The organism is Roseovarius sp. MBR-79 (assembly GCF_053628555.1).
Genome location: NZ_JBRJGP010000009.1, coordinates 54959 through 109965, shown reverse-complemented (window position 1 = coordinate 109965; position 55007 = coordinate 54959). Strand labels below are relative to the sequence as shown.

At 66.5% G+C, this 55007-nt stretch carries 56 protein-coding genes (1 of these 56 cut by a window edge); 26 read left to right on the top strand and 30 right to left on the bottom strand.

The genetic code is table 11. From position 1 onward, the window contains the following. Both ACSSV8_RS11145 and ACSSV8_RS11140 read left to right on the top strand, forming a co-directional pair. Positions 1 to 1603 carry the 3' portion of an autotransporter assembly complex protein TamA gene (locus tag ACSSV8_RS11145; protein WP_454282471.1) on the top strand. The gene continues 203 nt to the left of window position 1, outside the view, so only the last 1603 of its 1806 coding nucleotides appear in the window; its start codon lies beyond the left edge, outside the window; it ends in the stop codon at positions 1601 to 1603. A gap of 1 nt (position 1604) precedes the next feature. Continuing rightward, positions 1605 to 5840: a translocation/assembly module TamB domain-containing protein gene (locus ACSSV8_RS11140; RefSeq protein WP_454282470.1), complete on the top strand. Its 4236-nt coding sequence runs from the start codon at positions 1605 to 1607 to the stop codon at positions 5838 to 5840. On the opposite strand, the gene ACSSV8_RS11135 is transcribed toward ACSSV8_RS11140, so the two are convergent. The 4 genes from ACSSV8_RS11135 to ACSSV8_RS11120 all read right to left on the bottom strand — a co-directional run bounded on the left by ACSSV8_RS11135 (position 5834) and on the right by ACSSV8_RS11120 (position 9340). Next, on the bottom strand, positions 5834 to 6169 hold the full coding sequence (locus ACSSV8_RS11135; protein ID WP_454282469.1) for an aspartate aminotransferase: 336 nt from the start codon (positions 6167 to 6169) through the stop codon (positions 5834 to 5836). The two genes, ACSSV8_RS11140 and ACSSV8_RS11135, sit on opposite strands and share 7 nt — an antisense overlap. 158 nt (positions 6170 to 6327) lie before the next feature. Beyond that, a complete protein-coding gene (locus ACSSV8_RS11130) occupies positions 6328 to 7470 on the bottom strand; it encodes a trans-sulfuration enzyme family protein (RefSeq protein WP_454282468.1) in 1143 nt (380 codons plus the stop codon). A 24-nt stretch (positions 7471 to 7494) separates the two neighbouring features. Continuing rightward, entirely contained in the window at positions 7495 to 8235 is a 741-nt protein-coding gene (locus ACSSV8_RS11125; protein WP_454282467.1) for a maleate cis-trans isomerase family protein, read from the bottom strand. Beyond that, positions 8219 to 9340 carry an anhydro-N-acetylmuramic acid kinase gene (locus tag ACSSV8_RS11120; RefSeq protein ID WP_454282466.1) on the bottom strand — a complete coding sequence of 374 codons (1122 nt, stop codon included), beginning with the start codon at positions 9338 to 9340 and terminating at the stop codon, positions 8219 to 8221. Before ACSSV8_RS11120 ends, ACSSV8_RS11125 begins: the two co-directional genes overlap by 17 nt. Before the next feature lie 63 nt (positions 9341 to 9403). Between ACSSV8_RS11120 and tyrS the strand changes: the two genes are divergently transcribed. Further along, positions 9404 to 10651: a tyrosine--tRNA ligase gene (gene tyrS, locus ACSSV8_RS11115; RefSeq protein ID WP_454282465.1), complete on the top strand. Its 1248-nt coding sequence runs from the start codon at positions 9404 to 9406 to the stop codon at positions 10649 to 10651. Between the two features lie 126 nt (positions 10652 to 10777). Continuing rightward, positions 10778 to 11830, top strand: coding sequence for an ACR3 family arsenite efflux transporter (gene arsB, locus ACSSV8_RS11110; protein WP_354537335.1), 1053 nt, complete (start codon positions 10778 to 10780; stop codon positions 11828 to 11830). Positions 11831 to 11855: 25 nt separating this feature from the next. Here arsB and aroB read toward each other — a convergent pair whose 3' ends face one another. After that, positions 11856 to 12962, bottom strand: coding sequence for a 3-dehydroquinate synthase (aroB, locus tag ACSSV8_RS11105; protein ID WP_454282464.1), 1107 nt, complete (start codon positions 12960 to 12962; stop codon positions 11856 to 11858). Then, a complete protein-coding gene (locus ACSSV8_RS11100) occupies positions 12959 to 13519 on the bottom strand; it encodes a shikimate kinase (protein WP_454282463.1) in 561 nt (186 codons plus the stop codon). Before ACSSV8_RS11100 ends, aroB begins: the two co-directional genes overlap by 4 nt. Before the next feature lie 111 nt (positions 13520 to 13630). Between ACSSV8_RS11100 and ACSSV8_RS11095 the strand changes: the two genes are divergently transcribed. From ACSSV8_RS11095 to ACSSV8_RS11080, 4 genes are read left to right on the top strand one after another with little or no spacing between them, the layout of a single operon-like run. After that, positions 13631 to 13780 carry a hypothetical protein gene (locus ACSSV8_RS11095; RefSeq protein WP_354537338.1) on the top strand — a complete coding sequence of 50 codons (150 nt, stop codon included), beginning with the start codon at positions 13631 to 13633 and terminating at the stop codon, positions 13778 to 13780. Beyond that, entirely contained in the window at positions 13767 to 15284 is a 1518-nt protein-coding gene (locus ACSSV8_RS11090; RefSeq protein WP_454282462.1) for a hypothetical protein, read from the top strand. The genes ACSSV8_RS11095 and ACSSV8_RS11090 overlap by 14 nt, the downstream gene beginning before the upstream one ends. After that, positions 15281 to 16213: a site-specific tyrosine recombinase XerD gene (locus tag ACSSV8_RS11085; protein ID WP_454282461.1), complete on the top strand. Its 933-nt coding sequence runs from the start codon at positions 15281 to 15283 to the stop codon at positions 16211 to 16213. The genes ACSSV8_RS11090 and ACSSV8_RS11085 overlap by 4 nt, the downstream gene beginning before the upstream one ends. Before the next feature lie 53 nt (positions 16214 to 16266). Continuing rightward, a complete protein-coding gene (locus tag ACSSV8_RS11080; protein WP_454282460.1) occupies positions 16267 to 17574 on the top strand; it encodes an HlyC/CorC family transporter in 1308 nt (435 codons plus the stop codon). Between the two features lie 6 nt (positions 17575 to 17580). On the opposite strand, the gene ACSSV8_RS11075 is transcribed toward ACSSV8_RS11080, so the two are convergent. Together ACSSV8_RS11075 and ACSSV8_RS11070 are read right to left on the bottom strand one after the other, a co-directional pair. After that, entirely contained in the window at positions 17581 to 18327 is a 747-nt protein-coding gene (locus tag ACSSV8_RS11075; protein WP_354537342.1) for a DsbA family protein, read from the bottom strand. A 5-nt stretch (positions 18328 to 18332) separates the two neighbouring features. After that, positions 18333 to 19664 (bottom strand): M48 family metalloprotease, encoded by a 1332-nt coding sequence (locus ACSSV8_RS11070; protein ID WP_454282459.1) that lies wholly within the window; start codon positions 19662 to 19664, stop codon positions 18333 to 18335. Between the two features lie 61 nt (positions 19665 to 19725). Between ACSSV8_RS11070 and ACSSV8_RS11065 the strand changes: the two genes are divergently transcribed. The 13 genes from ACSSV8_RS11065 to ACSSV8_RS11005 all read left to right on the top strand — a co-directional run bounded on the left by ACSSV8_RS11065 (position 19726) and on the right by ACSSV8_RS11005 (position 30480). Continuing rightward, positions 19726 to 20871 carry a pyridoxal phosphate-dependent aminotransferase gene (locus tag ACSSV8_RS11065; protein ID WP_454282458.1) on the top strand — a complete coding sequence of 382 codons (1146 nt, stop codon included), beginning with the start codon at positions 19726 to 19728 and terminating at the stop codon, positions 20869 to 20871. A gap of 96 nt (positions 20872 to 20967) precedes the next feature. Then, positions 20968 to 21093 (top strand): hypothetical protein, encoded by a 126-nt coding sequence (locus tag ACSSV8_RS11060; protein WP_354537345.1) that lies wholly within the window; start codon positions 20968 to 20970, stop codon positions 21091 to 21093. A gap of 82 nt (positions 21094 to 21175) precedes the next feature. Beyond that, positions 21176 to 23512: an outer membrane protein assembly factor BamA gene (gene bamA / locus ACSSV8_RS11055; RefSeq protein ID WP_454282457.1), complete on the top strand. Its 2337-nt coding sequence runs from the start codon at positions 21176 to 21178 to the stop codon at positions 23510 to 23512. 1 nt (position 23513) lies between these two features. Further along, positions 23514 to 24104: an OmpH family outer membrane protein gene (locus ACSSV8_RS11050; protein WP_454282456.1), complete on the top strand. Its 591-nt coding sequence runs from the start codon at positions 23514 to 23516 to the stop codon at positions 24102 to 24104. 64 nt (positions 24105 to 24168) lie between these two features. Further along, positions 24169 to 24633, top strand: a complete 465-nt coding sequence (gene fabZ / locus ACSSV8_RS11045) for a 3-hydroxyacyl-ACP dehydratase FabZ (protein ID WP_354537348.1) — start codon at positions 24169 to 24171, stop codon at positions 24631 to 24633. A gap of 82 nt (positions 24634 to 24715) precedes the next feature. Then, on the top strand, positions 24716 to 25801 hold the full coding sequence (locus ACSSV8_RS11040) for an ABC transporter ATP-binding protein (protein ID WP_454282455.1): 1086 nt from the start codon (positions 24716 to 24718) through the stop codon (positions 25799 to 25801). Continuing rightward, the gene (locus ACSSV8_RS11035; RefSeq protein WP_454282454.1) at positions 25798 to 26307 is read left to right on the top strand and encodes a hypothetical protein; all 510 of its coding nucleotides are present in this window, start codon (positions 25798 to 25800) and stop codon (positions 26305 to 26307) included. The genes ACSSV8_RS11040 and ACSSV8_RS11035 overlap by 4 nt, the downstream gene beginning before the upstream one ends. A gap of 71 nt (positions 26308 to 26378) precedes the next feature. Next, entirely contained in the window at positions 26379 to 28544 is a 2166-nt protein-coding gene (gene purL, locus ACSSV8_RS11030; protein ID WP_454282453.1) for a phosphoribosylformylglycinamidine synthase subunit PurL, read from the top strand. A gap of 184 nt (positions 28545 to 28728) precedes the next feature. Further along, a complete protein-coding gene (locus tag ACSSV8_RS11025) occupies positions 28729 to 29280 on the top strand; it encodes a hypothetical protein (protein ID WP_354537352.1) in 552 nt (183 codons plus the stop codon). 67 nt (positions 29281 to 29347) lie between these two features. Then, positions 29348 to 29584, top strand: a complete 237-nt coding sequence (locus ACSSV8_RS11020) for a BolA family protein (protein ID WP_354537353.1) — start codon at positions 29348 to 29350, stop codon at positions 29582 to 29584. Then, positions 29584 to 29832 (top strand): hypothetical protein, encoded by a 249-nt coding sequence (locus tag ACSSV8_RS11015; protein WP_454282451.1) that lies wholly within the window; start codon positions 29584 to 29586, stop codon positions 29830 to 29832. Before ACSSV8_RS11020 ends, ACSSV8_RS11015 begins: the two co-directional genes overlap by 1 nt. After that, entirely contained in the window at positions 29829 to 30191 is a 363-nt protein-coding gene (gene grxD / locus ACSSV8_RS11010) for a Grx4 family monothiol glutaredoxin (protein WP_354537355.1), read from the top strand. Before ACSSV8_RS11015 ends, grxD begins: the two co-directional genes overlap by 4 nt. A 16-nt stretch (positions 30192 to 30207) precedes the next feature. Then, entirely contained in the window at positions 30208 to 30480 is a 273-nt protein-coding gene (locus ACSSV8_RS11005) for a hypothetical protein (protein ID WP_354537356.1), read from the top strand. 3 nt (positions 30481 to 30483) lie between these two features. Here ACSSV8_RS11005 and ACSSV8_RS11000 read toward each other — a convergent pair whose 3' ends face one another. From ACSSV8_RS11000 to ACSSV8_RS10975, 6 genes are all read right to left on the bottom strand, one after another. Further along, complete coding sequence (locus tag ACSSV8_RS11000) at positions 30484 to 30825, bottom strand: hypothetical protein (RefSeq protein ID WP_354537357.1); 342 nt, start codon at positions 30823 to 30825, stop codon at positions 30484 to 30486. After that, on the bottom strand, positions 30822 to 31469 hold the full coding sequence (locus tag ACSSV8_RS10995; protein WP_354537358.1) for a hypothetical protein: 648 nt from the start codon (positions 31467 to 31469) through the stop codon (positions 30822 to 30824). The genes ACSSV8_RS11000 and ACSSV8_RS10995 overlap by 4 nt, the downstream gene beginning before the upstream one ends. Next, positions 31469 to 33760: a PAS-domain containing protein gene (locus ACSSV8_RS10990; RefSeq protein ID WP_454282450.1), complete on the bottom strand. Its 2292-nt coding sequence runs from the start codon at positions 33758 to 33760 to the stop codon at positions 31469 to 31471. Before ACSSV8_RS10990 ends, ACSSV8_RS10995 begins: the two co-directional genes overlap by 1 nt. Further along, a complete protein-coding gene (locus ACSSV8_RS10985) occupies positions 33757 to 34917 on the bottom strand; it encodes an FIST N-terminal domain-containing protein (protein WP_354537360.1) in 1161 nt (386 codons plus the stop codon). Before ACSSV8_RS10985 ends, ACSSV8_RS10990 begins: the two co-directional genes overlap by 4 nt. A 2-nt stretch (positions 34918 to 34919) precedes the next feature. Continuing rightward, entirely contained in the window at positions 34920 to 35630 is a 711-nt protein-coding gene (locus tag ACSSV8_RS10980) for a LuxR C-terminal-related transcriptional regulator (protein WP_454282449.1), read from the bottom strand. 82 nt (positions 35631 to 35712) lie between these two features. Further along, a complete protein-coding gene (locus ACSSV8_RS10975; RefSeq protein ID WP_454282448.1) occupies positions 35713 to 36141 on the bottom strand; it encodes a VOC family protein in 429 nt (142 codons plus the stop codon). Positions 36142 to 36317: 176 nt separating this feature from the next. Here ACSSV8_RS10975 and thyX point away from each other — a divergent pair, with 176 nt between their 5' ends. Continuing rightward, positions 36318 to 37229: an FAD-dependent thymidylate synthase gene (thyX, locus tag ACSSV8_RS10970; protein WP_454282447.1), complete on the top strand. Its 912-nt coding sequence runs from the start codon at positions 36318 to 36320 to the stop codon at positions 37227 to 37229. Between the two features lie 257 nt (positions 37230 to 37486). Here the strand turns inward: thyX and acnA are convergent, their stop codons facing one another. After that, the gene (gene acnA, locus ACSSV8_RS10965; protein WP_454282446.1) at positions 37487 to 40234 is read right to left on the bottom strand and encodes an aconitate hydratase AcnA; all 2748 of its coding nucleotides are present in this window, start codon (positions 40232 to 40234) and stop codon (positions 37487 to 37489) included. 230 nt (positions 40235 to 40464) lie between these two features. Between acnA and ACSSV8_RS10960 the strand changes: the two genes are divergently transcribed. Then, a complete protein-coding gene (locus ACSSV8_RS10960) occupies positions 40465 to 41166 on the top strand; it encodes a DUF1223 domain-containing protein (RefSeq protein ID WP_454282445.1) in 702 nt (233 codons plus the stop codon). 130 nt (positions 41167 to 41296) lie between these two features. On the opposite strand, the gene ACSSV8_RS10955 is transcribed toward ACSSV8_RS10960, so the two are convergent. Both ACSSV8_RS10955 and ACSSV8_RS10950 read right to left on the bottom strand, forming a co-directional pair. Continuing rightward, entirely contained in the window at positions 41297 to 41932 is a 636-nt protein-coding gene (locus ACSSV8_RS10955; protein ID WP_354540453.1) for a DUF1638 domain-containing protein, read from the bottom strand. A gap of 65 nt (positions 41933 to 41997) precedes the next feature. Continuing rightward, positions 41998 to 42702, bottom strand: a complete 705-nt coding sequence (locus ACSSV8_RS10950) for a corrinoid protein (protein ID WP_354540452.1) — start codon at positions 42700 to 42702, stop codon at positions 41998 to 42000. Positions 42703 to 43037: 335 nt separating this feature from the next. On the opposite strand from ACSSV8_RS10950, the gene ACSSV8_RS10945 reads away from it, so the two are divergent. Continuing rightward, positions 43038 to 43169 carry a hypothetical protein gene (locus tag ACSSV8_RS10945; protein ID WP_354540451.1) on the top strand — a complete coding sequence of 44 codons (132 nt, stop codon included), beginning with the start codon at positions 43038 to 43040 and terminating at the stop codon, positions 43167 to 43169. A 6-nt stretch (positions 43170 to 43175) separates the two neighbouring features. Here the strand turns inward: ACSSV8_RS10945 and ACSSV8_RS10940 are convergent, their stop codons facing one another. Genes ACSSV8_RS10940 through yajC form a run of 9 tightly spaced genes read right to left on the bottom strand, consistent with a single transcriptional unit; the run spans position 43176 to position 49996 of the window. Then, positions 43176 to 43703, bottom strand: a complete 528-nt coding sequence (locus ACSSV8_RS10940; RefSeq protein ID WP_454282444.1) for a DsbE family thiol:disulfide interchange protein — start codon at positions 43701 to 43703, stop codon at positions 43176 to 43178. Further along, positions 43696 to 43854 (bottom strand): heme exporter protein CcmD, encoded by a 159-nt coding sequence (gene ccmD / locus ACSSV8_RS10935; protein WP_354540449.1) that lies wholly within the window; start codon positions 43852 to 43854, stop codon positions 43696 to 43698. The genes ACSSV8_RS10940 and ccmD overlap by 8 nt, the downstream gene beginning before the upstream one ends. Beyond that, on the bottom strand, positions 43851 to 44591 hold the full coding sequence (locus tag ACSSV8_RS10930) for a heme ABC transporter permease (RefSeq protein WP_354540448.1): 741 nt from the start codon (positions 44589 to 44591) through the stop codon (positions 43851 to 43853). Before ACSSV8_RS10930 ends, ccmD begins: the two co-directional genes overlap by 4 nt. A 16-nt stretch (positions 44592 to 44607) precedes the next feature. After that, on the bottom strand, positions 44608 to 45264 hold the full coding sequence (ccmB, locus tag ACSSV8_RS10925) for a heme exporter protein CcmB (protein WP_354540446.1): 657 nt from the start codon (positions 45262 to 45264) through the stop codon (positions 44608 to 44610). Further along, positions 45261 to 45878, bottom strand: a complete 618-nt coding sequence (ccmA, locus tag ACSSV8_RS10920) for a heme ABC exporter ATP-binding protein CcmA (protein ID WP_354540445.1) — start codon at positions 45876 to 45878, stop codon at positions 45261 to 45263. The genes ccmB and ccmA overlap by 4 nt, the downstream gene beginning before the upstream one ends. 57 nt (positions 45879 to 45935) lie before the next feature. Next, positions 45936 to 46289, bottom strand: a complete 354-nt coding sequence (locus tag ACSSV8_RS10915; protein ID WP_454282443.1) for an Mth938-like domain-containing protein — start codon at positions 46287 to 46289, stop codon at positions 45936 to 45938. Between the two features lie 10 nt (positions 46290 to 46299). Next, complete coding sequence (locus tag ACSSV8_RS10910; protein ID WP_454282442.1) at positions 46300 to 47052, bottom strand: sulfite exporter TauE/SafE family protein; 753 nt, start codon at positions 47050 to 47052, stop codon at positions 46300 to 46302. Continuing rightward, entirely contained in the window at positions 47045 to 49678 is a 2634-nt protein-coding gene (secD, locus tag ACSSV8_RS10905) for a protein translocase subunit SecD (RefSeq protein ID WP_454282441.1), read from the bottom strand. The genes ACSSV8_RS10910 and secD overlap by 8 nt, the downstream gene beginning before the upstream one ends. Positions 49679 to 49714: 36 nt before the next feature. Beyond that, positions 49715 to 49996: a preprotein translocase subunit YajC gene (gene yajC / locus ACSSV8_RS10900; protein WP_354540458.1), complete on the bottom strand. Its 282-nt coding sequence runs from the start codon at positions 49994 to 49996 to the stop codon at positions 49715 to 49717. Between the two features lie 172 nt (positions 49997 to 50168). Between yajC and serS the strand changes: the two genes are divergently transcribed. Beyond that, a complete protein-coding gene (serS, locus tag ACSSV8_RS10895; RefSeq protein WP_454282440.1) occupies positions 50169 to 51461 on the top strand; it encodes a serine--tRNA ligase in 1293 nt (430 codons plus the stop codon). A gap of 67 nt (positions 51462 to 51528) precedes the next feature. On the opposite strand, the gene ACSSV8_RS10890 is transcribed toward serS, so the two are convergent. Then, positions 51529 to 52113: a MarR family winged helix-turn-helix transcriptional regulator gene (locus tag ACSSV8_RS10890; RefSeq protein ID WP_354540440.1), complete on the bottom strand. Its 585-nt coding sequence runs from the start codon at positions 52111 to 52113 to the stop codon at positions 51529 to 51531. 89 nt (positions 52114 to 52202) lie between these two features. Here ACSSV8_RS10890 and ACSSV8_RS10885 point away from each other — a divergent pair, with 89 nt between their 5' ends. Beyond that, complete coding sequence (locus tag ACSSV8_RS10885; protein WP_354540438.1) at positions 52203 to 53060, top strand: sigma-70 family RNA polymerase sigma factor; 858 nt, start codon at positions 52203 to 52205, stop codon at positions 53058 to 53060. Between the two features lie 3 nt (positions 53061 to 53063). On the opposite strand, the gene ACSSV8_RS10880 is transcribed toward ACSSV8_RS10885, so the two are convergent. The 3 genes from ACSSV8_RS10880 to ACSSV8_RS10870 all read right to left on the bottom strand — a co-directional run bounded on the left by ACSSV8_RS10880 (position 53064) and on the right by ACSSV8_RS10870 (position 54896). Then, on the bottom strand, positions 53064 to 54077 hold the full coding sequence (locus ACSSV8_RS10880) for a fatty acid desaturase (protein WP_454282439.1): 1014 nt from the start codon (positions 54075 to 54077) through the stop codon (positions 53064 to 53066). A gap of 110 nt (positions 54078 to 54187) precedes the next feature. Continuing rightward, entirely contained in the window at positions 54188 to 54391 is a 204-nt protein-coding gene (locus ACSSV8_RS10875; protein WP_454282438.1) for a hypothetical protein, read from the bottom strand. A gap of 94 nt (positions 54392 to 54485) precedes the next feature. Then, a complete protein-coding gene (locus ACSSV8_RS10870) occupies positions 54486 to 54896 on the bottom strand; it encodes a SufE family protein (RefSeq protein ID WP_454282437.1) in 411 nt (136 codons plus the stop codon). Positions 54897 to 55007 lie beyond the last annotated feature (111 nt).

Genomic DNA, 55007 nt, shown 5'->3' with positions numbered 1-55007 from the left:
GGCCGACTATGCGCGGCTTCTGGGCGTGCTTTACGGCGAGGGGTTTTACAGCAGCACCATCTCGATCCGCGTCGACGGTCGCGAAGCGGCCGGCATTCCGCCCCTCGCCGCCCCGACCGAGATCCAGCGCATCGAGATCGCCATCGAGCGAGGCCCGCGCTTCACCTTCGGCCGCGCCGAGGTCGCCCCCCTCGCCCCCGCCACCACGCTGCCGTCCGAGTTCCGCCCCGGCGCGGATGCGCGCGGCACGCTCATCGGTTCGGCGGCGCGCGCGGGTGTCACCGGCTGGCGCGATGCGGGCCACGCCAAGGCCGCCGTGGCCGGTCAGGACATCGTGGCCGACCATGCCCGCGCCACGCTCGATGCGGCCATCGCCCTTGCCCCCGGCCCGCGCCTGCGCTTCGGCGATCTGCAAATCCGGCGCGGGCTGACCCCCAGCCGCGTGCGCGAGGAGCGCATCCGCGCCATCGCGGGCCTGCCCACGGGAGAGACCTTTTCGCCTGCCTTGCTTGACAAATCCGCCAACCGGCTGCGCCGCACCGGGGCGTTCCGATCGGTCCGCCTGACCGAGGCCGACGCGCCAAATCCCGACGGCACGCTCGACATCGAGGCCCGCGTGAGCGACGCAGAACCCCGCCGCATCGGCGTGGGCGCAGAGCTTTCCTCCTCCGAAGGCATCACGCTCTCGGGCTTCTGGCTGCATCGCAACCTTCTGGGCGGGGCCGAACGGCTGCGTATCGACGCGCTCATCGGCGGGATCGGCGGCGATTCGGGGGGCGAGGATTTCCGCCTTGGCGCGCGGCTCGACCGGCCCGCCACCTTCACCCCCGATACCGGGGCCTTCCTGATGTTCAATCTCGAGGACAACAACGAACCCGATTACAGCGAGCGCAAGGCCGAGATCGGCGGCGGCCTCACGCATATCTTCTCGGACACGCTCTCGGGCGAGGCGGGGATCACCTTTCGGTATTCGGAAATCAGCGACGATCTGGGCACGCGAACGCTGTCGCACATCCTGTTGCCCGCGCGCCTGACCTGGGACCGGCGTGACGATCCGCTCAACCCCACGCGCGGCCTCTATCTCGATCTGTCCGCCACGCCCTTTGTCAGCCCCGACAAGGGCAGCGCCGGCAGCCGCTTTTTCGTCGATCTGCGCGATTACCTCACCTTCGGCGAGGCGCGGCGCGTCACACTGGCGGGGCGCGCGCAACTGGGCAGTGTGGCGGGCGGCGATTTCCTCGACCTGCCCGCCGACATGCTGTTCTGGTCGGGGGGCGCGGGCACGGTGCGCGGTCAGGGCTATCAGAATCTCGGCGTCGATCTGGCGCCCAACATCACCGTGGGCGGGCGCTCTTTCCTCGGGTTTTCGGGAGAGGTCCGCACCATGGTGACCGAGAGCATTCAGGCCGTGGCCTTCGCGGACGCCGGGTTCATCGGCGAGGAGGCGGCGGGCAACGGGCGCGGCGAATGGCAGGGCGGCGCGGGGTTCGGCGCGCGCTATCTCACCGCCGTGGGGCCGATCCGCGTCGATCTGGCCACGCCGCTTGACGGCGATGCAGGCTCTCAGTTCGAGATCTATATCGGCATCGGGCAGGCGTTCTGACATGCGCGCACTCCTCATTGTTCCGCTTCTCCTGACGCTCTTCACCGCCCCCCTTGCCGCGCAGCAGAGCGACGAGGACAGCGGCGGCTTTCTCGAGCGGCTTCTGGAGGACAACCTCTCCTCCGCCGGGCGCGACGTGCGCATCCGGGGCTTTGCCGGGGCGCTCTCGTCGCAGGCCACGATGGCCGAAATGACCATGTCCGACGCCGAAGGCGTCTGGCTGCGCCTCTCGGGCGTCACCCTCGACTGGTCGCGCGCGGCGCTCCTGCGCGGGCGGTTGGAGGTCAACCGCCTCACGGCGGAAGAAATCGAGATCGCGCGCGCCCCGCTGCCGGGTCCGGAGATCACGCCCGAGAACGCCGAGGCGCGGCCTTTCTCGCTGCCCGAACTCCCCGTCTCGATCAATATCGGCGAGTTGACCGCCGAGACCGTGATCCTCGGCGCGCCCCTTCTGGGCGAGGACATCCGCCTCTCGGTTACCGGCGCGCTCTCGCTCGGCTCCGGTGAAGGCAGTGCCACGCTGGAGGCCCGCCGCCTTGACGGGCGCGGCGCGGTCACGCTGGCGGCGGGCTTTGCCAACGCGACCCGTGTGCTCGCGCTCGATCTGGCGGTGGAGGAGGCCCCGGGCGGTATCGCCGCCACGCTCCTCGCCCTGCCCGGCGCACCCGCGCTCTCGCTGAGCATTACCGGCACCGCACCGCTCGACGACTACGCCGCCGATATCCGTCTGGCCACGGATGGCACCGACCGCCTGACCGGCCGCGTCGCCGTGACCGCGCCCGCAGAGGCCGACGCACGCTTTTCCGCCACGATTGACGGCGATCTCACCCCGCTCCTACCCGCAGAGTTCCGCCCCTTCTTCGGGCCGCAGAGCGCGCTGGTGCTCACCGGCAGCCGCTCCGCCACGGGCCGCACGGAAATCGAGCGCCTGTCGCTCTCGGCGGCGCAATTCGAGCTTGAGGGCAAGCTTGCCCTCGACGCGGCGAACTGGCCCGAACGGTTTGACCTCACAGGCGAAATCGGCAATGGCCAAGCGCCCGTGCGCCTGCCCGTGACCGACCCGCCCACAGAGATCACCGGCGCGACCCTCACCGCGCGCTATGACGCCGCGCGCGGCGACCGCTGGCGCGCCGAGGCGATGATTTCGGGCCTCAGCCAACCCGATCTGCGCCTTGAGACCGCCACCTTGCGCGCGCGTGGCGCGCTCACGCGCACACCGCCACGCGGCGTCACCGCGCTCACCGAGATCACGCTTGACGGCCTCATCCCCGCCGACCCGGCGCTGGCCGAAGCGATAGGCTCCACCCTCACCGGCCATGCCACGGTGGACTGGCGCGAGAACCACCCGCTCATCCTGCGCGCCTTCCGCGCCAGCGCGGGCGACGCCACGCTGTCCGGCTCCGCCGAATTTGCCGCCCTGTCGGAGGGATTTCCGGTCAAGGGCCGTGTGGCCCTCAGCGCCGAGGACCTCGCGCGCTTTGCCCCGCTCTCGGGCCAGCCGCTCGAAGGCCGCGCCAGCGCGGCAATTGTCGGCTCCGGCTCGCTTCTGGGCGGCGATTTCGACCTCACGATCACCGCCGAGACAGACCGCCTTGCGCTTGGCATCCCGCAGCTTGACCCGCTCATCGCGCCGCCCGGCACCCTTTCGCTTGCCGCGCGGCGCGACATCACCGGCACGACGCTCGACCGGTTGCGCATCGAGAACGCCGAGTTTACCGGCACTGCCAAGGGCCGCCTTTCGGGCCAGAGCGGCGCACTCGGCATCAGCGCCGCGCTGCGCGATCTCGGCCTTGCTGACCGTCGGCTTGACGGGCCTGCGCGCGTGGCGGGGGATGTGGGCTGGCAGGCCGGGGGCGATGTGACGCTCTCGGGCCTCAAGGTCACGGCCATGGGGGCCGCGCTCGATCTGACCGGCACGCTCTCGCCCGAGGTGCCCGGCCTGCCCGTTGCGGGGCGCCTCACGGCGGAGGTGGCCGATCTTGCGCGCTTCGCCGCGCTGACCGGCCAGCCGCTCAAGGGCCGAATCGACGCCACGCTTGCAGGACAAGGCGTGATCGAGGATCGGACCGGCGCGATCACGCTCGACGCGCGCAGCACCGGCCTTGCCCTCGGCATCGCCCAGCTTGACCCGCTCATCGCCAGCGCCGGTGCGCTTTCGGTCGACGCCGCCCATGACGGCACGACGACGACGCTGCACGCGCTGCGTCTCAGCTATGACAAGATCCGCCTGACCGCCTCGGGTGCGGGCGGGATCGCAGCGCAGACCGGCGAAGTCACCTTCGATGCGGCCCTCACGGACCTCTCCCCGCTCGATGCGCGCCTCTCGGGCGCGGGCAGCGCCAAGGGCACCGTTGCCCGCGACGCCGACGGCACGATCACCCTGACGGCCCTTGAGGCCGAGGCCATGGGTGCCACCCTCGCCGCCACCGGCACCGTCAACCCCGAGACACCCGCCGCCACCGGCACGCTCACCGCGCGCGTGGCCGATCTTGCCCGCTTCAACGCCCTCTCGGGTCAGCGTCTGCGCGGCAGGCTTGATGTGCAGGCCGAAGGCTCCGGCGAAGGCGAGAGCCTGCGCGTGAAGACCACCCTCGCGGGGCGCGACCTTGCCACCGGCATCGCCGATCTCGACCGCCTCATCGCCGGTCAGCTTGACCTGAGCGCCGATGCGGGCCGCACGCCCGAGCGCATCGGGATCACCGAGATCCGCCTTGCCACGCCGCAACTGACGCTCGATGCGCGCGGCGATGGCGCGGGCGGGCCGGTGACGATTGACGCACGCCTGGCCGATCTCGGGCTTTTCCTGCCCGAGTTTCCCGGCCCCCTCGCCGCGCGCGGCACGGCCACGCTTGCGGGTCCCGAGGCGCGCCGCGTCACCCTCGCGTTCGACGCCACGGGGCCGGCCGGCACCACCGCGCGCGTCTCGGGCGATGTGCTCGACCATGGCGCGCGGCTCGACCTTGCCACCTCGGGGCGCCTGCCGCTTGCCCTCGTCAACCGGTTCATCCAGCCCAATGCCCTTTCGGGCACCGCCGAGTTTGACCTCCGCGCGCAGGGCGCGCCCGCGCTCGCCGCACTTTCGGGCACGGTGCAGACCTCGGGCACACAGGTCTCGCTCCCCGATGCGGGGCTGGCCATCGACGATCTGAGCGGCAGCGCCACGCTTGGCCAATCCCGCGCCATCACCGATGTCACGGCCCGCCTGCGCGACGGCGGCACGGTGCGCATCACCGGCCCGGTCTCGCTTGTCCCCGAATACACGGGCGATCTGACCGTGGCGCTTCTTGGCACGGTGCTCAGCGACCGGCTGATTTACACCACCACGGCAAATGGCACGGTGACGCTCAACGGCCCATTGACCGGCGGCGCGCGCATCGGCGGCGATATCACGCTGGAGGAAACCAATATCCGTATCCCCTCGGGGCTTGGACCCGCCTCTGTCTCGCTGCCCGACCTGCGCCATGTCAACGAAAGCGCCGCCTCCCGGCTCACGCGCGAACGCGCGGGCCTGCTGAAAGACGCAACCGCCAGCACCCCGCGCCGGGCCTTCCCGCTCGATCTTGCGATCAACGCGCCCGCGCGCATCTTCGTGCGCGGGCGTGGCCTCGATGCCGAGCTTGGCGGGCGGCTGCGCATCGGCGGCACCTCGGCCGATGTCTCGCCTGCGGGCTTTTTCGAACTGCGCCGCGGTCGCCTCGACATTCTCGGCAAACGCCTCACCCTCACCGAGGGGCGCGTGACCATGCAAGGCTCGCTCGATCCGTGGCTCCGCTTCGTGGCCGAGACCGAGATCGACAGCACCGATGTGCAGGTGATCATCGAGGGGCTGGCCAGCGCCCCCGAAGTGACGTTCGCCTCAAACCCGGACCTGCCGCAGGAAGAAATCGTCGCGCGGCTCATCTTTGGACGCGGGCTTGACGATATCTCGCCCTTGCAGGCGGCGCAGCTCGCCTCGGCGGTGGCCACGCTCTCGGGCGGCGGCGGCGATCTGGTGGGGCGGCTGCGCGGCGGGTTGGGGCTGGCCGATCTCGACGTAAGCCAGACCGCCGATGGCGACACACAAGTGAGCGCGGGGGCCTATATCTCCGAGAAGGTCTATACCGAGGTGACCGCCGACAGCGCGGGCAAGCAGCGCATCAACCTCAACCTTGACCTCACCGGCTCGCTTACCGTGAAGGGCGGGGCCTCCAACGATGGCGACAGCGGCATCGGCATCTTCTTCGAACGCGATTACTGAGGATCACCGCTGCGGCCCTCTCCGATCTGCGCGCGCAGGCCCCCGAAATCTCGAAAAGATTTCGGACCGATTTCTTTGGAAGAAATCGGTGCCGCCCCCGGCGTGAGCCACCGCACCGGCGCGCGGTTGCAGAAGATCACGATCTGCCCCGAGTTCTCCGCCACCTGATAGCCACGCCGACGGATCTCGGCCATGAAGCGCGCCATGCCGACGAACCGCTCGATAACGCGGGCCTTGCGCCGGATCACACCGCCCTGCTGAACCGCCCTGGACGCGAACAGGTCGTGCAACCAGACTTCGGGAGAGAGGGGTGAGTTGCGGTTTTGCATGGAGCCCGCATGACCGGGGAAGAGTGAATTCGAAGTTAACAGAAGTCGGGGAAATACCGGATTTCGACGGCATTGCGGATGCGTCGGGGGTGGTGGGTGCCCCACCCCCTCGCCACCCCCCGTCGTGTGACCCCGCGACCGGGCGCGGTATCTCCTCGCTACCCCGCCAGCGCCTGTGCCAGATCCTCGCGCAGATCGCTCATGTCCTCGATCCCCACCGACAGCCGGATCAGGTTTTCCGGGATCCCGGTATGCGGCTCGATCGTGTGGCGATGCTCGACCAGGCTCTCGACCCCGCCCAGCGAGGTGGCCCGGTGAAAGAGCCTCAGCCGCCCCACCACCTCCAGCGCGCGCGCCCGGTCGCCCCGGACCAGGAAAGACATCAGATAGCCAAAGCCGCCCGTCATCTGCCGGGCCGCCACGTCATGCCCGGGGTGACGCGCGAGGCCGGGATACAGAACCGCCTCCACGCCGTCATGCGCCTCGAGCCAGGCGGCCAGCGCCAGCGCGCTTGCGCACATCCGCTCCACCCGCAAAGGCAGGGTCCGCATCCCCCGCATCAACAGCCACGCCTCGAACGGCCCGATGATGCTCCCCGCGTCGTGCCGGTCCGTGGCAATCTCGGCCCACATCGGCAGCGACGGCTCACGGCACGACAGAACACCTGCCAGCACGTCCGAATGACCATTCAGCGCCTTGGTGCCCGAATGCATCGAAATATCCGCGCCGAGATCGAGCGCGCGCGTGAGCACCGGCGTCGCCGCCGTGCCATCCACAACCAGCACCGCACCCGCCTTGTGCGCCATGCCCGCCGCCGCCGCGATATCGACCGTGCGCAGCCAGGGATTCGACGGCGTCTCGATCCAGACCATGTCGGCCGAGGACCGGCACGCCTCGGCCAGCGCGCCCGCATCGCTTGCCTCCACCTCGTCGAGCAGGATCGCGCGCCGCACGCAATAATCGCGCACCCATTTCAGCGTGCCCCAGTAGATGCCGGTCTGCATCACCACCCGCGCGCCCGAGGGCAGCGCCCGGAACACCGCCGCCACCGCGGCCATTCCGCTCGGAAAGAGCAGGCTCGCCGCCGCGCCCTCAAGCCGCCGGATCACCTCCTCGGCCTGCCGCACCGTGGCGTTGTGGTCGCGGCCATAGACATTCTCGGGGCGCAGCAGCCCGTAATCCTCGCCCCGCAGATAGGTGGTGGCAAGGCTGATCCCCGGCACCACGCCCCCCGTTTCGGCCTCGGTCGCCCCTGCCGCCTGCGCCGCGATGGTCGCGGGTCTCCAATTCTCGCCAGTCATCCCGTCCCGGTCCTTTTCTTGTTGTTATGTCATGGAAAAGAGCCGCCCCGGCCCCCAGCCCGCCGCTCTCTCGCCCATACCGGCCAATCGCAGCATGTGCCAGAACAGTGCCTGGTTCGAGCTGATCACCGGACGGCCCAACATCGCCTCGCCTTCGTCGATCACGCCCATGCTGCGCAGATTGGTGCAACTGGCAAAGACCGCCTCGACGCCCGTCTCGCGCCCGACCTCGCCGATCGCCGCCAGCGTGGCGGCCTCGGGGATGCGCCCCACGATCCGGTCCTCGCTCTCGCCAAAGCTTTTGGCGGCCACCACCTCGATCCCCGCCGCCGCCAGGGCCGCCTCCATCGGTGCCGTGACCTGCGCGACATAGGGCGATACCATGCCGATCCGGCGCACCCCGAGCGCACCGAGCGCCGCGATCACGGCGCTGAGCGGATCGGTCACCGGCGTGCCGGGATGCGCCTTTGACACGCGGGCCGCAACCTCCGTTGGTCCGATCACCGTCGCGCCCGAAGTGCAGCCATAGCCCACGGCGCGCAGCCCCTGCGGCAACAGCGCCGCCGTGCGCGTCAGCGCGGGTGCCATCTGGCCCAGATCCTCGGGCGTGACGTGATCGCGCGCCGGAATACGCGTGTGCAGCACATGGGCGGGGCGTCCGGCAAAGACCGTCCGCGCCTCCCATTCAAGCCCTGTATCGGTGCTCAGCACGATGAGGCCCAGTTGCAGCCCGTCCCCCGGACCGTCGTCAAGCGCGAACGTCATGGTGCCCCCCCTCCGGCCTGCTGATGATCCCGCCCGAGACCGCCGCCCGCACGCCCGTTGTGCCGGGGCAGGACGTGGGCAGCCCCCGCGCCACCCGCACCGCGAGATGCGCAAAGGCCTGCGCCTCGAGCATGTCGCCATCAAGTCCTGCATCCTCGACCGGCCCCACCGAACAATCAAGCGCCGCGCCCAGCATCGCCATCATCACCGGGTTCCTGCGCCCGCCGCCACAGACCAGCACCCGCTCGGGCGGCTCGGGGCAATGCTCGATCCCGCGCATGACCGCCGAGGCCGCCATCGCCGTCAGCGTCGCCGCCGCATCCGCATCGCTCAACTCCCCCACCAATGCGATCATCTCTGCAAACGCATCGCGGTCAAGAGATTTGGGAGGCATCCGCATGAAATACGGCTCGTCCAGAAACAGCTCCAGCGCGCCTTGCGCAACCCGGCCCCGCCGCGCCAGCGCGCCGTCGCGGTCATACCCCTCGCCGCAGCGCGCGCGCATGAGGTCGTTGATCGGCGCATTGGCCGGCCCGGTATCAAAAGCCAGCAGCGCACCGTCGTCCTCGGGCCGGGTGCAACGCGGATCGACCCATGTCAGGTTGCCGACACCGCCGAGGTTGAGAAAGGCCAGCGGTCGCGTGGCCCCGATCCACCGCGCACAGGCGAAATGGTAAAACGGCGCCAGGGGCGCGCCCTCGCCCCCCAGCCGCACATCGGCGCTGCGGAAATCCCAGACCACCGGCAGGCCGAGCGCCGCCGCCAGCCGCGCACCGTCCCCGGCCTGGTGCGTGCCGCGCCCCTGCGGCTCATGCGCCAGCGTCTGGCCGTGAAATCCCACCAGCGCCGCGCCGTCAAAGCCGCGCAACACCTCGATATGCGCGGCCTCCACCACCGCCGCCGCGCGGGCCACCTCGGGCGCGCCGGGCCAGCACCCGCGCGCTCTGTGCAAGACCTCCGCCTCCTCGGGCGCGTAGGCGCGATAGGCGACGGGGCCAAAGGCGAAGATCTCATGCCCGTCGGTCTCGATCATGGCCGCGTCCACCCCGTCCAGCGACGTCCCCGACATCGCCCCCAAGGCCCACGCCCGCCCCACCTTCAACATGGCCTTTTCCTTCGCCCCACGACTGCCTATACATGCCGCGCAATCGCAGACAGGACAAGCACCATGACCTATCGCCCGAAATCGGATTTCCTGCATATCATGCAGGCGCGCGGCTATCTCGCCGATTGCACCGATCTCGAAGCCCTCGATACGGCGCTGCGCGCAGGCACGGTGACGGCCTATATCGGCTATGATGCGACGGCGAAATCGCTCCATGTCGGGCATCTTCTCAACATCATGATGCTGCGCTGGCTGCAGAAATGTGGGCACAAGCCGATCACGCTGATGGGCGGGGGCACGACCAAGGTGGGCGATCCCTCGTTCCGCTCGGACGAACGCCCGCTGCTCAGCCCGGACCAGATCGACGCCAATATCGCGGGCATGAACCGCGTCTTTGCGCGCTACCTCTCCTACGGGGCGGACGGCGCGCTCATGCTCAACAATGCCGAATGGCTTGACGGGCTGAACTACCTCGATTTCCTGCGTGACATCGGGCGGCATTTCTCGGTCAACCGGATGTTGTCCTTTGAGTCGGTGAAATCCCGCCTCGACCGCGAACAATCGCTGAGCTTTCTCGAATTCAACTACATGATCCTGCAAGCCTACGATTTTCTGGAGCTTTACCGCCGCCACGGCTGCGTGCTCCAGATGGGCGGCTCGGATCAATGGGGCAATATCGTCAACGGCATCGACCTCACCCGTCGCGTGCTCGACGCCGGGGTCTACGGGCTGACCTCGCCGCTTTTGACCACATCGGACGGGCGCAAGATGGGCAAATCGGCAGGCGGGGCCGTCTGGCTCGACGCCGAGTTGCTCAGCCCTTACGAATTCTGGCAGTTCTGGCGCAACACGACCGATGCCGATACCGGTCGCTTCCTCAAGCTCTACACCGAATTGCCGGTCGAGGAGTGCGAGCGTCTTGGCGCGCTTGAAGGGTCCGAGATCAACGCGGCCAAGATCATTCTGGCCAACGAGGTGACAACGCTTTTGCACGGCACCGAGGCCGCGAAGGCCGCCGAGGCCACAGCGCGCGAGGTGTTCGAGAAGGGCGGCGTGGGCGATGATCTGCCCACCGTCGAGATCACACCCGAAGAGCTCGCGGCCGGCCTCTCCATCGTGCAACTCATCGTGCGCGCGGGGCTGGCCAAAACCGGCAAGGAGGCCAAGCGCCTCATTGCCGAGAACGGCGCGCGGCTCGACGATTCGCCGCTTACCGATGCGGGCCTGATCCTCGACGCCGCAGCCCTCGCCACACCGATCAAGCTCTCGGCGGGCAAGAAGCGCCACGCGCTGGTGAAGCGCGCCCACTGACCCGCGCGCACGCCGATTTCTTCCAAAGAAATCGGACCGAAGTCTTTTCAAGACTTCGGCTCCCGTCACCGAAACGTCGCAGTCTCCCGCTTGCAGCCCCCGCCTTGCGGGCATATCCCTCTTGCCATGACCGATCACACCTCGGATACCCCCGGCGGCATGGGAGCCTTCGAGCGTTGGCTCTCGCTCTGGGTGGCGCTGGCCATCGCGGCGGGGGTGGCGCTCGGCAATCTTGTTCCCGGCCTCTTTCAGACCCTCGCCGCTGCCGAGATCGCCCGCGTCAACCTGCCCGTGGCGCTGCTCATTTGGGCGATGGTCTTTCCGATGATGGTGGGCGTTGATTTCGGCGCGCTGCGGCAGGTGGGCGAGCGGCCCAAGGGCCTTGTCATCACGCTCGCCGTCAACTGGCTGATCAAGCCCTTCACCATGGCAGCACTCGGCGTGCTCTTCTTCCGGCATGTCTTTGCCGGGTTGATTCCGCCCGAGGAGGCGCAGGCCTATCTCGCGGGCCTCATCCTGCTGGGAGCCGCGCCCTGTACCGCCATGGTTTTCGTCTGGTCGCAGCTTACGCGCGGCGATGCCACCTATACGCTGGTGCAGGTCAGCGTGAACGACGTGATCATGGTCTTTGCCTTCGCGCCCATCGTGGCGCTGTTGCTTGGCGTGAGCGATATCGCCGTGCCGTGGGAGACACTGCTCTTGTCGGTGCTGCTCTACATACTCATTCCGCTCGCCGCCGGCATCGCCATCCGCAACCGGCTGATGCAGCAGGGCGGCGAACCGGCCGTCGAGGCATTTCGCGCGCGCGTCAAGCCCGTCACCGTCATCGGCCTGCTTGTGACCGTGGTGCTGCTCTTCGGCTTTCAGGGTCAAGTGATCCTCGACCGGCCCCTTGTCATCGTGCTCATCGCCGTGCCGCTGCTCCTGCAGAGTTACGGCATTTTCTTTGTCGCCTACGGTCTTGCCCGCGCATGGCGCGTGCCCTTCAACGTCGCCGCGCCCTGCGCGCTCATCGGCACGTCGAATTTCTTTGAACTCGCGGTCGCCGTCGCCATCAGCCTTTTCGGTCTCGGATCGGGTGCCGCGCTGGCCACCGTGGTCGGCGTGCTGGTGGAGGTGCCGGTCATGCTCTCGCTCGTGGCCTTCGCCAACCGCACGCGGCACTGGTTTCCGGGCTGAGCGGAAGCGCGCCCGTGCCGCCCTGTCAGCGCGCCGCCTCCAGCACCTCTCGCACCGCCTCGATGGGCACGTCCGAGGTCACGAAAGCCGCGCCGATCCCGCGCGCCAGCACGAATCGCAGCGTCCCGTCCACCACCTTCTTGTCCTGACCCATAAGGCGGACCAGATGGTCACTATCCGGCAACTCTCCGTCGATATCAGACAGATCAACCTTCATCTTCATGTCGCACAGATGGGCGCGCACCCGGCTCGGCTCTTCCTGAGAGCAAAGCCCCAGCCGCGCCGAGAGCGAAAACGCCAGCGCACACCCGATCGCCACCCCCTCGCCATGCAAGAGCCGCGCCCCGTCGTAGTGTGTGGCGGCCTCCAGCGCATGACAGAATGTATGGCCGAGGTTGAGAAGCGCGCGGTCGCCCTGTTCGGTCTCGTCGCGCACGACGATCTCGGCCTTCATCTCGACCGAGCGTTTCACAAGATGGATGCGCGCCGCCATATCGCCCGCGGCGGCGCGTGATCCATTGCTTTCAAGCCATTGAAAAAATTGACGGTCGCCCAAAAGTCCGTATTTCACCACCTCGCCGTAACCCGCCAGATAGTCCCGTTCGCTCAGCGTTCCCAACACCTCGGTATCGGCCAGAACGAGCGACGGCTGATGAAACGCCCCGATGAGGTTCTTGCCCTGTGGCGCATTGATCCCGGTCTTGCCGCCAACGGAACTGTCCACCTGCGCCAGAAGGCTCGTCGGCACCTGCACGAAGCGCACCCCTCGCCGCAGGATCGCGGCAGCAAACCCCACAAGATCGCCGATCACCCCGCCGCCAAGCGCCACGACCATGTCGCCGCGCTCGATCTTCTCGTCCAGAAGCCACGCCACGACCCGTTCCAGATGCGGCCAGGATTTCGTAGCCTCGCCGGGTGGCAGCGTCAGGCACGAACATGATATATCATTATTTTTCAGTCCATTAATGAACGAACCTAAATGCAGCTTCGCCACCGTCTCATCACTGACCACCGCCACGCGGGGCCGCCGCAGAAGCGGCGCGATACGTGCCCCGGCCTGCCCCAGAAGGCCCGGCCCGATCACCACATCATAGGCCCGTTCGCCCAGCCCCACATGCACCGTTTCGATCATGTCACCTTCTCCAGAATGTCGGGCCGCGTGGCCAATGCCTCGGCGACCCGCGCCGCCATCGCCTCGATCGTGTAATCGGGATCCGCCCTGACGCGCAGATCGGCCTGCGCATAGATCGGCGCGCGCGCCTCGTAAATCTCGCGCAGCGTCTCTTGTGGTTGAGGCGTGCGCAGCAAAGGCCTGGTATTCTTGCCCTTCACGCGCGACCACAGCAAATTGAGATCGGCGTCGAGCCAGACCGATACGCCCTTTTGCGACATCAGCCGCCGGTTGCGCTCGGCCAGAAACGCACCGCCCCCCGTGGAGAGGATCCCGCAATGGGCCTCCAGCAACCGGTCGATCACCTCGGTCTCGCGACGGCGAAAGAACTCCTCGCCATCGCGTTGGAATATCTCGGCGATCGTCATGTTCGCGGCCTTCTCGATCTCGGCATCGGAATCGATGAAGGGAACCCCAAGGCGGGCCGCAAGCGCCTTGCCCACGGCAGTCTTGCCCGCGCCCATCATCCCGACAAGGACCACGGATTTCTTCAGTTTCCAGCCCGTGCAAGCCGCCACGCTCGGCGCTCCCCTGCCTGTTTGCGAAGTTTTTTCCTCAATGGCGTGATATTGTCGGGAATGCCAGTTATATGTGAGCGAAAATCACAGGGCAAACAGGCAGGATACCTTATGTTTCGGCTCATCAAATGGCTGATTTACCTCGCGGTTCTGGCTGTGATCGCACTCACGGCCTATGCCTATATCGGCCCTTTCTTCGGGGCGGATTTCGCACCATCGCAGACCGAGATCCGGCAAGATGTCACCCTTGAGGCAAAGTAGCAGCGCGCTTGCCGCCGTGCTCTGGGGCGGCATGGCCATGGCGCAAGCGCCGCTCTCGGCCATCGACTGGCTGACAGAAGCCCCGACCGTGACCGTGACCCCGCAAGGGCCGCCCGTGTCCGAGGGGGCAGACGTGCCCGATGTCTCCGTCACGGCACTCGATGCGCCGCGCGCCGATGCTGTCGGCCTGTTGCCGGCCGCGGTCACCGGCTTGCCGACAACGCTTTGGCAAAACAGCACGACCGCGGCCCTGACCGGGTATCTGAACCGGTTGCCGGAACGCCCTTTGCCGGCGCTTCAGGCGCTCTATTACACGCTTTTGCTGACCGAGGCGGACCCGCCCCCCGACACCGGACCGCAAGCGCGCTTTCTCAATGCGCGCCTTGCCGCGCTGCGCCGGTTCGGGGCGGTGGAACCCGCGCTCGCACTGGTAGAACGCGCGGGTGGCAACACGCCCGCGCTTTTTGATGCCTGGCTCGATCTGGCGCTGCTGGAAGGCGGCGAGGATCCGGCCTGCGCAGCCCTCGCCCGCGCCCCCCATCTGAGCCGCGACGCGGGCAAGCGTATCTACTGCCTCGCGCGCGCGGGGGATTGGGAGACGGCGGCCCTGATTTTGCACGGGGCCGAGGCGACGGGCACGCTTGATGAGGCGGATGTGACCCTGCTGGCGCTTTTCCTCGAGCCGGAGCTGATCGACGACATCGATCCGCCAGAGCCGCCCAGCCCGATGACGCCGCTGCGTTTCCGCCTTTTCGAGGCGATCGGCGCGCCGCTTGGCACGCGCGATCTGCCACGCGACTTCGCCATGGCCGATCTGCGCGGCACGGCGGGCTGGAAGGCCGAGATCGAGGCCGCCGAACGGCTGGCCGAGACCGGGGCCGTCGCCGGGGCGCGGCTTTTCGGGCTTTATACCGCGCGCAAACGCGCCGCCTCGGGCGGTGTGTGGGAGCGGGTCGGTGCCATTCAGGCGCTCGATGCGGCGCTTGACGCGGGCCAGCCCGAGACGCTGGCCCGCGCCCTGCCCGCGGCATGGGCCGCCGCGCAGGAGGTGCGGCTGCAAGCCGTGCTGGGCGAGATTTTCGCCGAGCGCCTGCTTGCCGCCCCCCTTGCCACGGCCACGCGTCCCCTCGCCTCTGAAATCGTGGCGCTGTCGGCCCGTTACGAGCGCGCGACAGACATCCTGCCCCCCTCCACGCCACGCCAGAGGCTGCTGGCCGGACTGGCCCGCGGCAAACCACAGGCAGGCGACGCCGTGACCCCGCTCGAAAGCGCGATTGTAGACGCCTTTGCCAGCACCGCCCCCGCCCCCGAACACCGCGCCCTGATCGACGGCGGGCGACTGGGCGAGGCGATCCTTGCCGCCGCCACGCAGCTTGACGCCGCCGCCGTCCGCACGGCCCCTTCGGCCACGCGCGCGGCCCTTGCCACGCTGCGCGCCGTGGGGCTGGAGGACACCGCGCGCCGCGCCGCCCTTCAGCTGTTGCTCCTTGGCCCGTCGAGATGACCGACGGGACCCGAATCGCCACCTTCCTAGAGGCACAGGCCGCCGACCTTGGGGCTGCGCGCAACACCCTTCTGGCCTATGGCCGCGACCTCAAGGATTACGCGGGCTGGCTCGCGCGGCGGGGCGGCGCGCTCCTGACGGCCAGTCAAGGCGATGTGGAATCCTACCTCGTCGCCTGCGATGCCGAGGGGCTGGCGAAATCGACACGGGCGCGGCGGCTGTCCTCTGTCCGGCAATTCTACCGCTTCGCCGTCGAGGAGGGCTGGCGCGCCGACAACCCGGCCATCCGGCTCAGGGGGCCGGGCCGTATGCGTCACCTGCCCGGCACGCTGAGCGTGGCCGAGGTCGAGCGGCTGCTGGCCGGCGCGCCGACGGTGGGACGCGGCGCTGCGGAGCGGGCGCGCAACGCGGCCCTTGTCAGCCTCCTTTATGCCACCGGGATGCGGGTGAGCGAACTGGTGGAACTGCCGGTCGCGGCGGCGCGCGGCCGCCCCGAGATGCTCTTGGTGCGCGGCAAGGGCGGCAAGGAGCGGCTGGTGCCCCTGTCGCCGCCTGCCCGCGCCGCGCTCGATGACTGGTTGCGCGCGCGCGATACCGACAAGGCGCGCGCGGCCTCACCCCATCTTTTCCCCTCGGGCGGCAAGGCGGGGCATCTCACGCGCCACCGCTTCTACGGGCTGATCAAGGAAATCGCAGTGGCCGCCGGGGTCGATCCCGCGCAGGTCACGCCGCACCGGTTGCGCCACGCCTTCGCCACGCATCTTCTGGCGGGCGGGGCCGATCTGCGGGTGATCCAGACGCTTCTGGGCCATGCCGATGTCGCCACCACCGAAATCTACACCCATGTGCTCGACGCCCGCCTGCGCGCGCTCGTGGAAGAACATCACCCGCTTGCCCGCGTCCCCCGAACCGATAGGTCAGAGCCTTGAACACGCGCGTGAGACACCCCATAACCACCCCATGAAACAAAGGATTTCAACGGATGGATGCGACCGGCACGGCGCTTGACCTCACTTTCTGGATGACCGTGGGGTCGATACTCGGGCTTCTGGTGCTGTCGGGGTTCTTCTCGGGCAGCGAGACGGCGCTGACCGCGGCCTCGCGGGGCAAGCTGCGCGCGCAGGCGGAGAAGGGATCAAAGGGGGCCGAAACCGCGCTCATCATCACCGAGGACAACGAGCGGCTGATCGGCTCGGTTCTGTTGGGCAACAACCTTGTCAACATCCTCGCCGCGTCGCTGGCCACCGCGCTCTTTACCCGGCTCTTCGGCGAGAGCGGCGTGGCGCTGGCGACGCTGGTCATGACGCTTCTGGTGCTGATCTTCGCCGAGGTGCTGCCCAAGACCTATGCCATCACCAATGCCGAGACCGCCGCCGCGCGCACCGCGCCGCTCATCGTCTGGGTGATCCGCGTGTTCAACCCGATGGTGAGCGCGGTGCGCTGGTTCGTGCGGCTGATCCTGCGCTGTGTCGGCGTGCAGGCCGATCCCGACAGCCATATCCTTGCCGTGCGCGAGGAAATCGCGGGCGCGCTCTATCTTGGCCAATCCGAAGGCGTTGTGGAAAAGGAGGACCGCGACCGCATCCTCGGCGCGCTCGATCTGGGCGAACGCGCGGTCGAGGAGATCATGCTCCACCGCTCGCGGATCGAGATGATCGACGCGGGCGACGAGCCGCAGTCGATCCTTGATCAATGCCTCAAGAGCAATCACACCCGTCTGCCGCTTTATCAGGACGATCACGACAACATCATCGGCGTGGTTCATGCCAAGGATCTGTTGCGCGCCATGCACAAGCTGGTGAGCGAGAGCGGCAAGGGCGCGGCGGCGCTGGCGGAATTCGACATCCGCAGCATCGCGCGCAAGCCGTATTTCGTGCCCGAAACCACCACCCTCGATGACCAGATGCGGCAATTCCTGCGGATGCGCAGCCATTTCGCGCTGGTGGTGGACGAATACGGCGCGCTTCAGGGCCTCATCACGCTGGAGGATATCCTCGAAGAGATCGTGGGCGAGATCGTCGACGAGTTCGATGCCGTCGCCGATCACATGGTGCGCCGCACACCCGAGGGCGATTACCTCATCGACGGGGCCATGACGATCCGCGACCTCAACCGCGCGCTGGACTGGTCGCTGCCCGATGAGGCGGCCAACACCGTCGCGGGCCTCGTGATCCACGAGGCGCAGATGATCCCGGCGGTGGACCAGGTGTTCATCTTCCACGGCTTCCGGTTTCAGGTGATATCACGCAAGGACAACCGCCTGACCCGGCTCAAGATCCGCAGGCTCTGAGCGGCGCTAGTTGTTGCGGATCTCGTCGGCAATGGCCTGCATCTGGTCCTGCGGCAGGAAACCGCGCAGCATGTGGTCATCCATGACGAAGGCGGGCGTGCCGTTGATCCGCAACCGCTGCGCCAGCGCGTGATTGGCGGCGATGACCTCGGTCACTTCGTCGGTCTCCATCTCGGTGATGATCGCGTTGGCGTCGAGGCCAAGCGCATCGGCCAGCCGGGTAAAGCCGGCCGCGTTCATCGCGCCGTTATAGCTCATGAGCGCATCATGCACCGACTTGTAGGCCGCGTCGCCCGCCACCCGTTTCGTGGCAATGGCAAAGCGCGAGGCCGCGACGGACTCTTCCCCGAGGATCGGAAATTCCTTGAGAACGAACCGGATATTGCCGTCCGCCGCCAGAAGCCCCTCCACCTCGTCATGGGCGCGGCGGCAAAAGCTGCACCGGTAATCCATGAATTCGACCAGCGTGATATCGCCCTCGGGGTTGCCGCCCACCCAATCGCCCGGCGCGCCAAAGAGCGCATCGGCATTCGCGCGCACCAGTTCCACGTCGGCGGCGGCCTCACCGGCGGCCTGCCGCTCTTCGAGCACGGCGACGGCCTCCATGATCACCTCGGGGTTTTCCAGCAGGTAGGCGCGGATCTCCGCGCGCAGCGCATCGCGCTCGGTGTCGGCAAGGTTTCCCAGATCAAGCGCCTGCGCGGGCAGCGCGGTGCCCAGGGCGACGATGGCGGCGGTCAGACTGAAGCGCATGGTCACTATCTCTTTCTCCCGTTCTCTGCGGTCTCGGCCGCGTGTAGCACATCCTGCGCGCGACGCCAGCCGGGAGAGCCCTGCGGCAAAAGACCCGAGGCGCGCTCGGCATGGATTTGCGCGTCCTTCAGGCGGCCCGCCAGGGCGTAACGCTCGGCGGTGAGGACAGAGGCCATGCCGTTATTGCCAAGCTGTGCCTCGGCCTGTGCCAGATCCCGCAACACGCGGAAATCCCGCCCGTCGCGGGCGCGCGCGCTTTCCAGAACCTTCGCGGCCTCGCGCACCTGACCGTCAGCCAGCAGCGCACGCCCATAGGCCCCGAGAACGAGCGCATTGCGCGCATCGAGATTGGTGGCGCGGGCATAGGCGGCCACGGCGGGCTTGATCTGGCGGCTCTCGATCAGGATCTGGCCACGCAATTCGTGGTAATGGGCGTCCTTCGGTCGCAGGGCAATGGCCCCGTCAATCGCCGCGAGCGCGCGCCTGAGATCGGCCTGCCGGTGATGCGCCACCGCCTGCCGCATCAGCTTGACATCCTCGAAGCCCGAGTCACCGGCGCGGGCAAGCGTCCATTTCGGATCGCGCTGAAACGCCGAAAGCTTGCCTTTGGCGCGCGCGAACCAGTAGTCCGCCTCGCGATCCGGTTCGGCGCGCCAGGCCTGCGCCTCGGCCAGCGCCCGGATGCGCCGCACCCGGTCACGCGACAGCGGGTGCGTCTGCGCATAAGCGTCCTGCCGCGTGAGCGAGAGCGATTCCTGACCGGCGAAAAGGTCCATGACCTGAACCGCGCCGCGCGGGTCGACACCTGCGCGCAACATGAAGCGCATCCCGCTCTCGTCGGCGGCGTTCTCCTCGGCGCGGGTATGGGCGAAGAACCCCCGCATCGCGGCCCCCTGCGCCCCCGCCGCCGCCCCGGCCCCAAGCGCGGCATTGCCGGTCGCGGCCCCCGCTATCCCGGCCAGGATCGTGCCAAGCACCGCGGCGTTGCGGGCATCGCGCAGATGGATCGGGCGGCGCATCAAATGGCCGTTGGCGATATGCGCAGCCTCATGCGCAATCACCGCCTGCAGCATCGCCGGGGTCTCCATGCGCTGGACGAGACCGGAATGCAGAAAGATATGATCGGCATCGACCACGAAGGCATTGAGGCTGGGCGCGTCGATGATGAGGATGCTCACCCGCTCGGGGCTGAGACCCGCCGCGCGCAGGATAGGGGCCGCAAGAGTGCGCATCGCGTGCTCGATATCGGGATCGCGCAGCAGGGTTATGGCGCGGGCCGGGGCCGCGGCGGTCAGGCTCAGAACCAGGAGGGCCGCGAATATGCGCAGGCTGAGCATTGACCTTGACCGCCTTTCCCAGTGAAACGGGGTCGCAACCCCTGCCGTGAGGAGGAATGTAATGCGTCCGGCCCGCCGATCCAAGGTTGATCCGTTCATCGTCATGGATGTCATGGAGGCCGCGCGCCGCGCCGAAGAGGCGGGGCGGCGCATCATCCACATGGAGGTGGGCCAGCCCGGCACGCCCGCGCCCGCAGGCGCGCGCGCGGCGCTGGCCGCTGCGATGGAGGCGGGCGCGCTTGGCTATACCGTGGCGCTTGGCCTGCCCGAGTTGCGCGCGCGCATCGCAAGGCACTACCGCGACTGGCATGGCGTCGATCTCGACCCGGCGCGCGTGGTGGTGACACCCGGCTCGTCGGGGGCGTTCATCCTTGCGTTCACGGCCCTGTTCGACGCCGGTGCGCGCGTCGGCATCGGCGCGCCGGGCTATCCCAGCTATCGCCAGATCCTGCGCGCGCTCGATCTGGTGGCGGTGGATATCGAGACCTCGGCGGAAAACCGCCTGCAACCCGCGCCAGGCGATCTGACGGGCCGCGATCTGGCCGGGCTGCTGGTGGCCAGCCCCGCCAACCCGAGCGGCACCATGCTCGACCGGACCGCGCTCGCCGCGCTGATCGGTGCCGCGCAAGCCGGGGGCGCGGCCTTCATCAGCGACGAGATCTATCACGGCATCACCTACGAGGGCCGCGCGACAAGCGCGCTCGAGATCACCGACGACTGTTACGTGATCAATTCCTTCTCCAAGTATTTCTCCATGACCGGCTGGCGCATCGGCTGGATGGTGGTGCCCGAGGACCATGTCCGCACCATCGAGCGGCTGGCGCAGAATCTTTTCATCTGCCCGCCCCATGCCAGCCAGATCGCGGCGCTTGCCGCGATGGACTGCACCGAAGAGCTGGAGGGCAACATGGCCGTCTACCGCGCCAATCGCGCGCTTATGCTCGACGGGCTGCCAAAGGCCGGGTTCGACCGGATCGCGCCACCCGACGGGGCGTTTTACGTTTATGCGGATGTGCGCCACCTGACCGATGACAGCCGCGCGCTGGCCGCCGAGATTCTCGACAAGGCAGGCGTGGCGGTGACGCCGGGGCTTGATTTCGACCCTGCGCGCGGCGCGGGCACGCTGCGCTTTTCCTATGCGCGCAGCACCGCCGATATCGAGGAAGGGCTGGCACGCCTTGCCGCCTTCATGGCCGCACGCGGCTGAACCGCTGCCACATTCCTGCCACATACATTGCCAAAAAGCGCCATTTGCCGGCGCTATCGTGAGGCTTGGCCAAGACATGACCGAAAGGAGGGACTCATGCGGACGATCAAGGACGGCTATCGCGGGGTCCACGTGCTTTTCCGGCTGAATGCCGATCTGCTGCTTTTTGTGGCGACCCTCGTCGTCGCGCTGCTCGCGGCGGGCTATCTGAGCACGCTCTGAGCCGCGCGCATTCGCGTTTTGACAAGCCCTGACAGACGGGGTAGTGACTTCGGTCAATGGGATGTCTGACTGGGTTTGACTTATGAACGGAATTCATGCGGCGCGCTGCCGGGCGTCTTTTTCAACGCGCCTCACTGCGATCCTGGGGCTTTTGGTTTCGCTGGCTCTGTTCGGTGCCGCAGCACCCGCACAGGCGCAGGATTTCCGCTTCACCGAGGTGGTCATCGAGGGCAACCAGCGGATCGAGGGGGCGACAATCCTGTCTTTCGCGGGCATCGAGCGCGGCGAAACCGTGAGCGCGGGACAACTCAACGACGCCTCGCAGCGCATCCTCGCCTCCGGCCTCTTTGAAACCGTCGAGGTCGAGCCGCGCGGCAACCGTCTTGTCATCAAGGTGACCGAGTTTCCGACGATCAACCGCATCGCGTTCGAGGGCAACAACAAGATCAAGGACGAGGATCTTTCGGGCTTCATCCAGAGCCGGTCGCGGCAGGTGTTCAGCCCGACACTCGCAGAGCGTGACGCGGCGACGATTTCCGAGGCCTATTCCCAGAACGGACGGATTGCGGCGCGCGTGACCCCCAAGGTGATCCGCCGCAGCGACAATCGTGTCGATCTGGTCTTCGAGATCTTCGAGGGGCGCGGAATCGAGATCGAACGCATCGGCTTTTCCGGCAACCGCGAATTCTCGGATCGTCGCCTCCGGCGGGTGCTCCAGAGCAAGCAGACCGGTCTTTTGCGCGCCTTCATCCAACGCGACAGCTTTGTCGAGGACCGGGTGAATTTCGACCGCCAGGTGCTGACCGATTTCTACAACTCGCGCGGCTTCGTCGATTTCCGCGTGACCGGCGTCAATGCAGAGCTTGCCCGCGAGCGCGACGCCTATTTCCTCACCTTCACCGTGCAGGAAGGCCAGCAATTCAGCTTTGGACAGATCACCACGGTCAGCGAATATGCCGGCGTCGAGGCCGAAGAATATCATGACACGCTCAAGATCCGCCCCGGCATTGTCTATTCGCCCACGCTTGTGGAAAACTCCATCACGCGGATGGAGTTGCTTGCCGTCAAGAACGGGATCGATTTCCTGCGGATCGAGCCGCGCATCACCCGCAATGACCGCGATCTGACCTTGGACGTGGAATTCGTGTTGCAACGCGGGCCGCGCGTCTTTGTCGAACGTATCGACATCGAGGGCAACACCACCACGCTCGACCGTGTCATCCGGCGTCAGTTCCAGACCGCCGAAGGCGATCCGTTCAACCCCCGCGCGGTCCGGCAGGCCGCCGAACGTATCCGCGCCTTGCGCTTCTTCGAGAATGTCGACGTGAACGCCCGCGAAGGCACGCGCCCGGATCAGGTGATCATCAAGGCCGAGGTGGAGGAAACGACGACCGGAACGGTCTCGGTCGGGGCCAGCTTTTCGACCGATAACGGCCTCGGGCTTCAGTTCGGTTTTTCCGAGCGCAACTTTCTCGGGCGCGGACAGCAACTCACCTTCAACATTTTCGGCACCGCCGATAACGTCAACTACAATATCGGCTTCGTCGAACCGGCCTTTCTGGGGAGAGACGTGGCCCTCGGTCTCGATTTCGCCTTTCAGGAAACCGACAGCGACAACAGCCTGTTCGATACCGCGACCGGTATATTCCGCCCCAGCCTGACCTTCCCCACCGGCGAGAACACGCGTTTTGGCGTGTTCTACAACCTGTCTTACAACGAAATGTCCGACTATAACGGCACCTCCGGCATCCTGCAGAACGAGGTCAACCAGGGGGCCTTGTGGACAAGCTCGGTCGGCTACGAATTTACCTTCGACACCCGCCGCAAGGGGCTCAATCCCAAGGCCGGGGTGCTTTTGTCCTTCGGCCAGGAATTCGCCGGTCTCGGCGGCGACAACGAGTTCATCAAGACCACCGCGCGCGCCGTCGCAGAGACCGACGTTTTCCGCGAGGAGGTGACATTGCGCGCAATTCTCGAGGGCGGGGCGATCCATTTCAACAGCGGGCAGGGCAGCCGCTTCATCAACCGCTTTTCCAATCCGATCATCCGCGGTTTCGAGACCAACGGCCTCGGCCCGGCCGAACTGACCCCCGGCGGCAGCACCGAACAACTCGGTGGCGACTTCTTCGCCGCACTGAAATTCGAGGCCGAATTTCCCCTGGGGCTCCCCTCGGAATTCGGCATCACCGGCGGCGCCTTCTACGACATCGGCTCGATCTGGGGCATCGACAACAAGGGGTCGGTGGCACCCGGCAACACGCTGGCCTCCTCCGGGTTCGAGCCGCGCCATGTGATCGGTCTGTCGTTGTTCTGGGATTCGCCCTTCGGACCAATCCGGATGGACTTTTCCAACGTGCTGAAATCCGAATCGAGCGATGTAGAGCAGAGCTTCAACCTCTCGGCGCGCACCAATTTCTGATATGCGCGCCCTTGTGATCCTGCTTTCGGTGCTTGCGCTCTTTGGCGGGACCGGCGGGCGCGCTCAGCAACTCGGTGTGGTTCAGAGCGATGTGCTCGTGATCGACATCGACCGGCTCCTGAACGAAAGCGCCTATGGCCGCCGCCTTCAGGCAGAGATCGAAGTGGCGCGCGACAACCTCATTGCCCGCAATGAGCGTGTCGCTGCCGAGCTCGAGGCCGAGGAGCGCGCCCTGACCGAACAACGTGCCACAACGGCCCCCGAGGCCTTTCGGGACATGGCGAACGCCTTCGACGAGAAGGTGACCGAATTGCGCCGCGAGAGCGAGACGCTTTCGCGCGACCTCGAACGCCGCCGGGATCTCGCGCCCATCCAGTTCATGCGCGTGGTGCAACCGGTTCTGGGCGAGGTTCTGACAGAGGCCGACGCGGCGGTCCTGCTCGATGTGCGCAGTGTCATCCTGCGCGCAGAGGTGGCCGACATCACCGATCTTGCCATCGCACGGATCAACGCGCGAATCGGTTCCGGGCCGGTGGTGCCTCCGCCACTGACCGAGAGCGAGGACAACCTTGCCCCCGTCCCGCCTCAGTAGCGCGCTTGCCGCGCATCGCGCCGCTTGCTAGGTCAAGGACCACGTCAAGCCGAGAGGAGCCGCCATGACCGACCCGTTGAAAACCGCCGATATCCACCTCATCCAACGGATCATCCCGCACCGCTATCCGTTCCTTCTGGTGGATCGCGTGGTGGATATCGACGGCTATAAATCCGCGCGCGGGATCAAATGCGTGACGATGAACGAACCGCATTTCCAGGGCCATTTCCCGGACAAGCCGATCATGCCGGGGGTGACCATTGTCGAGGCCATGGCGCAGACCTCGGCAATCATGGTGGGGGTTGGGCTCGATCTCGCGGATCGCAACATGCTGGTCTATTTCATGGCGATCGAGGCGGCCAAGTTCCGCCGCATGGTGGTGCCCGGCGACGTGCTCGAGCTTCACATGGAGACCAGGCGCGGCAAGCCGGGCGGCAAGGTCTGGAAATTCGCGGGCCGGGCCATGGTCGGCGACGAACTGGCGGCAGAGGCGGAATTCACCGCGATGATGGACATGCCCGCCGCCTGAGCCATCCGCTTGCAAGACGTCACGCGGCTTGCTATCGAGGGCAAAACCCGACGAAATCGCTCGGATCAGGAAAGAGGCCCCGGTGCAAGCCCCGCCCCCCCGGTTAGAGATCAGGAACCTCAAGCGCAGCTATGATGGCCGGCGGGTGGTGGACAACGTCTCGCTGAAGGTCATGCCCGGTCAGGTGACCTGCCTGCTCGGCCCCTCGGGCTGTGGCAAATCAACGACACTGCGGATGATCGCGGGCGTCGAGATGCAGGACAGCGGCGAGATCCATGTCGATGGCAAGCTGATCTGCGACACGGTCTTTCGCATCCCGCCCGAGCGGCGTCAGATCGGCCTCATGTTCCAGGATTTCGCTCTGTTCCCGCATCTGAGCGTGGCCGAGAACGTGGCCTTTGGCCTGCGCACCTCGCGGCCCGAAAAACGCGCGCGGGTGCTTGAATTGCTTGAGCGGGTGCATCTGTCGCACCATGTCGACGCCTTCCCTCATGAGCTTTCGGGGGGCGAGCAGCAGCGCGTGGCGCTGGCGCGCGCACTGGCCCCGCGCCCGCGCATCATGCTGATGGACGAGCCGTTTTCGGGCCTCGACAACCGCCTGCGCGACGGCATCCGCGACCAGACCCTCGATATCCTGCGCGAGGAGGACACCGCCGTTCTTCTGGTCACGCACGAGCCCGACGAGGCGATGCGCATGGCCGATCAGATCGCGCTCATGCGCGACGGGCGCATCGTGCAGCAGGGCGCGCCCTACAATGTCTACAACGCGCCGGTGGATCGCAGCGCGATGGCGTTTTTCTCCGAGATCAACGTAATTCGCGGCACCGTGCGCAACGCGCTGACCGAAACGCCCTTCGGTCAGTTTCTCGTGCCCGGCGCGCCGGACGGTCTGAAGGTGGAAATCGTCATCCGCCCGCAGCATATCCGCATCGACTTTGACCGCAGCGGGCATGGCCCCAACCCCACGCCCATTGACGGCACGCCCGCGCGCGGCGTGGTCGAGCGCGCGCGCTTCATGGGCTCCGAGAGCCTGCTGGAATTCCGCATGGATCACGACGGCTCGGTGCTCAAGGCAAGCGTGCCCAACGTGTTCCTGCCCAAGCCGGGCACCGTGCTCTGGCTGATGATCCGGCGCGACCGCTGTTTCGTCTTTCCCGTGAAGGCATGAGCGGGCGCGCAGCCATCGCGGCTTTGCTCATCGGGGTGCTGGCAGGCGTGCCGCTCGGGGCCGAGCCGCGCCAGAGCCGCGCCCCCCTTGGCGAGGCGATCCGCGAGGTGCTGATCGACACGCCCGCGCTCCTCGGGCCGCTGGTGGCATCAGACCCCGCACCGATGGATATCTACGCCGGGGCGGTGGCCGATGATCTCGACCTTCTGGCGCGCGAAGCGCCGCGCCTCTTCGCCCCCGGCCTGCCTGGCTTCGGTCCGGGGGGGGCCGCAGCAAAAATCGCCTTTTTCACCGCGCCCGATTGCCCCGAATGCGCCATGGCCGAGGCCGAGTTGCGCGCGCTGGCCGCGCGGCTTGGCCTGCGGGTCAGCCTTTTCGACATGGACCGCGACGCGGCTCTCGCCGCCCGCCTCGGGCTTGACATGGCCCCGTCCTATGTCATGCGCGACCGTCTCTTGCGCGGGGCCATGCCCGCCATCGTGCTCGAGCGCTACCTCGCCCCCTGAGCGGCCCCCTTCCCCCTGCCCCGGCCTTGCTTTAAAGACCCGCGCATCAGGCCCCCCGAAGGAGCGCAGCCATGCAGGACCCGACCATCACCCCCGATCTGATCGCCGCGCATGGCCTCAAGCCCGAGGAATACGACCGCATCCTCGAAATCATCGGGCGCGAGCCGTCCTTCACCGAACTTGGCATCTTCTCGGCCATGTGGAACGAGCATTGTTCCTACAAATCCTCCAAGAAATGGCTGCGCACCCTGCCCACCACCGGGCCACAGGTGATTTGCGGACCGGGCGAGAATGCGGGCGTCGTCGATATCGGCGACGGGCAGGCGGTGGTGTTCAAGATGGAGAGCCACAACCACCCCTCCTATATCGAGCCTTATCAGGGCGCGGCCACGGGCGTCGGCGGCATCCTGCGCGATGTCTTCACCATGGGCGCGCGACCCATCGCGGCGATGAACGCCTTGAGCTTCGGCGCGCCCGACCACCCCAAGACGCGCCAGCTTGTGCATGGCGTGGTCGCGGGCGTGGGCGGCTATGGCAATTGCTTCGGCGTGCCGACCGTGGGCGGCGAGGTGCGGTTCGATCCGGCCTATAACGGCAACTGTCTGGTCAACGCCTTTGCCGCGGGTCTCGCCGATGCGGATGCGATTTTCTACTCGGCGGCCAGCGGTGTCGGCATGCCGGTGGTCTATCTCGGGGCCAAGACAGGACGCGACGGGGTGGGAGGCGCCACCATGGCCAGCGCCGAATTCGACGAGTCGATCGAGGAAAAGCGCCCGACCGTTCAGGTCGGCGATCCCTTCACCGAAAAGCGCCTGATGGAGGCGTGCCTCGAGCTGATGCAGACCGGGGCCGTCATCTCGATTCAGGACATGGGGGCGGCGGGCCTGACCTGTTCGGCGGTGGAGATGGGCGACAAGGGCGGGCTTGGCATTCGGCTCACGCTTGATTCGGTGCCACAGCGCGAGACGGGCATGAGCGCCTATGAGATGATGCTGTCGGAAAGCCAGGAGCGGATGCTCATGGTGCTGCGCCCGGAAAAAGAGGCCGAGGCGCGGGCAGTCTTCGAGAAGTGGGATCTCGATTTCGCCATCGTCGGCGAGACCATCCCGGAGGACCGGTTCCTGATCCTGCATGGCAATGCGGTCAAGGCCGACCTGCCGCTGTCAAAGCTGGCCTCCTCGGCCCCCGAATATGACCGCCCCTATATCGAGGCCACGCCACCCGCGCCGCTCGATCCGGCCACCGTCCCCGCCATCGAGCCCATCGACGGTCTCCGGGCGCTGATCGGGTCGGTCAATTACTCTTCGCGCCAATGGGTCTACGAGCAATATGACACGATGGTCATGGCCGACACGGTGCGCACGCCCGGCCTTGGCGCGGGCATGATCCGGGTGCATGGATCGGGCAAGATGCTGGCCTTCACCTCGGACGTGACACCGCGCTACGTGGCCGCCAACGCGCAAGAAGGCGGCAAACAGGCGGTGGCCGAGGCCTATCGCAACCTCACCGCCGTCGGCGCGGTGCCGCTGGCCACCACCGACAACCTCAATTTCGGCAATCCCGAAAAGCCCGCGATCATGGGGCAGTTCGTGGGGGCCATCCGGGGCATAGGGGCGGCCTGCGCGGCGCTCGACATGCCGATCGTGTCGGGCAATGTCTCGCTCTATAACGAAACCGACGGGGCCGCGATCCTGCCCACGCCGACCATCGGCGCGGTGGGGATCATCCGCGATCCCGAGACGGCGATTCTCGGGCAGGCGCGCGAGGGCCACGTCGCGCTTCTTCTGGGCGAGACGCGCGGGCATCTGGGACAATCGGCCCTTCTGGCCGAAGTGTTCAACCGCGCCGAGGGTGACGCACCACCCGTGGATCTGGAGGCCGAGCGCCGCCACGGCGAGTTCATCCGCGCCAATCACACGCTCATTCGCGCCTGCACCGACCTTTCCGATGGCGGGCTGGCACTTGCTGCCTTCGAGATGGCCGAGGCGGCGGGTGTGGGTGTCCATCTTGACGCGGACGACATGGCGACGCTCTTTGGCGAGGATCAGGGCCGCTATCTCATCGCGTGCAATTTCGATCAGGCCGAGGCGCTGATGACCGAGGCAGGTCGCGCGGGGGTGCCGCTCTCCTCCGTGGGCCGCTTTACCGGCGACAGCGTGCGGCTGGGGCGCAGCGAGGCCCCGCTGGCGGAGTTGTCGGCGCTTTATCGCGGCACGTTCGGGGCGGTATTCGGCTAGGCGCGCGCCCCGCCCTGCGAAGGTGGTGATCTTTGGCGAAAGAGATCCTCCGGTCAAGCCGGAGGATGACGGCCGATACCAGAGGATGGCGCCCCTGTCCCTTCACGTTTCGGCGAGGGCCGTGGCGCGGATTACCCGCCTGTGGCAGGCTGATCCTGAGAGCCAACCCACAGGACACCCCGCCATGCCCCGCCTCATCGCGCTTCTTGCCCTCCTCCTGCTGCCGCTCCCGCTTGCAGCCCAGACCACACCCCCCAACGCCGAGGCCGGAACCGAGGCCGAGCCGCCGATGACGCTCGAGCGGCTGGATGCGATCATCCGCGCCCTTGACCCGGAGGTGCAAACGAACGGCACCATGTGGCAATTCACCGTCAACGAGGTCATCGTCCTCATCGTCACCGACGAGGCCGCAGACCGGATGCGCGCCATCACGGCGGTGCGCAAGGCCGAGGACGTGTCGCCCGAGGAACTGAGCCGCCTCATGCAGGCCAATTTCGACAGCGCGCTCGATGCGCGCTATGCCATCGCCAAGGATCTGCTGTGGTCGGCCTTCATCCACCCCCTGAAGCCGCTGGAAAAAAATCAACTCATTTCCGGAATCGGTCAGGTCGTGAACCTCGCGCAGAGCTATGGCACGCTCTATTCCGGGGGGGCGCTGCAATATGGCGGCGGCGACAGCGGCGCGTTGCAACGCGCGCTGATCGACGATCTGCTCAAGAGGGGCGAGGAAATCTGAGCCTCCCTTGCACGCGCGCGCCCTCGAGGCTACATCTGGCGCAGACGACACCGGAAGGACACGCCCCATGGCCCTGCTCGCCTCAGACATCGAAGCGCTTATCCGCGCGGCCCTGCCCGATGCCAAGATCGCCGTCGAGGGCGATGACGGCGTGCATTTCGCCGCCGAGGTCATCGACGAGCGCTTTCGCGGCATGAACCGGGTGCAGCAGCAACGCCTTGTCTATGCCGCTCTCAAGGGCAAGATGGACGGGCCCAACGGGGCCATCCACGCGCTCGCGTTGACCACCAAGGCCCCGGACTGATGTCGGGCGCGACCCTCATCGTGAGTCTCTCGGCTCTTGTGCTGATCGTGGCCGTTTTGCGCGGCGCGCAGGCGCTCCGGCAGGACCGCGCCGCCGGGCGCGGCACCGCCCCCGGCGAGGGCCACAGCGTGATCGATGCGAATTATTCATCCGGCGGGGCGGGCGGCGGCCATCACATGAGCTACCGCATTCCCCGCGACCCGCAAACCTATGCCAAACTCTTCATCCCGAAGGACCGCAGGAAATGACCGACGCCAAGACCCGTATCACTGAGACCGTGACCGCCAACCCCGTGGTGCTCTTCATGAAGGGCACCAAGGACATGCCGCAATGCGGCTTTTCCAGCCGCGTGGCGGGGGTGCTCAACTACATGGGCGTGGATTTCGCCGATGTGAATGTGCTTGCCGACGAAGAAATCCGGCAGGGCATCAAGGATTATTCCGACTGGCCTACCGTGCCACAGCTTTACGTGAAGGGCGAATTCGTGGGCGGCTGCGACATCGTCACCGAGATGACGCTCTCGGGCGAGCTTGATCAGCTCTTCGAGGCCAATGGCGTGACCTATGACAAGGCCGCCGCCGAGAAAATCCGCGAGGCCAACGCCTGAGGGCGGGCGCGTCGCCATGTCCTCCGCGCCGCTCGCCCTCTCGCTGATCCTGCCCTTCGCGGCAATCTTTGCCTATGCGGGGTGGCATGAATGGCGGCGGGCGCGCAAGGAGGGGCCGGGCAATTACGGCCTCGCCTACGACCCCGAGACCGACAGCACCCATGTCACGCTGCTGGACGAGGGCGAGACGGGCTATGATCCCGAAGCCGACCCCGAGGGTGACGCGGGTGCGGGTGATGACGACGAGGGCGCGGATAGAGCCAACGCCCCGCCCCACGACCACCGGTAACGCTCAGAAACAGATGAGTTCCGCCTCTGCCTGAGCGCGGCGCAGCGCCGCGACGGCATTGTCGGCCGAGGCGGCGCTGTTGAACACCGCCATGCGCTCGCCCCCCACCCGGCGCATCGAGAGCACGGTTTCCGCCGCCAGATAGTCCTCATAGGGCAGGATTGCGGCGATCTCGTCGATGGAGCACGCGCAGCGCCGCAGCGCCTCGCGGCTCTGGCCATTCATGGCCATGCAGGCGAAAACGTAATCGGCGCGCGCCTCGGTCGGGTAATCGTTAAACCGCGCCGCCATGTCCTGCGCACCCGCGCCGGTGGCCAGCAGGGCAAGAAAAAGCGCCCATCTCATGGCCTTGCCCCCTCTTTGATCAGGACCGTCTCTGCGCGGTAAGCCCCGTCGGGGGTGGAGGCCCGCAAGGAATGATACCAGCCCGGCACCGCCTCGGACATGGTTACGCTCAACTCCAGATCGGCAAAGGCCCCCATCCGCGCGCGGTTCGGGTCATCCGCGAAGGGGCGCAGCACCACGGTGCGCGTCTCGACCTCGTGGCCCGCGACCACGGCCGTGCCGTCTTGCGGCTCGATGCTCCGGCTCATCGCCTCCTTGATGCGATTGCGGATGTAGAACGGGCTGCCGCCCGCTGTCGCGGCCATGTCGCGCACCACCTGTTCGTAGAACACCATGATCATCGGATTGCCGACGCTCGCCGGAAAGCGCCCCATGAGCCGATGCCGCTCGTCCTGACGGAAATCAAGCTCGGCCATTTCCACCCCGTCTTCGACGGTAAAGCCGAGAGCGATCTCGCCCGTGGCATTCTCGGCGCTTGCGGTGTCGCGCGCGTTCTCCACCGTCCGGCGATAGGTGAGCGCGCCGCCCCGGTCGAGGTCATCGAGCGTGCCCTCGCGGAACAGCAGGTCATAGGCCGGCACCGGCTCTGCCGCCGCCATGCCGCCGCAGATCAGACCAAGGGCCAAGGCCATACGCAGGATCATCAAATATCTCCCTTTCCGGGCCCGAGCCTAGGGGATCGGGGCGCACTGTCATTTGAGACTTTTGTCGGTATCCCCGCGCGCCACACCGCCCAGTTGATCAGCGGGCGCAGATGCGCAAGCTTCACCGGCTTGGGGATCACCGCGATATCGGCGCGCGCGGCCTCGCGCCGCAGCGCCTCGGAGCGGTCCGCCGTCACCAGGATCGCAGGCAGATGCGCGCCGCAGACGTCGCGCAGCGCCGCCACCGCACCCAGCCCGGTCGCCCCGCCGTCAAGGTGGTAATCCGCCAGCACGATATCGGGCCGCATCCCGTCCTCCAGCCGCGCCAGTGCCTCGGCACCGCTGCCCGCCCCGATCACCCGCGCCCCCCAGAGGCGCAACCGCTCGGCAAAGGCAAAGAGCACATCGGGGTCATTCTCGATCATCAGAACGTGATGCGCGAACGGTCCCTCGCTCGTGGCCGGGATGAGTGCCGCCGGATCACCCCGACGCGCGCGCCAGTCCACCACATCCATCGCAATGCTGAACACCGAGCCGCGCCCCGGTGCCGAACGCACGCCGAGCGCGTGGCCCAGATGCCGACAGGCGCGGTCCACCACCGAAAGGCCAAGGCCCATGCCGGTGCCGACGCGCGCCGCACCCGCGCGGGCAAACTCCTCGAAAATCCGCGCCTGATCGGCACGTCGGATACCGATGCCGGTATCCCAGACCTCGAGCACCGCGCGCCCGCCCTGCCGCCGCGCCCCCAGAAGAACCCTGCCTCCGGTTTCGGTATACTGGATCGCATTCACCACGAGGTTCTGAATGGAGCGGTGCAGATAGACCGGGTCCGAGCGCACGACGACATGCGCGGGCACCAGGTCGAGCCGCACGCCCTTGGCCTCGGCCAAGGGCAGTTGATCGGCAAAGACACTTTCCATCAATGCGCCCAGATTGACCTCGGCGGGCGTGACCGCATCCGGGTCGGCACTGTCGAGCCGCGAGATGTCGAGAAGCGCATGCAAAAGCTGTTCGGTCGAGGAAAACGCCCGATGCAGCCGGTCCACCATCGGCAGGAGGTGCGAGCCTTGCGCCGCCTCCTGCAAGGTCGAAATGAGCAGTTTGGCCGCGTTGATCGGCTGCAAGAGATCATGGCTTGCCGCCGCCAGAAACCGGGTCTTGGAAGACACCGCCGCCTCGGCCCGCTCCTTGGCAAGGCGCAATTCCTCTTCCACCCGCGCCATTTCCTCGAATTGCTCGGTCAACCGGGCATTGGCGCGGGTCAATTCCGCCGTGCGCTCCATCACCCGGTTTTCCAGCATCTCGGTCGCCCGGCTCTCGAGCGTGACATCCTTCAATTCCACCAGAAACCCGCCATCGGGCAGCGTGTTGGCCTGCACATCCAGCACCCGGCCCTTGCCATGGCGCACGCGGCGGCGCAGCCAGCCGGTTTTCTTCAACTGCTCGCGCCAGTTGGCCACCTCGAGAAAGGCATCGTCGCGGATCAGCGCCTTCGCCTGCATGAAGCCCAACAGCCGTTCCAGCGTCGAGCCCCGGCCAAACTCGGTCATCGGCACGTCAAGGAGGTGGCGAAACTGCCGGTTCTGCATCATCACCGCCCCCTCGGGCGAGAAGGTGCAGACGCCCGAACTCATATGCTCGAACACCGCCTGAAGATAATCGGCCTGCCGGTCGATCAGCGTCTTTCGCTCTGACCGGTTCTGACGCACGATCGGCGTGATATCGGTCAGGAGCAAAACCACGTTGTCCGACGAGGTGCGCTGAAGCCCAAGCTGATACCAGATATCACCCGAAATCTCGATCAGGATCGACATGACGATCCCCGCCTCGCCGCTGCCGCCCAACTGCGCGGCAGGGCGGTGGATCTTGCGGTCGGTCGAGACAAGGTGGCGGCTCTGCACCATCAATTCGAAATAGCCGTCAAGGCTCAGCCCGGTCCCCACCCGGTCGGCGATATCGGGCAGAAGGTTGCGAAAGAGGTCATTGCAGACGTCCAGCCGACCGTCGGTAAAGAGGGCAAAGCCCTCGTGCATGGCCGAAAGCGCCTCGTGCAGGTTGCGCCGCGTGCGCTCGCGGTCGCCGCGCATGGTCTCAAGCTCGCTTGCCGCGCGCTCCAGATCGCGGGTCTTGGCGGCGACCTGCGCCTGCAACTCGATGGCCGACTGAAAGGCGCTATAGGCCGAAAGGCTGAGTTCGTTCTGCCGGTCCGCGCGGCGCATCAGCGCGGCGATGATCCGCTCCTGTCGCTCCAGCCGCACCTCGGGCGGTTGCGATGCGTCGATCAGGCTCAAATCGGCCCGCCCCGCGCAGGCCCGAAAAACGCCACGCCGACAAAAGTCTGGTTCATGTGGACGCCGCCATGCTGCTCTCCATAGGTGTTGAAGCCCAGAACGCGGCGGGCGCGAAACACGTCCGAGACCTCGTGCGCGATCTGTTTCTGCTCGGCCTCGAGACGGCGCAGCACGCAATCGAAGCCAAGGATGAAATCGGGCGGCGCGCCTTCGGCATCACTCAGGTCAAGCCCCGCGCGCAGGTTCTCGATCATGCCGCGCCCGCGCCCCAGCGTCATGATCACCCCGTCGTCAATCGCCGCCATGAACGAGAGGGCATCGGTCTCGGTCGCATCCGCGATGGCGCGCACGTAATAGCGACCCCGGTGATGCACGAGGATCGGATTCTCGGCAAAGATGCGCGGCGAGAGATCGGCGCGCGCACAGCCCACGATGCGCGCATATTCCGGCGCGGCCGGCGCGCCGTTGATCTCGAACACGAGGCGATCCTCGGGATCTGCGCCGGTGATGACCAATTGCTCTTCGGTCGGTTGGAAATGGTCGAAATTCACCCCCTGAAAGCTGAGCGCCGTCTCGACCATGAGCACGAGCGCCGCATCCTTCATCAGCCGCCCGTCATGGAGCACGAAGGTTTCGTTGAACTCCAGCCCGTCGCCCGCCGAGCCGCCAAAGACCGGCGTATCGGGCAGCACCGTCTCGAGCGTCGAGATGAGCAGGTCCTCCTGCTTGGACATGCCGTCGGCAAAGAGAAGCGCCAGCCGGTTCCAGCCCGGCGTGTGGCGAAACTGCGCATCGAGCCGCTCCACCGCGCCCGCGATCCCGGAGATCGAGAACGGCCGCAGCCGGTCTATCAGAACCGAGGCGCAGCGGAAATGCGCGCGCGGAAAGGCCATGAGCAAGAGCGCCTCCGAGGCATAGCCCTCGGGCGTGATCTGCCCCGCCGAGGTGCAGCCGAATACCGGCACGCCCCCCATTTTCGCCGAGAGCCCGCGCGCCACCGCGCCCGCGTCGAGGCATTTGGGGATGAACACAAGCGCAAAACAGGTCGCCGCAAGGTCAACCCCGGCGACCACTTCGGCCACCGCAGCCCCGGCCTCCGCCGCCTCGGAAGTGGCGACATGGACATGCAGCGGCGGTCGGAGGCCCTCGTCGCGCATCCTCAACCGTTGAGATAGGCGCGCGTCTCGGGGTCGCCCGAGCCTTGCGCGCGGGCATTGTTGATCAAGACCGCCGCCTGCGTGCGGTTCTTGACCCCCAGCCGGTTGAGCAGCGCGGTGATATGCGCCTTGACGGTCGCCTCTGCCAGCGACAGCTCATAGGCGATCTGCTTGTTGGCCTTGCCCGCGCAGATCAGCCGCATGATCTTTTGCTGCTGCGGCGTCAGGTTGGCAAGCGCGCGGTCGGCTTCGGTATTCTCGTCATGGCGCGTCTCGAGCGCCTCCGTCAGCGCCTGTGGCACATAGCGCCCGCCCGCCCCCACCTGTGCGATGGCGCGCCGCAATTCCTGCGCCGACGCCTCCTTGGGCAGATAGCCCGCCGCCCCCTCGCGCATGAGCGCGCGCACCAGATCCGCCGAGGCAAGCGCCGAGATGATCAGCACCGGCGCACCGCCCAAACGCTCGCGCAGGCTCACGAATCCCGAGATGCCCGCCACATCCGGCAGGCGCAGGTCAAAAAGCACCAGACCGGGCGACAACCCCGCATCGAGCCGCGTCAGCGTCTCGCGCAGGCTGCCGGTCTGCACCACCTCGCAATCCGGATAGACCAGCGAAATCGCTGCCGCCAGCGCATCGCTGTAAAGCGGGTGATCGTCCACAATCAGGACGGAGGCCACAGCGGCACGGGGCCGGATTTCGGCTCTCATGGTCATTGCAACTCCTCCCTGCGCGAAACTGTATCCGCTCGCACACGAATTGCAAGCGCGCCGCAGGGCCTTCACGGTGCGGTGAGCGTCACCAGTGGCCCACGTTCTGCATGCTTGTCCACGGCTCCGCTGGCGCCAGCGCCTCGCCCGCCTGCAACAGTTCCACCGAGATGTTGTCGGGGCTGCGCACGAAGGCCATGCGCCCGTCACGCGGCGGCCGGTTGATGGTGACACCGTTCTGCTGCAAGTGGCGGCACATGTCGTAGATGTTGTCGACCTCGTAGGCCAGATGGCCGAAATGGCGGCTGTCGGACGGCAGCCCCTCATCCCCGTCCCAGTTCCAGGTAAGTTCCACCGGGCACTCTTCCTGCCCTTCGGGGGCCATGAAAACAAGGCTGAAACGCCCCCCCTCATTGTCCCAGCGCCGCGTCTCCTTCAGCCCGAGCAGGGCGAAAAACTTCATCGTCGCCTCAAGGTCCTTTACCCGGACCATGGTGTGCAGATAGCGGATTTTCATGACCAACCTCCGTTATGTCGTCTCGCGCCTCAGGATAGGCCCGCGCGCGCCGGTGTCGAGGGCGAATCCCCGCCGGCGCATTTCCTGTGGATACCACCCGATATCGGCTTGGCCGATCCAACACACGCAAGATATAGTGGAAACCGACTCATCCTCATGCCCCGAAAGGTGCCGCCATGCCCCTGACCCCGGACCAACAGGCCGAAATCGACGCCGCCCGCGCGCAGACGCATCAGACCCTGCGCGCCACAGCAGACGGGATGGAGGCACATCTCTACAAGGCCCACCCGGTTCTCGATCACGGCTTCGTGCGGGTGATCGACTATATGGGCGACGATGCCGCCATCTGTCAGGCGGCGCGCGTCTCCTACGGGCGCGGCACCAAATCGGTGCAGAATGACGAGGGGCTGATCCGCTATCTCATGCGGCACTGGCATTCGACCCCGTTCGAGATGTGCGAGATCAAGCTGCATGTCAAACTGCCCGTGTTCGTGGCGCGCCAGTGGATCCGCCACCGCACCGCGAACGTCAACGAATATTCCGCCCGCTACTCGATCCTCGACCGCGAGTTCTACATTCCCGCGCCCGAGGACCTTGCCGCGCAATCGACCACCAACAACCAGGGCCGCGGCGAGGCCCTGTCCGGCGAAGAGGCCGCGCGCGTGCTCGACATCCTGCGCGGCGATGCGATGCGCTGCTATGACCATTACGAACAGATGATCGGGCAGGAGGGCCAGCAGGGCCTTGCCCGCGAACTGGCCCGCATGAACCTGCCCGCCAATATCTATACGCAATGGTATTGGAAGGTGGACCTGCACAACCTGCTGCATTTCCTGCGCCTGCGCGCCGATGCCCATGCGCAGTATGAGATTCGCGTCTATGCCGACGCCATCTGCCGCATCACCGCCGACTGGGTGCCGTTTGCCTGGCGCGCCTTCGAGGATTACCGCATGGGCGGCGCCACGCTTTCCGCCACGGCGCTTGAGTGTGTGCGGCGGATGGTGAAGGGTGAGGAGGTGACGCAGGAGACCTCGGGCATGAGCAAGGGGGAATGGCGGGAGTTTACAAACATAATGGAGGAAAGTTAATTGCTCCATCCCGGATGATCACGTATGCCAAAGACCTTTAAGCAACCATAGGGTGGGCAGCAACCCAACTCCGCGCGGGGTGTTCGGTGTTTTGCGTGGGGGAAGCGTGGTGGGAGATCCTCGGGTCAAGCCCGAGGATGACGGCGTGGGGGGGGCGGGTGGTAAGAGATCCTCGGGTCAAGCCCGAGGATGACGGGCGATCCGAGGATGACGGGTGCCGGGGGAAAGGGGGCCGGGTGTCCCGGCCCCCGTCCCGATCAGGCCGATTTGGCGAGGTTGCGCAGCACGTAGTGCAGCACGCCGCCATGCTCGACATATTCCTTCTCGATGGCGGTATCGATCCGGCATTTGAGGGTGATCTCCTCGGTCGTGCCATCGGCGCGGGTGAGGGTGCAGGTCACCTCCTGCAAGGGTGTCACATCGGCAAGCCCCTTGATGGTAAAGCTCTCATCGCCCCTGAGCCCCAGCGACTTGCGGCTCTGCCCGCCGGTGAACTCGAACGGGATCACGCCCATGCCCACGAGGTTGGAGCGGTGGATGCGCTCGAAGCTTTCGGCGATGACCGCCTTGACGCCCAGAAGCGCCGTGCCCTTGGCCGCCCAGTCCCGCGAGGAGCCGGCCCCGTATTCGACACCGGCCACCACCACGAGCGGCACGCCCTGGTCCTGCCAGGCCATCGAGGCATCGAAAATAGAGGTCTCGGCCCCGTCCGACCCCTTGGTATAGCCGCCCTCGACCCCATCGAGCATCTCGTTGCGGATGCGGATATTGGCGAAGGTGCCGCGCATCATCACCTCGTGATTGCCGCGGCGGCTGCCGTAGGAGTTGAACTCGCGCACCGGCACCTGACGCTCGGTCAGGTAGCGGCCTGCGGGCGTGGATTCCTTGAACGAGCCTGCGGGCGAGATGTGGTCGGTCGTCACCATGTCGCCCAGAAGCGCCAGCATCCGCGCGTCCTCGATATCGGCGATGGTGCCCGGCTCCTTGGCCATGCCCTTGAAATAGGGCGGGTTCTGCACATAGGTCGATTGCGCGGGCCAGTCATAGGTCTCGCCCTCGGAGGTCTCGACCGCCTGCCATTTGTCGTCACCCTTGAAGACATCGGCATATTTCGAGCGGAACGCCTCGCGGGTGACGGTCGCCTCCACCAGTTCGGCGATTTCCTTTTGCGTGGGCCAGATATCCTTGAGATAGACCGGGTTGCCGTCGCGGTCCTGCCCCAGCGGCTCGGTCGTCAGGTCGATGTTCATGTCGCCCGCCAGCGCATAGGCCACCACCAGCGGCGGCGAGGCCAGATAGTTGGCGCGCACATCGGGGCTGATGCGGCCCTCGAAGTTGCGGTTGCCCGAGAGCACCGAGGTGGCGATGAGATCGCCCTCGGCGATGGCGTCGGAAATCTCCGCCTGCAAGGGACCGGAATTGCCGATGCAGGTGGTGCAGCCATAGCCCACGAGGTTGAAGCCGATGGCGTCGAGATCCTCTTGCAGCCCCGCCGCCTCGAGATAATGCGACACGACCTGCGAGCCGGGCGCGAGCGAGGTCTTGACCCAGGGCTTGCGCGTGAGGCCAAGCGCCCGCGCCTTGCGCGCCACCAGACCGGCACCGATCATGACATAGGGGTTGGAGGTGTTGGTGCAGGACGTGATCGAGGCGATCACCACCGAGCCGTCACGGATGGCATAGTCCTCGCCCTTGACCGTGACCGATTTGCGCGGGTCGGGCGCAACGGCCGTGGCGGGGCCTTCGGCGTCCATGTCCGCGGCGGCGGCACTCGCATCCTTGCCGCGATATTCGCAGACCACGTCAAGGAAAGAGGCGGCGGAACGATCGAGGGTGACGTAATCCTGCGGGCGCTTCGGCCCCGAGATGGCCGGCACGATGGTGCCCATGTCAAGGCTGAGCGTGTCGGTATAGACCGGCGCATAATCCGAATCGCGCCAGAACCCGTTTTCCTTGGCATAGGCCTCGACCAGCGCCACGCGATCCTCGTCGCGACCGGTATTGCGCAGGTAGCGCAGGGTCTCGTCGTCGATCGGGAAAAAGCCGCAGGTGGCACCGTATTCGGGGGCCATGTTGGCAATGGTCGCGCGATCCGCCAGCGGCAGATGATCGAGTCCCGCGCCGTAAAATTCCACGAACTTGCCCACCACGCCCTTCTTGCGCAGCATCTGCACGACCTTGAGCACCAGATCGGTGCCGGTGGTGCCCTCGACCATCGCGCCGGTCAGCTCAAAGCCCACAACCTCGGGGATCAGCATGGAAATCGGCTGTCCCAGCATGGCCGCCTCGGCCTCGATCCCGCCCACGCCCCAGCCCAGAACGGCCACGCCGTTGATCATGGTGGTGTGGCTGTCGGTGCCCACCAGCGTGTCGGGATAGGCCACGGTCTCGCCGTTCTGGTCCTCGTCGGTCCAGACGGTCTGGGCCAGGTATTCAAGGTTGACCTGATGGCAGATGCCGGTGCCCGGCGGCACCACGCGGAAATTGTTGAAGGCACCCTGCCCCCATTTGAGGAACTGGTAGCGTTCCATGTTGCGCTCGTATTCGCGGTCCACGTTCATCTGGAAGGCGCGCGGATTGCCGAACTCGTCGATCATCACCGAATGGTCGATCACCAGATCGACCGGATTGAGCGGGTTGATCTGCTGCGCGTCGCCGCCCAGGGCCACGATGCCGTCGCGCATCGCGGCCAGATCGACCACGGCGGGCACGCCGGTGAAATCCTGCATGAGCACGCGCGCCGGGCGATAGGCCAGCTCACGGTTGGCGCGGCCCCCGTTGGCGGCCCATTCGGAAAACGCGCGGATGTCGTCGAGCGAGACGGTCTTGCCATCCTCGAATCGCAGCATGTTTTCCAGCACGACCTTGAGGGCGGCGGGCAGGCGCGAGAAATCACCCAGACCAGCGGCCTCGGCGGCCTTGATCGAGTAATAGGAGACGGAAGTGCCGCCGACGCGCAGCGTCTTGCGGGTCTTGGCGCTGTCTTGTCCGACTGTGATAGGCATGGGGTGCCGTCCTTTCATGGTCAGGTCTGGATGACGTTTGCCCCGCTTCTGACCGATATTCCGCGCCCGATCAAGAGGCGCGCGGTGCTTTTGTATACTGTTGCACACAATTTGATCCGTGTTTCAGCTTTCCCGCACCCTGTCACGACAGCTTGAGTTGGCATTTCGCGCGGGAACGCCTAGCCTTGGACAGTCAGTTCAACAGGCCGATGCGTCAGGACCGCTCCTTCATGCGACATCTTCTTGCAAGCCTGCTTCTCGGCACTCTGCTGGCTTCCGGTGCCGCCGGGGCCGGTGAGCGCCCGGTGGTGGTGGAACTGTTCACCTCTCAAGGCTGTCCGTCCTGCCCGCCCGCCGACGACTTCTTCGAGGGGCTGGCCGCGCGCGAGGATGTGATCGCGCTGTCGCTGCATGTGGATTACTGGGACTACATCGGCTGGGAAGACACCTTCGCCAGCCCCGAGAACACCGCCCGCCAGCGCGGCTATGCCAAGGCAGGCGGGCGCAAGATGGTCTATACCCCGCAGATGGTCATCAACGGCACCGATCACGTGGTCGGCACCCGCTTTCGCGATGTGATGGCACTGATCGACAAGCACCACGAGAACGCATCGAACGGGCTATCGGTCGATGTCAGCCGCGATGGCGCCTCGCTGCGGCTTGTGGCCTCGTCACAGGCCCCGCGCGACATGCCGCTCGTGGTGCAGCTTGCCCGCTACCTGCCCGAAGAAACCGTCGCCATCGCGCGCGGAGAGAACGAGGGGCGGACGATCACCTATGTGAATATCGTCACCGACCTGATCGAGGTGGCCGAATGGGACACGCTCGGCCCGCTCGAGATGACGGTTGACTGGCCCGAGGGGGCACCGGTGGCGGTGATCCTGCAATATCCCGATTTCGGCACCATCGAGGCGGTGGCGCATCTGCGCTGAACGGCGTGGCCGGGGCAGCGACCGGCCTGAAGCCGTCTTGCGACGCCGCCTTCACGGGATCCCTCAAGTCGGGCGATACCAAGAAAGTTCAAAACTTTCTTGACCGGAATTTTTTCAAAATTCCGCAGCGCTACGCCTGCGCCGCCAGCGCCCCGGCCAGATCGCCATAACCGGTAAAGCGGTATTCATAGGCCAGACCCAGACGGCGTGCGCACTCCTCCGCCTTGGCGCGCAGCGCGGCGTCATCGGTCTGTGCCTGATAGACAAGCTTGGTATAATTGCCGAAAATCATGTCGCGCAACTCCGGGTGCCGATCAAGGCCCATGGGCCGCCATACGAAGGCATCGAACTGTCGCACCAGAAAATCGGTGAGGTAGAAGGCCGTGATCTCGTCATCATGGGCGGCGAACCGGTCCACCCCTTCGTAGAACGAATAGCAATGCGGCCCGGCCACCATTTCAACGCCCATCTCGGCGCATTTCGCCTGCAAGAGGCCGCCGGTGCCGCAATCGGCATAGACCACGAAAATCCGGTCATAGGCCCCCCGCGCAAGCGCGACGGCCTTTTCCACCTCGCCGGTGATGCGCTCGGGGTAAAGGTGCAGCTTGGCGGGAAGGCATTGCAGGTCCATGTGATGCCAGCCGTTGAGGCGCTTGAGCGCGAGAATCTCATGCGCGAGCGCGCCGCAGGCGATGAGCAGGATGCGCCCCTCGCCATCGGCGGCAAGCCCCGTCTCGGTCAGGTCGCGGTCGCTCGGGCCATCCATGCCCCACCTCCCCGAATGCCAACGGCCCGCACGGATGGCGGGCCGTCCTGCGCCTTGTGCAGCGCTCAGCCCGCAGCCAGACGGTTGTGCTTGCGGGCCATGTAGTCCTTGGCCGTCTCCACCGCCACGGCGGCGTCGCGGCAATAGGCGTCCGCACCGATGGCGCGCCCGAATTCCTCGTTCAGCGGCGCGCCGCCCACAAGGATGATGTAATCATCGCGCTTGCCCTGTTCCACAAGCGTGTCGATCACGACCTTCATATAGGGCATGGTCGTGGTCAAGAGCGCCGACATGCCGAGGATATCCGCGCCTTCGGTTTCCAGCGCCTCAAGGTAATTGTCGACCGGGTTGTTGATCCCCAGATCGACCACCTCAAAGCCCGCCCCCTCCATCATCATGCCGACAAGGTTCTTGCCGATGTCGTGGATGTCGCCCTTGACGGTGCCGATCACCATCTTGCCGACACGCGGCGCGCCGGTCTCGGCCAGAAGCGGCTTGAGAATGGCCATGCCGCCCTTCATCGCGTTGGCGGCCAGAAGCACCTCGGGAACAAAGAGAATGCCGTCACGGAAATCCTTGCCGACGATGGTCATGCCGCCCACCAGCGCCTCGGTCAGGACGCGGTAGGGTTCCCAGCCACGTCCGAGAAGAATGTTCACGCCCTCCTCGATCTCTTCCCTGAGACCGTCGTAAAGGTCGTCGAACATCTGCTGGACCAGTTCCTCATCGTCGAGGTCCGAAAGGATGATGTCGTCTTCTTGGTCGGACATGCCCGAAATCCCTGAATACTTGCGCGCGCGCGGTTGCCTGTGCGCAGCTTTCGTCAATTTGTCGCAACGCCACTTTCCGAATTGCGACGCTGCCCGAACCGCGACCGACCTATAGCGGCGATTTGCGCGGAATGTGACTGAATTATCGGCATGAAGATTATCGGTTTTTCACATGTGCCGCTTTCGCGCCCTGTGCGGATTTTCGCCAGAGCAGCTGCGATTTGCCCGGATTTCCGCCGATCACGGGGCGCTGTCGGGGTTGTGCGCCGCCCGGGGCTTTTGTCGCGCGGGGGATGGCCCATCTTGACAGGAGACGAGCACGAAAGGACGCGACAATGCGCACGATACTCATTCTGATGCAGGCCGGATTTCTGAGCGCCATGGCGGTTATCGGGGCGGCCAGCGCCGAGAAGCCTAGCTGTCAGCTTCCCGCCCCGACCGCGCAGCACTGCGAGGTGACGCAGTGACGGCCCTTACCGCGCCGCCTCGATTGCCGGACGGATCGTGCTTTCCAGAACCCGCTCCGTGATCGGCCCGGCAAAGCGCAGCACGATATTGCCCTGCCCGTCGATCACATAGGTTTCCGGCACGCCGTAAACGCCCCAGTCAAGCGCCATGCGCCCGCTCTCATCCGCGCCCATGGCGGCATAGGGATTGCCCAGTTCCGCCAGAAACCCGAGTGCGTTGGCGGGCTTGTCCTTGTAATTCACGCCGTAGATCGTCACCCCTTCGGCGGCAAGGCCCGTCAGGTTGGGATGCTCGACCCGGCAGGGCGCGCACCAGCTTGCCCAGTAATTCACCAGCTTGACCCCCGGCACGCGCAGATCGGCATCGTGCAACAGCGGTCCCTCCCCCAGCGGCGTGACCTGCACCGCAGGCGCGGGCCGCCCCGCCAACGCCGTGGGCAACTCGTTGGGATTCTCGCGCTGAAGCCCCACCAGCGCCAGCGCCGCAAAACCCCCGAAGACGATCAGCGGGGCCAGCATCAGGGGTTTAAACATCGGTCTTCCTCCGGCCCTCAACCTCATCGAGCGCGCGGCGCACGCGGGCCGAGCGGCGCAGGCTGGCCCAGACCAGCCCGGCGATGAGCAAGAGCGACACGCCATAAGAGGCCAGCACCGGCACCGCGTATTTGCCCAGATCGGGGATCATGCCTGCATCCTTTCCCGCGCCAGAAGCGCACGCATCCGTCTTGCCCTTATTTCGGTGCGCGTGCGCATCAGCACAAGCGCGACGAAAAGAAGCACAAAGCCCGCGATGGAGACCAGCAGCGGATGCCAGAACACATCGGCCACGTTCTCCTTCTTGTCGAGGCTGAGCGAGGCACCCTGATGCAGCCCCTGATTCCAGAAATTGACCGCATAGCGGCTCAGGAGCGCAAAGACCGAGCCGACAAGGCAGAGGATCGAAGTGAGGTCCGCCGCCGTATCATCGTTCTCGATCGCCTCCCAGAGCGCGATATAGCCGAGGTAGAACAGGAACAGGATGAGAAACGAGGTCAGGCGCGGGTCCCAGGCCCACCACGTCCCCCACATCGGCTGCCCCCAGAGCGCGCCGGTCGCAAGCGCAATCAGCGTCATCACCATGCCCACAGGGGCGGCGGCGCGGGCGGCCAGGGCGCTGACATGGTGGCGGCGCACGATCCACACCAGCGACGTGACCAGCATCATCAGCCAGGCATTGATCGCCATCAGCGCCGAGGGCACATGCAGATAGATGATCTTGACGGTCGAGCCCTGCCGGAAATCGTCGGGCGTGAAGAAAAAGCCCCAGACCAGCCCCGCCACCAACAACAGCGCCGCCAGCCACGCGACCGCAGGCAGCACGCGGTCGGTGGTCTCGATGAATTTCTTCGGGTTGGCATAGGCCCAAAGCGTGTTCAGGTTCATGGCGTGGTTCCGTTCGTCATCGCAGGTTGACCCTCAATACCGCAGCCGAGGCGAAAGGCAAAAGCGCGATCGTGCCGCAGGTGATCCCCGCCAGCAGCGCCAGCGGTGTGGTGAGCGCCATGCCCTCGGCCCCGCGCCGCGCCACCTCCGCGCCGAAAATCAGCGTCGGCACATAGAGCGGCAGCACCAGCAGGCTCAAGAGCAGCCCGCCGCGTTTCAGCCCCACGGTCAGCGCCGCGCCGAACGTGCCGATCACGCTGAGCGCGGGCGTGCCGAGCGCGAGCGACACCACAAGCCAGCCAAAGCCCCGCACCGGCAGGTTCAGAAGCACCCCCAGCACCGGTGCCGCCAGCACCAGCGGCAAGCCGGTGGTGAGCCAATGCGCCAGCGCCTTGACGCTGACGATCCCCTCCATCGGCAAGGGCGAGGTGGCCAGAAGATCAAGGCTGCCATCCTCCCAGTCGAGCGCAAGGATGCGGTCCAGCGACAAGAGGCAGGCAAGCAGCGCACCCAGCCACAGGATGCCCGGCGCGATGGTGGCCAGAAGCGCGCTTTGCGGCCCCACCCCGAACGGCACCAGCACCACCACGATCAGGAAAAACGCAAGCCCAAGGCCAAAGCCTCCGCCCGCCCGCATGGCAAGCCGCAAATCGCGCATCAGCAACGCGATCACAGGAACGCCCCGTCGAAATCATCCACCGCCAGCGGCGCGGCGCGGTAAGGGGCCAGATCGAAGATGCGCGCCTCCGGTATCCGCAGGTCGATATGCGTGGCGACAAGAGCGGCCCCGCCTTGGGCCAGATGCGCGCGCACCGCACCCGCGAACATCGCCACCGCGTCCACGTCAAGCGAGACGGTCGGCTCATCCAGAACCCAGACCCGGCGCCCCGTCACCAAAAGCCGCGCCAGCCCCAGACGCCGCTTTTGCCCCGCCGAGAGCGCCCCCGCGGGGCGGGCGGCGAGCGGACCAAGGTCAAACGCCTCGATTGCCGAAGAAATCCCCTTGGTGCCAAAGACCTGCGCCCAGAAGCTCAGGTTTTCCTCGACGCTCAGCGTGGCCTTGATCCCGTCGGCATGGCCCGCATAAACAAGGCTCTCGGGCGCGGCCTCGACCGACCCCGACAGCGGCGGCTGCAACCCCGCCACCGTGCGCAGCATCGTCGTCTTGCCGATCCCGTTCGGGCCGCGCAGAACCAGCGCCTCGCCAGCGGCCAGCCGCAGGCTCACCCCTTCCAGCACGGGGATCCCCCCGCGCGCCACGCTCAGATCACAGACGCTCAGCACCATGCGCCCTGCCTAGCCCAAAGCCCGCGCCGCGAAAAGCGCCAAAGCCCGCGCCGCATGTCACACCGGCAGCGCCGCAAGCGCGACCCGGCGGCCCTCGGACAAAAGCACGTTATAGGTGCGGCAGGCGGCGGGCGTGTTCATCGGCTCGACACCGATGCCCGCCCCCTCCAGCGCGGACCGCAAGGCGGGCGGCAGATGCGCCATGTCCGCCCCGGTGCCGACAAAGATCACATCCACCTTGCCCCGGAGCGCCAGCAGTGGGGCCGTGTCCGCGACCCCCGCCCAGGAGTGGGCCGATACTGCCGTGACCAGCATCGCCCCCTCGATCACGCCGCCGCCCACGCGGAAAAATCCCGGCCCGTAGCCCTCGACCGGGGTCGCGCCGGGGAATGTGATCTCGGTCATGCGCATGGGATCCTCCCTATGTCCAGACGGGCAGCCCGCTCAGAACGGCGAGCGCTATGACGCCATAAGCCGCCCAACGGTAAAGCCGCTGATGGCGCGGGTCAAACAGCCGCTGGCCGATCAGCGATGTAACGAAATAGGGCACGGCCAGCGTCAGGGCCAGCACGAAAACCGCCCCCTCGACTGCGCCGCGCAGCAGCAGATTGGCCACGATCACCACGTCGAGCGCGGCCAGAAACAGGATCGTGTTGGCCCGCACGGTCTGCACCATGGCCTGACCGGCAAGGTAGAAGAGGATCACGACCGGCCCGGTCAGCCCTGTCAACCCGCCGATCACCCCCGCCACCGCGCCGATGGCAAGGAGCATGGGGCGGCCCACCACGCCCGAAAACCGCCAGCCCCCGACGAGTGCCACCAGCGTGCCCCCCGCCACCGCCGCCACGATCCACCGGATCGTGACCGGATCAAGCCGCCCCATGAGCCACAGCCCCAGCGGCACCGTCACCAGCGCGGCAAGGGCCAACAGCCCCACCTCGGCCCGGTCCGCCTGTCCCCAGGCGCGCGGCAAAAGGGCCGATGTGCTGGCGATTCCCGTCAGCGTGATCACCGCCACCACCATCTGCGGGGGCAGGAACATCCCTGCCACCGGCACGAAAATCAGCGCCGTGCCAAAGCCGGTGAACCCGCGCACGACCCCCGCCACCGAAATGGCAAGGATCAGCCAGACCAGCCCCGGCGTGGCGAGAACCCCCGCCAGCGCCTCAGGCATCTATGTTGGCGAATTGCGTCCCGGCATTGGCATCGGGCTTGGACCAGTCGCGCGTGACCCCCAGCCACATGAGCACGGTCGAGGCCACGAAGATCGACGAATAGGTGCCCACCACCACACCCCAGATCATCGCAAAGACAAAGCCCCGGATCACGTCGCCGCCCAGCACGTAAAGCGCGATCAGCGCCAGAAGCGTCGTGACCGAGGTCATCATCGTGCGGCTCAGCGTCTCGTTGATCGAAATGTTGAGCACCTCGCGCAGGGATTTCTGCTTGTATTTGCGCAGGTTCTCACGGACGCGGTCGAACACCACCACGGTATCGTTGAGCGAATAGCCGACAATGGTGAGAAGCGCCGCGATGATCGCCAGATCGAACTGGATCTGCAATTCCGAGAACACGCCCACCGTCAGCGCCACGTCATGCACCAGCGCAATGACCGCCCCCACGGCGAACTGCCACTCGAACCGCAGCCAGATGTAGAAGAGCACCGCCCCGATGGCGAGCGCCACCGCGATCACCGCCGCCGTGATCAGCTCGCCCGAGACCTTGGGTCCGACGCTTTCAACGGAGGTGAACTGAATGTCCTGCACCGCCTGCTGCAAGGCCGCCTCGACCTGCGCGATCACCTCGGGCGCGACGCTCTCGGTCTCGTCCTGCGCCTGGATGCGCACCATGGCCACGTTTTCCTCGGGGCCAAAGGTCGGGTCGAACACCTCGGCGATGCTGATATCGCCCAAGCCCAGATCGGAGATGGCAGCACGGTATTGGCCCACATCGACCGGCTGCGCGCTCTGGGTGCGGATGGTGGTGCCACCCTTGAAATCAATCCCGAAATTCAGCCCCTGGATGGCGAAGGAGCCAAGAGCCACAAGGATCATCACCCCCGAGATGCCCAGCCACAGCTTCCAGCGGCCAAAGAAATCTATCGACGTCACCTCGGGCACCAACCGCAGCGCGCGGCCCTGCAACACGGTCTTGGGGCGCTTGCGCTCGAACCAGATCACCGCGATCAAGCGCGTGACGAAAAGCGCGGTAAAGACCGAAGTCAGGATGCCCAGGCCAAGCGTGATGGCAAAACCGCGCACCGGCCCCGACCCCATGGCAAAGAGGATGAGCGCGGTCATGAAGGTGGTGATATTGGCGTCCACGATGGCGCTCATCGCCTTCTCGTAGCCCAGCTCGATGGCGCGCGCCGCGCCCTTGGCCGTCTTCATCTCTTCTTTAATGCGCTCGAAGACCAGCACATTGGCATCCACCGCCATGCCGATGGTCAGCACGATCCCCGCGATCCCCGGCAGGGTCAGCGTCGCGCCCACAAGGCTCAGCAGGCCAAAGATAAGGCCGACGTTGATTATCAGCGCGATATTTGCAAAAATGCCGAAAATACCGTAACTCAGCATCATGTAGACCAGCACAAATGCAAAGGCTACGATACTGGCGACCTTACCCGCCGCGATACTGTCTGCCCCCAATTCAGGCCCGATGGTCCGCTCCTCAAGGAATTCCAGCCCCGCAGGCAGTGCCCCCGCGCGCAAGAGCACCGCCAGTTGCGTGCTGTCCTCGACGGTGAAACGGCCCGTGATGATGCCCGAGCCGCCCGGAATGTGGCTCTGGATCACGGGGGCCGAAATCACCTCGCCGTCGAGCACGATGGCAAAGGGATTGCCGATATTCTGCGCAGTATAATCACCGAATTTGCGCGCGCCGGTCGGATTGAAGCGGAACGACACCGCAGGGCGCCCGTTCTGGTCGAAATCGGGCTGCGCATCGACCAGCTCCTCGCCCGTGACCACCGGCGCGCGCTCGAGAATGTAAAATGTCCCCGGCTCGTCGATAGAGGGCAGGATCTCGTTGCCCGGTCCGGGGGCTTCATCGGGATTGCCGCTGCGGCTCACGACCGGCTGAAAGGTCAGTTGCGCCGTGGTGCCGATCAGCGCCTTCAACTCCGCCGCCGAGCCGATGCCCGGCACCTGAATAAGGATTCGATCCGCCCCTTGCCGCATGATCGTCGGCTCGCGCGTGCCCACCTCATCGACACGGCGCCGGATGATCTCGAGCGACTGGCGCATGGTGCGCTCGTCGGTGGCGCGCTGCTCGGCCTCGCTCAGGCGCACGATGATGTCGGCCCCCTGGGTGGTCACGTCGATGTCGCTCGCGCCCACCCCGGTGAGCGTGGTGACGGGCCGCGCAAGGCCGCGCACCAGCGCCGCCGCCTCGCTTGCCATTTCGGGCCGCTCGACAAGGCGCACGCGCAATTCCGGCCCCTGCGCGGGCTGAAGGCGGATCGGCCCGACGCGGTCGCGCTCCTCTCTCAGCAGGTCGCGCACCTCGGGCCACATGCCCTCCAGCCGCGCCTGATAGACATCGCCCACCTTGACCTCGGCCAGAAGATGCGCGCCCCCCCGCAGATCAAGCCCGAGATTGACCAGCCCCGAGGGAAGCCAATCGGGCCAGAGCGCGAGATCATCGGCCAGCCCCGCCGGATCGGCCCCCGCCTCGACCAGGGCTGCGGCGTCGTTATGCCGCTCGACCTTGGTATAGAACCCGTTCGGCAGCGCCAGAAGCAGCCCGAGCGCCACAACCGCCCAGATCGTCACACGTTTCCACAGGTCGATTTGCAGCATGATCGGGCCTTTTCAGAGGGGTCAGGGGGGCGCGGCTCAGCCTTCGGCCGGCTCGGTCTTCGAGACGACCTGCGCGATGGTGTGGCGCACCACGCGGACCTTGACGCCCTCGGCCAGTTCCACTTCGATCTCGCTGTCATCCTTGACCTTGGCCACCTTGCCGATCAGGCCGCCCTGCGTGATCACCTGATCGCCCCGGCGCAGCGCCGCGACCATGGCCTTGTGCTCCTTCATCTTCTTCTGTTGCGGGCGGATCAGCAGCAGATACATGATCGCAAATATGAGGATGAGGGGTATGAATTGCGCAAAGGCTTCCATCGGGTCGCGTCCTTCTTGATGCTGCGGGACCACCCCCGCGAATTGGCGCGAACCTAGGGGTGCGACCGGGGTTTTGCAAGGCACGAAAGGGCGCGGGCGCGCGCCCTGTCCATGCCTCGAAATCTGGTTTATCACGCGGCGTGACGATTCATCCGAGCCGAGGACCAGCCCCATGCACGATATCCGCGCGATCCGCGACAATGCCGCCGCTTTCGACGCCGCCCTCTCGCGGCGCGGTCTTGCGCCGGTCTCGGACGACATCCTAGCGCTTGACGAGGCGCGGCGCGCCCGCATCCACGCCGCCGAGAGCGCACAGGCCGAGCAGAACCGTGCCAGCAAGGACGCAGGTGCCGCCAAGGCCCGCGGCGACGAGGCCGAATTCGAGCGCCTGCGCGCGCTGGTGGCCGAGAAAAAGGCCGAGGTCGCGGCCCTGCAGACGCAGGCGCGCGATCTTGATGTGCAACTGACCGACAGGCTCATGGCGATCCCCAACCTGCCCCATGACGATGTGCCCGATGGCGCGGACGAGACCGGCAACGTGGAATTGCGCCGCTGGGGCACACCCGCCACGTTCGATTTCCCCCCGAAAGAGCATTACGAGTTGCCCGCCGTCACCGCAGGCATGGATTTCGAAGCCGCCGCCAAACTTTCCGGCGCGCGCTTCGTCGTGCTTTCGGGCGCGGTGGCACGCCTTCACCGGGCGCTGGCGCAATTCATGCTCGACACCCATATCACCGAGAACGGCCTCACCGAGACATGGACGCCGGTGCTGGTGCGCCCCGAGATGATGCAGGGCACCGGGCAGTTGCCCAAATTCGGCGAGGACAGCTATGAGACCACCAATGGCTGGTGGCTGGTACCCACGGCCGAGGTGACGCTCACCAATCTCGTCAATGGCGAGACGGTGGAGGAATCGAGCCTGCCGCGCCGCATGGTGGCGCATACGCAATGCTTCCGCTCCGAGGCCGGATCGGCAGGGCGCGACACCGCCGGAATGCTGCGCCAGCACCAGTTCGAAAAGGTCGAGATGGTCTCGATCACCCACCCCGACCACAGCCGCGCCGAATTGGACCGCATGACCGGCTGCGCCGAGGGCATCCTCGAGCGGCTTGGCCTGCCCTATCGCACCATCGTGCTCTGCACCGGCGACATGGGCTTTGGCGCACGCCGCACCCATGACATCGAGGTCTGGCTGCCGGGGCAGAACACCTACCGCGAAATCTCGTCGGTCTCGGTCTGCGGTGATTTTCAGGCGCGCCGCATGAACGCCCGCTTCAAACCGCAAGGCGGCGGCAAACCCGAATTCGTCCACACGCTCAACGGCTCGGGTCTCGCGGTCGGGCGCTGCCTGATCGCGGTGCTGGAGAACGGCCAGCAGGCCGACGGCTCGGTGCGCCTGCCCGACGCGCTCATCCCCTATCTCGGCGGCAAGACCCATCTGAGCGCCGCGGGCACCCTCGCCTGAGCCTCTTCTGGCCGAAAATATCCTCGGGGGGGCCGCCCGCAGGGGCGGCGGGGGGCAGACAGCCCCCCTACCCGCTTGCCAATGCCGGGCGCGGGCTGTGGCGGGTGCAAAGCTGGCCGATCTCGAACGGCGCAAGGCTCATCGCCACGCAGGCGCAATAGCCGCCCTGGCCGCGCTCCTCGTAATGGGTGCAGCTACCGCAGGTCCCGATTCCCTCGGCCCCGCGCATCTCTGCCAGCCGCGCCACGAGATCGGGCAAGAGCCGTCCAAGCGCATCCCGCTCCGCCGGGGCCAGCCCGCCGATGGCGCGGCTCAGGTGCCGCAGCGGGTCATGAGCAAGCACCATGTGCCCTGCTTCTGTCACGTCAAAGAGCACGCTGCGCCCGTCATTCGCGCAGCGCCGCCGCGCCAAGAGGCCCCGCGCCTCCAGCGTCTTGAGGGTCTGCGAGGCGGTGCCGCGCGTCGTCGCCTGGAAACTGGCAAAGGCAGAGGGCGTGCGCGAGGTGCGATTGGCGCGCGCGAAAAACCGCAGTGCGGTCCATTGCGCCGCCGTCATCTGCGCCCCGCCCGCCTCCTCCGCATGGCTCGCGCGCGCCACATGCAGCAGAAGTTCGGCCAGGGTCGCGGGGTCGGGTTGGGTCTCGTGCACCATGGGATTATAATAGCGAAACGAAATTGGTTTGACCAGAGCGCGCGGCGCAGATAGTTTCGATTCGAAACCATAACCAGCGCAGCCCCGCCATGAACAAACCCTACTTCCCCCCCGACCGTCAGCGCCGCCCGCGCCGGTCCAGCCCTGCCCTTCTGTCGCAGGAAGAGGAGGCGCGGCTGGCCCGCGCCTGGCGCGAGACGGGTGACGTGGCGGCGCGCAACCGGCTTGTGACCGCCTTCGAGCCGCTGGCGCACGCCATGGTCGCGCGCTTTACCCGCACCCGCTCGCAGGCCGATCCCGACCTCATGCAGCAGGCCTTTATCGGGCTCATGCGCGCGGTGGACCGGTTCGAACCGGATCGCGGCATCCGGTTCGCCACCTATGCTGTCTGGTGGATTCGCGCCGAATTGCAGGATTACCGGATGCTCAACTGGTCGCTGGTGCGGCGCGGGCGCTCGGCGCGGGCGCGGCAGGCCTTCTTTCAGCTTGGCGCCATCGAGGAAACCATGCCGCCCCATCCCGGCGAGAGCGCGCAAGACCGCGATGCCCGCATCGCCCGTGCGCTTGGCACCACGCCCGACACGCTGACCGAGATGCGGGCGCTTTTCGGCCATGGCGACGCCTCGCTCAATGCGCCGGTGACCGAAGAGGGCAACGAGGCGCTCGAGCTTCTGCCCGATCCGAACACCGATACCGAGGCGGCCTATGCCGAAACCGAGGCGCGCGCCCGCCTGCGCGCCGGGATGATCCGCCATTTCCATGCGCTGCCCGAGCGCGAGCGGCGCATCGTGGTCGCCAATGTCTTGCAAGACCCGCCGCTCACCCTCAACGATCTGGCGGCGATCCACGGCATCTCGCGCGAGCGGGTGCGCCAGTTGCGCGAGCGCGGGCTGGAGCGGCTGCGCGACCGGATGGGCGCGGATGACGGGATGCTCAGCCTTGCCTGATCCCTACTCTGCCGCGATGGTCTCTGTCCGATGCGCGCGCGGAAACGGCACCAGACGCCCCTGCTGCTCATCCCAGAGCTTGAGGGAGAAACTGCGCAACGCCTCGGGCCAGCGGATCGGCTCGTGGCTTTTGAGGTGATCGGGCAGGTCATTCTGACAGCGACGCAGATTGTAGGACGGAATGCCCGGATTGTAATGGTGCAGGTCGTGGTAGGCGATATTGCCCGAGCCCAGATCCCAGAGCCACCCCAGATCGAGCGAGCTTGACCCCACCAGCGTTGCCTTGCGGAAATCGAGCTCCGGCTTGCGGTCCCAATAGGTCTCTTCGAAATTGTGCTGAAGATAGACCATGAACACGCCGATCACCCCCCCGAGCGCGGCGCTGGCCAACACCAGCACCAGCGCGCCCGCCCCTAGCAGCGCCCAGACCGCCAGCAGGGAAAGCCCCAGCGCCACATTATGCGCGATCACGCCCAGCGCCCCCACCCGCGCGGTATTGCGCGGCCAGCGATAGGCGAGGAAATAGGTATAGACCGACCCCACGGGCAGCATCACCAGCGGGTTGCGATAGAGCCTGTACCACAGCCGCCGATACCACGGGGCCGCCTGCCATTCGCGCACCGTCATGGTGTAGATCTCGGTCGTCTCGCGGTGGTCGAGATTGCCGAGATAGGCGTGGTGCTGATTGTGATTGTATTGCATCACCCGGTAGGGCGTGAGCGAGAACACCGACAGCGCATGGCCCGCCGCATCGTTGAGCCAGCGCGTCGCAAACAGCGAATGATGTCCGCAATCATGCTGAAGCACGTAAAGCCGGACCGAGGCGAAAGCCATCAGCACCACCAGCGGCACCGCAAGCGGCCAGTGCCCGCCCCCCACAAGCCCCGCCGCGCCCCACAGCGCGGCACCATAGGCCGCGAGCGTGCCCAGAAAGGACAGCGCGCCGCGCAGATCGCTCTTGCGGGTATAGGGTTTCAGAAAGGCGCGCAGCTCGGCCGTCGTGTCGCTCGCGGTCATTGTCCCCCCTCCGGTATTGCACAGAGTTTAACCGATGGTCTAACGGGATAAATTGAATTTGCCGTGACCTTAATCAACCACTTGACGGGAAAAATCTCAGTGGAAAAATCTCAGTGACAGTGCACCTGCCCGGTCTTCTTTTCCATGTGGCAGCACTGGCCGGGAGGCGAGCTTTTGCGGCAGCCGCCGCCGTGCTCGTAAACCGTCACGCCTTGCCCGAGCGTCGCCACGGTTTCGGCACGCACCACGTCAGCGCCCCAACCCGATAAAAGCAGCGCCGCGATGGCCGCCCAAACCCCTGAATATCTGTCCATAACCACTCCTCTGCCCTCCGGCTGCGGCCCAATGCCCCCCTGACGAATGGCAAAAGGTTAACAACAAATCAGCCCGCCGAGAAGCCCGCCTTCGTCAGACCGCCTCCGCCGCCACCGCCCGGATGCGCCCGATCATCGCGCGCACCCCGTTGGAGCGCTGTGCCGAAAGATGCTCGTCCAGACCCAGCCGCGCCAGTTCGGCCTGGGCATCGACGCGGCCCACCTCGGCCAGCGGCACACCGTTATATAGCGCGCGCAGCACCGCGATGAGGCCGCGCACGATCATCGCGTCGCTGTCGCCGTCGAACGAAAACCGCCCGTCCTCGATGCGTGGATGCAGCCAGACCTGACTGGCGCAACCCTCGACCTTGGTGGCGGGCACCTTGAGCGCATCGTCCAGCGGGGCCATGTCGCGGCCCTTGTCGATCACATAGCGATAGCGGTCTTCCCACTCGTCCAGAAACTCGAAATCCGCCACGATCTCTTCGAATGCCTCGCTTGCCATGCCGCTCTCCCGCTCTGTCGGGCAAGACCTAAGGCCGGGGTCGCGGCAGGTCCAGCCCTCGCTTGCATCTTTTCAAGCGCGCGGCCATAGGGTAGGCAAGTCACGGATCGT

Bases quoted from the DNA above. Each gene is read 5' to 3' on its own strand.
- ACSSV8_RS11140 (WP_454282470.1), top strand. From the start codon at position 1,605: ATGCGCGCACTCCTCATTGTTCCGCTTCTCCTGACGCTCTTCACCGCC.
- ACSSV8_RS11135 (WP_454282469.1), bottom strand. From the start codon at position 6,169: ATGCAAAACCGCAACTCACCCCTCTCTCCCGAAGTCTGGTTGCACGAC.
- ACSSV8_RS11130 (WP_454282468.1), bottom strand. From the start codon at position 7,470: ATGACTGGCGAGAATTGGAGACCCGCGACCATCGCGGCGCAGGCGGCA.
- ACSSV8_RS11125 (WP_454282467.1), bottom strand. From the start codon at position 8,235: ATGACGTTCGCGCTTGACGACGGTCCGGGGGACGGGCTGCAACTGGGC.
- ACSSV8_RS11120 (WP_454282466.1), bottom strand. From the start codon at position 9,340: ATGTTGAAGGTGGGGCGGGCGTGGGCCTTGGGGGCGATGTCGGGGACG.
- tyrS (WP_454282465.1), top strand. From the start codon at position 9,404: ATGACCTATCGCCCGAAATCGGATTTCCTGCATATCATGCAGGCGCGC.
- arsB (WP_354537335.1), top strand. From the start codon at position 10,778: ATGACCGATCACACCTCGGATACCCCCGGCGGCATGGGAGCCTTCGAG.
- aroB (WP_454282464.1), bottom strand. From the start codon at position 12,962: ATGATCGAAACGGTGCATGTGGGGCTGGGCGAACGGGCCTATGATGTG.
- ACSSV8_RS11095 (WP_354537338.1), top strand. From the start codon at position 13,631: ATGTTTCGGCTCATCAAATGGCTGATTTACCTCGCGGTTCTGGCTGTG.
- ACSSV8_RS11085 (WP_454282461.1), top strand. From the start codon at position 15,281: ATGACCGACGGGACCCGAATCGCCACCTTCCTAGAGGCACAGGCCGCC.
- ACSSV8_RS11080 (WP_454282460.1), top strand. From the start codon at position 16,267: ATGGATGCGACCGGCACGGCGCTTGACCTCACTTTCTGGATGACCGTG.
- ACSSV8_RS11075 (WP_354537342.1), bottom strand. From the start codon at position 18,327: ATGCGCTTCAGTCTGACCGCCGCCATCGTCGCCCTGGGCACCGCGCTG.
- ACSSV8_RS11070 (WP_454282459.1), bottom strand. From the start codon at position 19,664: ATGCTCAGCCTGCGCATATTCGCGGCCCTCCTGGTTCTGAGCCTGACC.
- ACSSV8_RS11065 (WP_454282458.1), top strand. From the start codon at position 19,726: ATGCGTCCGGCCCGCCGATCCAAGGTTGATCCGTTCATCGTCATGGAT.
- ACSSV8_RS11060 (WP_354537345.1), top strand. From the start codon at position 20,968: ATGCGGACGATCAAGGACGGCTATCGCGGGGTCCACGTGCTTTTCCGG.
- bamA (WP_454282457.1), top strand. From the start codon at position 21,176: ATGAACGGAATTCATGCGGCGCGCTGCCGGGCGTCTTTTTCAACGCGC.
- ACSSV8_RS11050 (WP_454282456.1), top strand. From the start codon at position 23,514: ATGCGCGCCCTTGTGATCCTGCTTTCGGTGCTTGCGCTCTTTGGCGGG.
- fabZ (WP_354537348.1), top strand. From the start codon at position 24,169: ATGACCGACCCGTTGAAAACCGCCGATATCCACCTCATCCAACGGATC.
- ACSSV8_RS11035 (WP_454282454.1), top strand. From the start codon at position 25,798: ATGAGCGGGCGCGCAGCCATCGCGGCTTTGCTCATCGGGGTGCTGGCA.
- purL (WP_454282453.1), top strand. From the start codon at position 26,379: ATGCAGGACCCGACCATCACCCCCGATCTGATCGCCGCGCATGGCCTC.
- ACSSV8_RS11025 (WP_354537352.1), top strand. From the start codon at position 28,729: ATGCCCCGCCTCATCGCGCTTCTTGCCCTCCTCCTGCTGCCGCTCCCG.
- ACSSV8_RS11020 (WP_354537353.1), top strand. From the start codon at position 29,348: ATGGCCCTGCTCGCCTCAGACATCGAAGCGCTTATCCGCGCGGCCCTG.
- ACSSV8_RS11015 (WP_454282451.1), top strand. From the start codon at position 29,584: ATGTCGGGCGCGACCCTCATCGTGAGTCTCTCGGCTCTTGTGCTGATC.
- grxD (WP_354537355.1), top strand. From the start codon at position 29,829: ATGACCGACGCCAAGACCCGTATCACTGAGACCGTGACCGCCAACCCC.
- ACSSV8_RS11005 (WP_354537356.1), top strand. From the start codon at position 30,208: ATGTCCTCCGCGCCGCTCGCCCTCTCGCTGATCCTGCCCTTCGCGGCA.
- ACSSV8_RS11000 (WP_354537357.1), bottom strand. From the start codon at position 30,825: ATGAGATGGGCGCTTTTTCTTGCCCTGCTGGCCACCGGCGCGGGTGCG.
- ACSSV8_RS10995 (WP_354537358.1), bottom strand. From the start codon at position 31,469: ATGATCCTGCGTATGGCCTTGGCCCTTGGTCTGATCTGCGGCGGCATG.
- ACSSV8_RS10985 (WP_354537360.1), bottom strand. From the start codon at position 34,917: ATGCGCGACGAGGGCCTCCGACCGCCGCTGCATGTCCATGTCGCCACT.
- ACSSV8_RS10980 (WP_454282449.1), bottom strand. From the start codon at position 35,630: ATGACCATGAGAGCCGAAATCCGGCCCCGTGCCGCTGTGGCCTCCGTC.
- ACSSV8_RS10975 (WP_454282448.1), bottom strand. From the start codon at position 36,141: ATGAAAATCCGCTATCTGCACACCATGGTCCGGGTAAAGGACCTTGAG.
- thyX (WP_454282447.1), top strand. From the start codon at position 36,318: ATGCCCCTGACCCCGGACCAACAGGCCGAAATCGACGCCGCCCGCGCG.
- acnA (WP_454282446.1), bottom strand. From the start codon at position 40,234: ATGCCTATCACAGTCGGACAAGACAGCGCCAAGACCCGCAAGACGCTG.
- ACSSV8_RS10960 (WP_454282445.1), top strand. From the start codon at position 40,465: ATGCGACATCTTCTTGCAAGCCTGCTTCTCGGCACTCTGCTGGCTTCC.
- ACSSV8_RS10955 (WP_354540453.1), bottom strand. From the start codon at position 41,932: ATGGATGGCCCGAGCGACCGCGACCTGACCGAGACGGGGCTTGCCGCC.
- ACSSV8_RS10950 (WP_354540452.1), bottom strand. From the start codon at position 42,702: ATGTCCGACCAAGAAGACGACATCATCCTTTCGGACCTCGACGATGAG.
- ACSSV8_RS10945 (WP_354540451.1), top strand. From the start codon at position 43,038: ATGCGCACGATACTCATTCTGATGCAGGCCGGATTTCTGAGCGCCATG.
- ACSSV8_RS10940 (WP_454282444.1), bottom strand. From the start codon at position 43,703: ATGTTTAAACCCCTGATGCTGGCCCCGCTGATCGTCTTCGGGGGTTTT.
- ccmD (WP_354540449.1), bottom strand. From the start codon at position 43,854: ATGATCCCCGATCTGGGCAAATACGCGGTGCCGGTGCTGGCCTCTTAT.
- ACSSV8_RS10930 (WP_354540448.1), bottom strand. From the start codon at position 44,591: ATGAACCTGAACACGCTTTGGGCCTATGCCAACCCGAAGAAATTCATC.
- ccmA (WP_354540445.1), bottom strand. From the start codon at position 45,878: ATGGTGCTGAGCGTCTGTGATCTGAGCGTGGCGCGCGGGGGGATCCCC.
- ACSSV8_RS10915 (WP_454282443.1), bottom strand. From the start codon at position 46,289: ATGCGCATGACCGAGATCACATTCCCCGGCGCGACCCCGGTCGAGGGC.
- ACSSV8_RS10910 (WP_454282442.1), bottom strand. From the start codon at position 47,052: ATGCCTGAGGCGCTGGCGGGGGTTCTCGCCACGCCGGGGCTGGTCTGG.
- secD (WP_454282441.1), bottom strand. From the start codon at position 49,678: ATGCTGCAAATCGACCTGTGGAAACGTGTGACGATCTGGGCGGTTGTG.
- yajC (WP_354540458.1), bottom strand. From the start codon at position 49,996: ATGGAAGCCTTTGCGCAATTCATACCCCTCATCCTCATATTTGCGATC.
- serS (WP_454282440.1), top strand. From the start codon at position 50,169: ATGCACGATATCCGCGCGATCCGCGACAATGCCGCCGCTTTCGACGCC.
- ACSSV8_RS10890 (WP_354540440.1), bottom strand. From the start codon at position 52,113: ATGGTGCACGAGACCCAACCCGACCCCGCGACCCTGGCCGAACTTCTG.
- ACSSV8_RS10885 (WP_354540438.1), top strand. From the start codon at position 52,203: ATGAACAAACCCTACTTCCCCCCCGACCGTCAGCGCCGCCCGCGCCGG.
- ACSSV8_RS10880 (WP_454282439.1), bottom strand. From the start codon at position 54,077: ATGACCGCGAGCGACACGACGGCCGAGCTGCGCGCCTTTCTGAAACCC.
- ACSSV8_RS10875 (WP_454282438.1), bottom strand. From the start codon at position 54,391: ATGGACAGATATTCAGGGGTTTGGGCGGCCATCGCGGCGCTGCTTTTA.
- ACSSV8_RS10870 (WP_454282437.1), bottom strand. From the start codon at position 54,896: ATGGCAAGCGAGGCATTCGAAGAGATCGTGGCGGATTTCGAGTTTCTG.